Source organism: bacterium, assembly GCA_018830565.1.
Classification (GTDB): Bacteria; UBA9089; JAHJRX01; order JAHJRX01; family JAHJRX01; genus JAHJRX01.
This window is the reverse complement of record JAHJRX010000062.1, coordinates 1-57,671: the sequence shown is the minus strand read 5'-3', so window position 1 is coordinate 57,671 and position 57,671 is coordinate 1. Positions and strand designations below refer to the sequence as shown.

The following is a 57,671-nucleotide window of genomic DNA, read 5'->3' as shown; positions in this document are numbered from 1 at the left end:
CTTCCTTTTAGACAGGTATAAGAATACCTCTTCTTAAAGAATAATTCTTGCCATTGCCTAACCATTCCTAAGCATTGATTATTTAAGATAGCTACTTTAACTGGAACTTTATTAATTACAGCCGTAGCTAATTCCTGAGTATTCATTTGAAAACTTCCATCTCCGGCAATATCAATAACAATCTTATCTGGGTTACCTATGGCTGCTCCAATAGCAGCAGGAAATCCATAGCCCATAGTGCCTAACCCACCAGAAGAAAGAAAATGTCTAGGTTTGCAAAACTTATAAAAATGAGCTGCCCACATTTGATTTTGCCCTACTTCGGTAGTAATAATTGCTTCTCCTTTAGTAATTTCATAAATCTTTTCTATCACAAATTGAGGGTGAAGCCGCCCATCTTTTTTATAAGTTAGAGGATTTTCTTTTTTCCATTGATCTATCTTTTTTAACCACTCTTTGGTATCTACTTTCGTCACTAATTTATTTAGTTCTGTGAGGACATTTTTAACATCACCAACAATAGGAATATGAACTTTAATACTCTTGCTTATAGCCGAAGGATCTATATCAATATGAATAATTTCAGCTAAGGGCGCAAACTCATCAATCTTTCCTGTAATTCTATCATCAAAACGTGCCCCAATAGCTATAATTAAATCACTCTCAGAGACGGCATAATTAGCATAAAATGTACCATGCATACCTAACATTCCTAAAAATAAAGGATGCTCACCTGGAAATCCTCCTAAGCCTAATAAAGTATTCGTGACTGGAATATTAGTCTTTTTAGCTAATATCTTTAATTCTTCACTGGCATTCGATAAAATAACTCCTCCGCCGGCGTAAATTACTGGTTTCTTAGAAGCATTAATCTTAGCAGCTGCTTTCTTAATTTGCTTAACATGACCAAAATAATTAGGATTATACCCTCTAATAGATATAGTTTCAGGATAATGATATTCTATAGTTGAAGTTAAAACATCTTTAGGTAGATCTACTAATACCGGACCTGGTCTCCCTGTTTTAGCAATATAAAAAGCTTGCTTAATGGTCGTGGCTAAATCTTGGATATCTTTTACTAAAAAACTGTGCTTAGTAACGGGCCTGGTGATACCCACAATATCTGCTTCTTGAAAAGCATCATTACCAATCATATTACTTGGCACTTGTCCAGTCAAAGCTACAACAGGTATAGAATCCATATAAGCAGTAGCAATTCCTGTAACTAAGTTAGTAGCCCCAGGACCAGAAGTAGCCAGGCAAACACCTACCTTTCCTGTAGAACGAGCATAACCATCAGCTGCGTGAATAGCCCCTTGTTCATGTCTGGTTAAAATAAATCTAAGAGGAGCATCGTATAAGACATCAAATATAGGTAAGACTACACCCCCTGGAATTCCAAAGATTACTTCTACTCCTTCTTTAATTAAAGATTCTATTAATATTTGAGATCCACTTAATTTAGACACCATGGCCCTCTTTTTAATAAAAAATTTTTTAAACTTAAAATTTCTTAATTCTCTTAAACTTTAGCAGATTATATATCAACTTTTAAATCATTGTCAAATTTTTTTTAGCTTTAAGGTGTTTTTTTTCTTGAATAACTTTTTTGGATAATAGATAATATAATCCTTAAATATAAATATGGCACTTATTAATGGAAATTTGACATAGAGGACATAGAGTAAATTAATTGAGTTCCAACGAGTTTATCTTTTATTGCTCGGTATTATTTCTTATGTTTAGTTTTCGTTAATAACTACTATAAGCGTCAGGTATCAGCTTGGCTGAATACTTACTTCCTATAGAGCCTTACACGCTTTAACTATAACTTCCCCCAATAATTAAGGAATTACTAAAAAGAAGGTATTTTTATGGATGAAAAACTGTGGCATGAAGTCTTAAGTAGTATTAAAAAAAAGGTTAGTCAAAGATCTTTTAATTTATGGTTTTGTCAAACTAAGCTTAAATCTATTTCCGATAAGAAAGTAGAGATTGAAGTTCCTAATAATTTTATAAGAGATAAAATAGAGAAAGAGTATAAAGAAGAACTTCTTCAAACACTTGTTAATATTTCTAATAATAAAGATTTAAAACTAATAAGTATCACTGTTTCTAAGTATGAAAATGTCCCTTCTTTATCAGAAGATAGATTACCAGATAAAATTAACAAGGAAAATAAAAATTTATTAACCCATATTGATCTTAATCCTTATTATACTTTTGAAAATTTTATTACCGGGGAATCAAATCGATTTGCTTGTGCTGCAGCTTTAGCTGTTTCAGAATCCCCTGCTTCTGCTTATAATCCTCTATTTATTTATGGAGGAGTAGGACTAGGTAAGACTCATTTAATTCAAGCTATTGGGCATAGAATCTTAAAGTTACATCCAAATAAAAAAATTGTCTATACTTCATCCGAACGTTTTACTAATGAATTCATAGAATCCATAAGATACGATAAGTCTATTTTTTCTTTTAAAAATAAGTATCGCACTACAGATGTTTTATTAATAGATGATATTCAATTTTTAGCTGGAAAAGATAATACTAAAGAAGAGTTCTTTCATACTTTTAATACCTTATATGAATCTCATCGACAAATTATTATCACTAGCGATAAACCTCCCCGGGAATTACCTACTATTGAAGAACGTCTTAGATCGAGGTTTGAATCAGGTCTTACTACTGATATTCAAACTCCTTCCATAGAAGTTCGTATTGCTATCTTAAAAAAGAAAATAGAAGAAAAGAAGATAAACTTGTCTGATGAAATTATAAATTACATTGCTTTTAAAGTTAGTAAAAATATTAGGGAATTAATTGGAGCCTTAAATAAAGTAAGTGCTTCTTATATTTTAAATAACCAAGATCAAGATATAGATCTTAATTTTGCTAAAAAAATTCTAAAAGACTCATTTATGGAAGATAAACTTGAATCTATTACTATAGAACAAATACAAAACAAGATTGTAAAACACTTTAGTTTACATCTTGCTGATATGAAGACAAAAAAGAAAAATAACGCTATTGCCTTACCAAGACAAATTGCCATGTACTTATGTAGAGAGTTAACTGATTTATCTTTAGCTGAAATTGGGGCAAGTTTTGGAGGAAGAGATCATTCTACGGTAATTCATGCTTATGAGAAGATTAAAGAAAAAATAGAAAAAATCGAGTCCTTTGGTAAGATTATAGAAGAAATAAAAGACACTTTATGAGGCAAAGTAAATTTAATTGTTTATAAAATGTGAATAAATTAAAAAAAGATTGTTAAATTGTTAAAAGTGTTTAAAAAGTTAAAAACTATCAACTATCTATCCACGATTTTTTCTTCGAGTAATAAAAGGTTTAATAGACATATTAACATACTAACAAGCTATACTACTATTTAGACTTAAAAGATATATTAATAATAGTTATTTAAACATGCAAATAATTTGTGAAAAAGAAAAATTACTAAAGGCATTACTTAAATGTCAAGGAATAACTTCTACTAAACTTTCTTTATCCATTTTGTCTAATATTTACCTAAAAGCAAAAGATAATCATCTTCATCTTTTTACTACTAACTTAGAAATTGGTTTAGAGTGTAAAATTAAAGTTAATCTTCTTAAAGAAGGAGAAGTAGTTATCTCAAGTAAGAAATTATTTGATATAGTTAAAGAATCTCCAACTAATGAAATCTTAATCAGTAAAGATGAAAAAGAAGTGGTTATTTCTTGTGAAAAAACAACTTATAAGTTAAACTATGTCTCAGAAGAAGAATTTCCAAGATTTCCAGAAATTAATAAAGAGAAGTCTTTTAGCATCCCTTCTTTTATCTTAAAAGAGATGATTAAAAAGGTGATATTTGCTAGCTCTTTAGATACTTTCCGTTATGTTTTAAATAGTATCTATTTATCTATCAGTGGTAGTAATATAGAAATGGTAGCTACTGACGGGTATAGATTAGCTACTATTAATAAAAAGTTGGATAATAAAAAGTTTGATTTTAATAGTCTTGATTTAGCAGTCATTATTCCTAATAAAACTTTACAAGAACTTTCTAAGATTACAAATGATGACGAGGAGAAGATAGATTTTTTTATAGAAGAAAATCAAATATCTTTCAAGGGAGACGATTTTGTTTTAAATTCTAAGTTGATAGAAGGAAATTATCCAAATTATAAAGAGTTAATTCCTCACGAAAATAAGAATAAATTTCATATCAACAGAAGAGTATTTTTAAATACTTGCAAAAGAGTATCAATAATCTCCAATAATCAACTTTTTTTTACTTTATCTTCTGATAGCCTTGCTATTAGTTCTTATACTCCAGAGATAGGAAGCTGTAATGAGGAGGTAAAAGTAAAATATCAAGGTGATGATTTAAAGATTAGTTTTAATGCTAAATACTTGATCGATGTTTTAAAGAATATAGAAGAAGAGGAAATATGTTTTAGCTTTGAAGATGAAAAAAGGGCGGGACTGATATCTTATGATGAGAGTTATAAGTATGTTATTTTGCCTATGAGAATAAAGGTGGATTAAGTCTTGTTTTTAGATGAACTTAAAGTTAGGAATTTTTGTAACTTAAAGAGTCTTAGTTTAAAATTTAGTCTTAAGTTAAACATTTTTTTTGGAGATAATGCTCAAGGAAAGACTAACATATTAGATGCTATTTATTTTTTAAATAAAGCTAAGTCTTTTAGAGGAAAGAAGGATCTATATTTAATTCAGTGGAATGGAAATGAATTTTTTCTTAAAGGAAATATAATTGACGAGGATAATTCTCACCAATTAACAATCTTACTTCAAGATTCAAAAATTGAGGTTAAAAATGAAATTAAAGGTGAGATTAAAAGTGAGGTTAAAAAAGAGATAAGAATAGATAATAAGAAGATTAATAATCAAAGTAAGGTTTTTGAAATATTTAATTGCGTTGTTTTCTCACCTGAAGATTTATACATTCTTACTAAATCTCCCGTCTTAAGAAGACATTTTTTAAATTTATTGATTGCCCAAGTTAATGAAAAATATCTTTATTATTTAAGGAGATACCAGAGAACTTTATTATCCAGAAATAAGATTTTAAATGAGAAAAAGAGTATCTTAGAAAAAAATAAAGTCTTAGAAAGCTTAGATCATCTCTTAATTAGTGAGGGTGTAGAAATAATAAAGATTAGACATGAAGTGGTAAATGAATTAAGTAAATTAGCGGCCCAAGTTTATAAAGAGATTTTATCGGTAAAAGATTTATTTGAGATTAAATATAAACCTTCTATCTCTTCAGATAACTTAGAAAAAGATTTTTATGATAAGTTGCATAAATATAGAGAAAAAGAAAATATTAGAGGTTTTACTTTAGTAGGACCTCATAAAGATGATCTAATATTTACTTTTAGAGAAGTAAATATTGGAAGTTTTGGTTCACAAGGACAAAAAAGAATAACCGCAATTGCTATTCGTTTTGCTGAATTATTTTATATCTATAAAAAAACTAAAAAATTTCCAATATTGTTATTAGATGATGTATTTTCGGACTTAGATAAAGAAAAGAAAAGAAATTTTATAAATCTTTTAAATGATCAAATCCAAATATTTATTACCACAAGTAATTTAGAGTTTTTAAAAGAGACAAACTTTAAAAATTATATGCTCTTTCAAGTAAAAGATGGCTGTGTATTGGAGTAATGAGAAAGAAAGATGAATTTGAAGATATTAAAACTATCCTCGAACGAATCATTAAAAAGAATAATTTAACGGGCAAATTCTTAGAAGAAGAATTGAGGAAGAAATGGCCAGATCTTATAGGAAAAGAAATCTCTAATCATATTACTCCTTTATCTGTAAAAAATAAGATCTTATATGTCAAGGTAGAAAATTCTACTTGGAATAATGATTTTAATTTTTTAAAGAAGGATATCTTAGAAAAGATTAAATTAAATATTAGTAAAGATTTAGTGAAGAATATAATATCAAAAGTATAGTTATTAACGAAAACCAGACATAGGAAATAATACCAAGCAATAAAAGATAAACTTGCTTGGAGTTAAATTAATTTACTCTATGTCAAACTTTCATTAATAAGTGCTTTATAAAATGTAGTGGATATGAAGATCCATGCTGAGCTATTTTTAAACACTTATGAGATAAAGATGTTTTTAAGTATTGGTTTTAAAAACAAAATATTAACTCATGATATCATAGGTATCTTTAGTTATAAAATAACTTCGTATCTTATTAATTCTGAACTTTTAGAGAGAAAAAAGAGAGAAGACTTAATCGTTGAAATTAGTAAAAAAGAGAAAAAATCTCTTATTTTATTAAAAGATGGAAGAATGATTGTTTCTCCTATAGATATAAAGACCTTAAACAAGAGGAGTTTTAAGTAATGAAATTAGATTATGTGGCAGAAGATATTCAAATTTTAGAAGGGTTAGAAGCAGTTAAGAGAAGACCTAGTATGTATATTGGGGATACTTCTCAAAGAGGGTTACATCATTTAGTTTTTGAAGTAGTAGATAATAGCATTGATGAAGTTTTAGCTGGAGAATGTAAATGTATTAAGGTAATTATTCATGAAGATAATAGTGTGACTATTATTGATGATGGTCGAGGAATTCCGGTAGAAAATCACCCTCAATACAAGAGATCTGCTTTAGAAATAGTAATGACGACACTACACGCCGGGGGGAAATTTTCAAAAGATTCTTATAAGATTTCTGGTGGTTTACATGGAGTGGGGTTATCGGTAGTAAATGCTCTTTCTGAATATTTAGAGGTAGAAGTATCTCGAAATGGTAATATTTATTATCAAAAATATGATCATGGAGAACCTCTGGCTGAAATAGAAGTTATTGGAACCACCGATCAGACTGGAACTAAAGTAAAATTTAAGCCCAATGAGAAGATATTTTCGGTGGTCGATTTTTCATTTGATTTACTATCACAAAGATTACGAGAATTAGCTTTTCTAAATAAGGATGTAGAGATAAGTATTATCGATAAGAAGACCAATAAGGAACATTTGTTTAAGTATGAAGGAGGAATTATCTCTTTTGTTCAACACCTAAATAAAAATAAAGATGTTTTATATAAAGATCCGGTTTATTTTTTTGGTAAAAAAGAAGATATTCTGATTGAAATAGCCTTTCAACATAATGATGGGTATGTAGAGAATTTATTTTCATATGTAAATAATATTAATACTCCTGATGGAGGAACTCACTTAATAGGTTTTAAATCTGCTTTAACTAAGATAATCAATGACTATGCTAAAAAGAATAAGTTAGTCAAAGAAAATACTTCTTCTTTTGCCGGAGAGGATGTCAGAGAAGGGTTGGCGGGGGTGATCAGTGTTAAATTAGGAGAACCTCAATTTGAGGGACAAACCAAGACCCGTTTAGGAAATAGCGAGGTAAAAGGGGTAGTAGAGTCTGTAAGTTCAGAAAAGTTAGCTTATTTTTTTGAAGAGAATCCAGAAATAGTGAAAAGTATTATCGGAAAAGCAAAGGTAGCTTACTTAGCCAGAGAAGCTGCTCGTAAAGCCAAGGAGATTACTCGACGAAAAAGTGTTTTAGAAAGCACTTCTCTTCCTGGGAAACTAGCTGATTGCTCAGAAAAAGATGCTTCTTTATGCGAGCTTTACATTGTAGAGGGGGATTCAGCTGGAGGTTCAGCAAAACAAGGGAGAGATCGAAGATTTCAAGCTATTTTACCCTTAAAAGGAAAGATTCTTAATGTAGAAAAAACCAGAATTGATAAAATTTTAAATAATGAAGAGATCAGAAATATCATTACTGCCTTAGGAGCGGGAATTGGAAAAGATGAATTTAATGTTTCTAAACTTCGTTATCATAAGATTATTATTATGACCGATGCGGACGTAGATGGGTCTCATATTAGCACTCTTTTATTAACTTTCTTTTATCGATATATGCAACCTCTGATCAAAGGAGAATATCTTTACATGGCTCAACCACCTTTATATTTGATCAAGAAGAAGAATGAAGAATATTATACTTATTCCGATCAAGAAAGAGACGAAATTTTAGAAAGGATTGGAAAAGGGGGCGTAATTATTCAACGATATAAAGGGTTAGGGGAGATGAACCCTGAGCAACTGTGGAAGACGACGATGGACCCCCATAATCGCTCTATACTTAAAGTGATCTTGGAAGATGAAATAGAAGCTGATGAAATATTTACGGTATTAATGGGAGATAAAGTAGAACCCCGAAGAAATTTTATTCAAAGTTATGCCAAAGAGGTTAAAAATTTAGATGTTTAGGTGAGAAAGATAGAGATTAAGCCTAGTTATAAAGAGTTTTGTTCATTAATTAGCCAAGATTTTGATCTTATTCCTCTCTTTGCTACTTTTAAATTACCCAATCTAGACCCCTTAGACTTATTCAAAAAATATGCCCTTGATGAACCCTTTGCTTTCTTTTTGGACAGCGGGAAAGGACCTCAAGAGATAGCTCGTTTTTCCTATATAGGAAAGGATCCTGAACTAATCTTTAAAGGAAAAAAAGATGAAATAGAGGTTATTAATAAAGAGGAAGGAATAAGAAGGTATAGAGGAAATATCTTAAAAGAACTCCAAAAAATCTTAGAAAAGAAGAGGGTTGCCCCGATAAAAGGTCTTCCTAATTTTTTTTCAGGAGGGGTAGGTTATTTTAGTTATGAAATGGTTTATTTATTTGAGAATTTACCTAATTTAAGCAAGGATGATCTAAATCTTCCTGAAATATTTTTTTTATTTTTTAGAGAGTTAATAGCCTATGATCATTGTAAGAAATTAGTCTACATTATTATTACTTTAGACAAGAAGTCATTTTTGGTAAGTAGTTATGAAGAGACTAAAGATAAGATTAAAGAAATTTATCATCTCTTGAACCTTAAGAAGATAAAACCTTATCAAAATCAAAGAGTAGTTAAATCTTCACCAAAAATTAATTACCAATCAAATTTTACCAAGGAAGATTTTGAGAAAATAGTAAAAACAGCCAAAGAATATATTAGAGAAGGAGATATCTTTCAAGTAAATTTATCTCAAAGATTTGAACATCAAATCCACGAACATCCTTTTAAAATTTATGAAGTCTTAAGAAGCATTAATCCTTCTCCTTTTGCCGCTTACCTTTCTTTAGGTAACTTAAGGGTGGTAAGCTCTTCTCCGGAAAGACTATTAAATGTTTCAGGAAACAAGATCCAGACACGGCCTATCGCAGGAACAAGACCTCGAGGAAGAACAAAAAAAGAAGATCGTCTCTTAGGAGAAGAACTAAGTTTAGATGCCAAAGAACGAGCTGAACATATTATGTTAGTTGACTTAGAAAGAAATGATCTAGGAAGAATCTGTAAATATGATAGTATCTTTGTCAATGAGTTAATGAGTTTAGAAAGATATTCTCATGTTATTCACATTGTCTCAAATGTGGTCGGAGAGCTAAAAGAAGAAATTAGTTTATTTGATATCTTAAAAGCTACTTTTCCGGGTGGAACTATTACCGGAACCCCTAAAATAAGAGCAATGGAGATTATCGAGGAATTAGAACCAGTTAAGAGAGGGCCTTATACCGGTTCTATTGGGTGGATAGGTTTTAATGGGCACCTGGATCTTAATATTGCGATTAGGACGATTATCATTAAAGGGCAGACTGCTTATTTTCAAGTAGGAGCTGGAATTGTAGCTGATTCTTCTCCCGAAAGAGAATATTTTGAAACTTTACATAAAGCTAAGGCTTTAATGAAAGCCCTGTCTATAGTGAGAAAGAGTTACTAACTAAGTTTTGTCCCTAATGGAAGAAATAGTTTACCTTGATGGTCTTATTTATGAATTAAAAGAAGCAAAGATTAATTTGTGGGGTAAAGAGATCTTTAATAATGTTTTTGAAAGCCTGATAGTAGTTAATAAAAAGATCTTAAAACTTGAAGAACACCTCGAGAGGTTGTTAAATTCAGCCAAGATATTAAAGATGTCCCCTCTTTTAAGTTATTTACAGATAAAAGAAGCAATTTTATTCACCTTAGATAAAAGCAAGTTAAGGAAGGCGTATCTAAGAGTAAGTATTATCGAGGAAGAAAAAAAGAATGTCTTAATAATTTTAATTAAAAAATTACCTATTTATCTTAAAGATTGCTTGACCAAAGGAGTTGGTATTTCTTTTGGAAGTATCCAAAGAAATCCTCATGAATCTTTATCTCCCAAGATAAAGTGCTCTAACTTCTTAGCTAATATTTTAGCTAAGAGTGAAGGAGTAAGTAAGGATAATTTTGAAGTAATCTCTTTAAATAGTCAAGGTTTAATCACAGAAGGGACGATTAGCAATATTTTTTTAGTAAAAGATGAAGTTGTTTATACACCCAAGAAATCAGTAGGTATTTTAGAAGGAATAACTAGAAAAGAAGTATTATCTATCTGTGAATATTTAAATATTAAGGCAAAAGAAGAATACTTAACGAGATATGATGTTTATACGGCTAATGAAGTATTTTTAACTTTTACTTCAAGTGGCATTCTTCCTGTGTCCAAGATAGATAATAAAATAATAAAAGATGGGAGAGTGGGAAAAATAACCAAAGCCTTACTTAAAGAGTATAGAAAGAGACTTAATAGTTTTGCTAAATAAGATATTTATCACTAGATTTTATAAAAAAGGGAAAAGATAAACATGGAAATCAAAGAAGAGATTAAAGAACGAATTATTCCGGTCTATATTGAAGATAAGATGAAGAGTTTTTACATTGATTATGCTATGAGTGTCATCGTAGGAAGAGCTTTACCTGATGTGAGAGATGGTCTTAAGCCAGTGCATAGGAGGATTCTTTATGCGATGAATGAGTTGGGGAGTTTCCATAACCGACCTTTTAAAAAATCAGCTCGAATTGTAGGAGAGGTTTTAGGTAAATACCATCCTCATGGAGATACTTCTGTTTATGAAGCGATGGTCCGAATGGCCCAAGATTTTTCTAGTAGATATTGTTTAGTGGAAGGACAAGGAAATTTTGGTTCAGTTGATGGAGATCCACCAGCCGCTATGAGATATACCGAGGTAAGACTAGACTCTTTAGCTGAGTTGATGTTAGCTGATATTGATAAAGAGACAGTTAGCTTTACTCCCAATTTTGATGATACTTTAAAAGAGCCCTTAGTGCTTCCTTCAAAGATTCCTAATTTAATCATTAATGGTTCTTCTGGAATTGCCGTGGGAATGGCCACCAATATTCCTCCTCATAATTTAGCAGAGGTAATTGACGGGGTTATCTCTATTATTGAGCAGCCAGAGATAGAGATAGAGGAATTAATTAAAGGTATTCCTGGTCCTGATTTTCCTACGGGAGGAATTATCTGTGGGACTAAAGGTATTAAGGAAGCTTATCATACCGGAAGAGGTTGTTTAACGATAAGAGCAAAAGCTGATATTCAAGAATTAAAGCAGAGTCGAGAACAAATTATTATTACTGAAATTCCTTATCAAGTAAATAAAGCCGATTTAATTTCTAAGATGGCTGATTTAGTAAAAGATAAAAAGATTGAAGGTATTTCAGAGATAAGAGATGAGTCCGATCGAGATGGTTTAAGGGTAGTAATAGAAGTAAAAAGAGGAGAAAATGCAAACATCGTTTTAAATCAGCTTTATAAACATACTCAAATGCAGACTACTTTTGGGGTAATTATGTTAGCTTTAGTCGATAATCAACCAAGGGTGTTAAATCTTAAGGAAGTATTAAGTAATTATCTAGAGCATCGTAAGGAAGTAATTATTAGAAGAACAAGATATGAATTGTCTATTGCTGAAACTAGAGCTCATATTTTAGAAGGTCTAAAGATTGCTTTAAATAATATCGATGCCATAATAAACACCATTCGTAGTTCTAAATCTGCCTTAGAAGCCAAGCAAAGACTTATCAATGAGTTTAATTTAAGCGATAAACAAGCCCAAGCAATATTAGAGATGCAACTTCAAAGATTAGCTGGCTTAGAACAAGAAAAGATAAATAATGAATATTTAAACTTGATTAAACTTATTGCCAATCTTAAATCTATCTTAATGAATGAACAAAAAGTATTAGAAATTATCAAAGAGGAGCTTTTAGAAATAAAAGAGAAATTTAAAGATAAACGGAGAACAGAGATAAAGGAGGAGATAATTGACTTTAAGATAGAAGACTTAATTCCACAAGAGGATATGGTTATTGTCATATCCCATGCCGGATATATTAAGAGATTAGCTGTAGATACTTATCGGATGCAGAGGAGAGGTGGAGTAGGGGTAACGGGAATGGGGTTTAGAGAAGAAGATTTTATTGAACATCTTCTGATTGCTTCTACCCATAGTTATATTCTCTTGTTTACTAACTTAGGTAGAATATATTGGCTTAAAGTTTATGAGATTCCAGAAGGGGAGAGAACTCACAAAGGAAAAGCCATGATAAATTTAATCTCTTTAAACAGCAAAGAACGAATCACTACTTTTGCTAAGATCGAAGATTTTAATCAAGATAATTATTTTGTTATGATAACTAAAAAGGGAATAACAAAGAAAGTTAAAGTAAGTGTTTTTAGCAAACCTAGACCAGGGGGAATTATTGCTCTTTCTTTAGATCCAGGAGATGAGTTGATCGGTGTTAAAGTAGTTAGAAAAAGGGAAGAGATTATAATAGTTACCAAGAAAGGAAAGGCTATTCGTTTTAATGAAGAATCTCTTAGATCCTTATCCAGAATAGCAAGAGGAATAAAAGGAATGAAGATGGCATTAGACGATGAAGTAGTTAGCATGGAAATAGTAAGAGAGGAAGAAACATTGCTGACGGTATCTGAGAAAGGCTATGGGAAACGGACTTTCTTAAAAGAATATCGATCTCAAAATAGAGGTGGTTTTGGAATTATCAATATGAAGGTCAACACTTATCGGGGATGGATAGTTAGTTCTTGTGAGGTGGAAGATCAAGATGAGGTAGTGTTAATTAGCGAAGGGGGCATGGTTATTCGATTTAAAGCTAAGGATATTCCAGTGACAGGGAGAAACACCAGGGGCGTTCGAATAATTAAATTAAATGAAAATGATAAATTAGTTGCTTTAGCTAAAATACCGATAGAAGAAAAAACAGAAGAAAAAGATGAATTTAAATAAAGTTTATTTTAAATCTCTAATCAAGAAGGAGCTTTTATCTGACCTTGGAAAAGGTGATCTGACTACGGATTTAGTTGTTCCTAAAGAGATCAAGGTTAGAGCTGAGATTATAGCCAAAGAAGAACAAGTGATAGCTGGATTAGAGGTGATAAAGATGGGCTTTAAGTTGTTGGATCCTAAAATTAAAGTTGAGTTGCTGGTCTTGGAAGGTAAAAGAGTAAAAAAAGGAGAAAAGATTGCTGAGATAGCAGGAAAGGCCTCTCAGATCTTAAAAGGAGAAAGAACTATCTTAAACTTTTTACAGAGGATGTCGGGAATTGCTACTTTAACTTCTAATTTTGTAAGAATGATTGAAAAGACTAAATGTAAAATCTTGGATACCCGTAAGACTACACCAGGTTTAAGAAGATTAGAGAAATATGCGGTAAAAACAGGAGGAGGAAATAACCATCGATTTGGTCTTTACGATCAGGTGTTAATAAAAGATAATCACTTAAAAATTGTTCCAAAGATAAGGGAAGCGATAAAAAGGGTAAATTCTAAGACTTCTTTAAAAGTAGAAGTAGAGATCTCTAAAATGAGAGAGTTAAAAGAAGTATTAAAAGAGAAAGTAGATATGATTATGTTAGATAATATGAGTATCTCTAGATTAAAAAAGGCGGTAGATTTGATAAAAGAAAAGGATCAGAAGATAAAGATTGAAGTTTCAGGAAATGTAACTTTAAAGAAGATTAAAAAGATTGCCCAGTTAGGCGTAGATTTTATCTCGATAGGAGCCTTAACTCATTCTTTTAAGTCCACCGACTTAAGCTTGGAAATAAAAGAAGTAATTAAATAAGGATATTTCAAATGGAGCAAAGACTAACCTTGGAAGGTAGATCATGCTTTTAGCAGTAGATATAGGTAATACTAATATTGTTTTAGGAGTGTACCAAAAGAAAGATCTAATAATCCAAGAAAGAATAAAGACTAAATTAGCTTTAGATAAAGAGGAATTTAAAGAAAGAATAAGTTGTCTTTTTTCTCAAAACAAAGAGAAGATAAATATTAAACAAATAATTCTTTCTAGTGTGGTTCCATCTTTAAAAGAGATAGCCGTAAGTGGCTTTCAAGAAATATTTTCTAGACCTCCTTTATATTTAAAGATTGAAGATTTAAAAGAAATAATCAAGATAGAATATCCTTCTCCTTCCGAAATAGGTGTAGATAGAATTGTGAGTGCTATTGCGGCTAAAGAATTATATGGTTTTCCAGCGATTATCGTAGATTTAGGTACCGCTATTACTTTTGATGTCCTTTCTGAGAAAGGAGCTTATTTGGGAGGAGCTATTACTCCTGGTTTAGAGATATCTATGGTGACTTTATTTGAAAGAGCAGCTTTGCTGCCAAAGGCAAAGATAATAAAGACTGAGAAAATTATGGGTATGGATACAGTCAGTAGTATGCAGAGTGGAGTTTATTTTGGCTTTAGATATTTAATTGAAGGAATTATCAAGAAGATTCAAGATGAGTTAAATATGAAGGCCTTAATTGTCATCACCGGTGGATGGGCAGAGATTTACCGAGGGGAAATAAGGGCAGATTTTATTGATCCTTGCTTAATCCTTGAGGGACTGAGGATTATAGCTGAAAAAAATTAATCACAAGATGTGAATAAGTTAATGTGGATAATGTGGATAAAATTGTTAATAAGCTAACAATCTTGGACTTCCAATGTGAATAATTCTAAAAATGATTAAACTTGATTAATAAAGAATATCTAAAAGAGATAACTAGTCTGTTATCAAGCCAGGTGACTTAATTTAAGAAAAAGATTAGTAAATTTTAACATAATCTATGGATAGCAAATAAGGTTGGAAAAGATAAATATTGAGAAAATAAGACAGGTTTTGTTAAAATTTAAAGCAAATGAAAGGTATCGTGCTATATGTTAACTTTATTAGATATTTTAACTTTTTATTAAGGTTGACATAAGTTTATATTTTAAATATATTAACTATCTAAATTAACTATCTAAATTTTAAGATTTTAAGTATCTAAATTTTAAGATTTTAAATTTTAAGGAATAAGTTTTAAAGAGATTAAATTATTAAATTAAGGAGGATAGCGAAGAATGAATATTAGGCCATTAGGCGATCGAGTTGTCATAAAGCAAGTAGATCCAGAAGAGGAAAAAAAAGGGGGTATCATCATTCCTGATACAGCTAAAGAAAAACCCCAAGAAGGAAAAGTTATCGCGGTGGGTAAGGGTGAAATTCTTGAAGATGGAAGCCGAAGAGAATTAGAAGTTAAAGTGGGAGATAGGATTCTGTATGGTAAGTATTCTGGAACCGAAATTAAGATCAATAATGAAGATTATCTTATTTTAAGAGAAAATGATATTTTAGGAATTATGGAATAAATTAGAGGAGGAATTTTCATGGCTAAACAAATAGCTTTAAGTGAGGAAGCACGTAAGTCTTTACAGAGAGGAGTTAACACCTTAGCGGAAGCAGTAAGGATTACTTTAGGACCTAAAGGAAGAAATGTAATTTTGGATAAGAAATTTGGCTCTCCTATTATTACTAACGATGGAGTTACTATTGCCAAGGAGATTGAATTAGAAGATCCTTATGAAAATATGGGTGCTCAATTAGTAAAAGAGGTAGCTACCAAGACTCAAGATGTGGCCGGAGATGGAACGACGACAGGGACAGTTTTAGCTCAAGCTATTATTAGGGAAGGATTAAAGAATGTTACGGCTGGAGCTGATCCTATGGTTTTAAAAAAAGGTATTGAAAAGGCAGTAAGTAGAGTAGTAGAAGAAATTAAAGCAATGAGTAAAAGTATTAAAAACAAAGAGGAGATAGCTCAAGTAGCTACTATTTCTTCTAATAATGATCGAGAGATTGGAGAATTAATTGCTGAGGCTATGGAAAAAGTAGGGAAGGATGGAGTTATTACCATAGAAGAAGCTAAATCTATTGACACTACTTTAGAGGTAGTGGAAGGAATGCAGTTTGATCGAGGATACTCATCTCCTTATTTTGTGACCAATGCTGAAAAAATGGAAGCTATTCTTGAAGATCCTTATATCTTAATTTATGATAAAAAGATTAGTAGCATGAAGGATTTATTGCCTTTATTGGAAAAGATAGTTCAAGTAGGCAAACCTTTATTAATTATTGCGGAGGAAGTAGAAGGTGAAGCCCTGGCTACTTTAGTAGTGAACAAGATTAGAGGTACTTTGAATTGCATAGCGGTGAAAGCTCCAGGTTTTGGCGACCGAAGAAAGGCGATGTTAGAAGATCTAGCTATTTTAACTGGTGGTCAGGTAATTGCCGAAGAGTTAGGGTTAAAATTAGAAAATGTAAATATAGAGATGTTAGGAAGAGCTAAAAAGATAGTCATTGATAAGGAAAATACTATTATCGTAGAAGGAGCAGGTAGTCCTGATGATATTAAGGCTCGTATTGCTCAAATTCGGACCCAAATTAAAGATATAACTTCAGACTACGATCGAGAAAAACTTCAAGAAAGATTAGCTAAGATAGCAGGAGGAGTAGCCGTAGTTAAGGTAGGAGCAGCTACGGAAACAGAGATGAAAGAGAAGAAAGCACGAGTAGAAGATGCCCTTTCTGCCACTAGAGCGGCAGTAGAAGAAGGGGTTGTCCCTGGTGGTGGATTAACTTTATTAAGGGCGATTCCAAAAATAGCTGAATTAAAACTAGAAGGAGATGAAGCGACAGGAGCTAAAATTGTTATCCGAGCTTTAGAAGAACCAGCCAGGCAAATTGCTATTAATGCTGGCTTTGAAGGATCAGTAATCATAGAGAGACTAAAGAAGGAAAGTGAAAACATAGGATTTAATGCTCTAACGGGTGAGTTCTCTGATCTGGTAAAGGATGGCGTTATTGATCCTGCCAAAGTAACGCGATGTGCTCTTCAAAACGCTGCCAGTGTTGCGGCTTTACTCTTAACTACAGAAACTTTGATCAGTGATATCCCAGAAGAAAAATCAGCTTTACCCGCTATGCCTGGTGGTGGTATGCCTGGTGGTGGAATGGGAATGTATTAATATTCTATTGGAAGATTTTATTTGAAGAAGACTTAAGCCCTCATTTGGCTACGGCTAAATGAGGGCTTTCAGTAATTCTCATTATGAAATTTGGCAATGTCTCTTAATAAGAAGATTATATTTCAGACGTTCCTTCTGGCCTGACCTCCTATAAAGCTTTCATCTTTTTAAATCCGCTTAAAGAACCTTTTAACCTAAATTCCCGTTTACTATGAAATTTTGAGAAGATACACCTTTTTTCTCTTTTATTGCTCGGTATTATTTCCTATGCAAGGTTTTCGTTAATAACTACTATAAAGACGCTTAACTATAGAAAATAATAATGCAATCAAGCATCTTTAAATGCTTTTGGATAATTTAATAGGGATAAAAGAATATGGCTTACCAAGATCTCCGAGAGTTTATAAAATGCCTGGAAGACAAGAATCTTCTGCGAAGAGTAAAGGAAGAAGTAAGTTGCGAATTAGAGATTACTGAGATTGCTGATCGTCTGGTCAAAAAGAAGGGACCAGCCTTGTTATTTGAAAATGTTAAAGATTGCCACTTTCCTCTCTTAATTAATGCTTTTGCTTCTTATGAACGGATGAAGTTAGCTCTGGAGGTGGAGGATATAAATGAGATTGCCGGGCGGATTACTCAACTTCTCACTCTTGAACCCCCAGGTGATATCTGGGAAAAAATTTTGATGCTTCCTAAGCTTTATGAATTAAATCAATTTATTCCCCAGATAGTTAAAAAAGGTTCTTGCCAAGAGGTAATTATCAAGGATGATCCAGATGTCTTGAAATTTCCGATCCTTAAATGCTGGCCAGAGGATGGAGGAAAGTTTATCACTCTCCCCATGGTCTTCACTAAAGATCTTTTGACTCAAAAAAGAAATGTCGGCATGTATCGAATGCAGGTCTACGATAAAAATACCTGCGGCATGCATTGGCATCTCCATAAAGACGGGGCTTCTCACTATAGAAAATATGAAGAATTAAACCAAAGAATGGAAGTAGCGGTAGCGATAGGTAGTGACCCTGCAAGTGTTTATGCTTCTACTTGTCCTTTTCCAAAAGGGATGGACGAAATGCTCTTTGCTGGATTTTTGCGAAAGCAACCAGTAGAATTAGTGAAGTGTAAAACCATAGACTTAGAAGTGCCAGCTAATGCTGAAATAGTGTTAGAAGGATATGTTGATCCTCATAAGCGGCAGGTGGAAGGTCCTTTTGGTGACCATACTGGATTTTATTCCCCGCCAGACGAATATCCTGTCTTTAATATTACTTGTATTACTCACCGCAAAGATGCCATTTATCCAGCAACTATTGTTGGTAAGCCACCCATGGAAGATTGTTTTTTTGGTAAGGCTACCGAACGGATATTTTTACCTTTATTAAAGATCCAACTTCCTGAAGTGGTGGATATTAACTTACCCATCGAGGGTGTCTTTCACAACTGTGCTATCTTTTCCATCAAGAAAGAATATCCAGGGCAAGCCAAACGGCTAATGCATGCTATTTGGGGTATGGGACAGTTGATGTTTACCAAGGTGATTATTGTGGTAGATGATGACGTTGAGGTCTCTAATCTCTCTGAGGTTACATGGAAGGTCTTTAATAATATTGATCCGAAGCGAGATATTACCTTTGTAGAAGGGCCAGTAGACGCCTTAGATCATGCTAGCTGCCTTCCTCATTATGGCTCTAAAATGGGCATTGATGCCACCAGAAAGACGATGGCAGAAGGAATAACTCGACCTTGGCCAAATGAGATAAAGATGAGTAAAGAAATAAAGCAATTAGTGGATGAAAAATGGGACGCTTATGGGATTGAATAAAATAAGACTCTTTATTGAGTTAGTAAAATTTGAACATACTATTTTTGCCCTTCCTTTTGCTTATTTAGGAGCTCTTTTGGCTTTTCGGGGTATTTTTCCTTTGTCTTATTGGCTCTGGATTACCTTGGCCATGGTTGGAGCAAGAACAGCCGGGATGGCCTTAAATAGATTAATAGATCGCAAGATAGATGCTAAGAATCTACGGACTGCCAATAGGGCATTGCCCCAAGGATTAATTCCTCTTTGGCAAGTATGGTTATTAGTCTTTGGTGGTTTTTTTTTACTCTTCTTTTCTGCTTATCATTTAAACTTTCTCGCCCTGGTTTTGTCTCCTTTAGCCATAGTTTTGTTAGTCTCTTATTCCTACTTTAAAAGATTTACTTGGGCTACTCACTTTGGGATAGGTGTAATCTTAGCTTGCGCTCCCATGGGAGGATGGATAGCTATTCGAGGAGATATTACCTTTCTCCCTGTAATCTTAAGCCTGGGAGTGCTTTGCTGGGCTGCTGGTTTTGACATTATCTACGCTATGCAAGATTTAAAATTTGACCAAGAAGAAAATCTCTATTCTATTCCAAGATCATTTGGGCTAAAAAAAGCATTAACTATCTCAAAGACCTTACATCTTCTAACTATTACTTGCTTGTTCAATCTAGGAATCTTAGCTCACTTAACTATCTATTACTGGGTAGGGCTGGTGATGGCTACCATTCTTCTTGTCTATGAACATCGTCTTATTTCTCCTTTCGATCTCTCCAAAGTCAACCAAGCCTTCTTTGCTGCTAATGGCTTGTTTAGTCTCACTGTCTTTATCTTTACTACTCTATCTCTTGCTAAATGAAGGTTATAATGGTTATAATAAGGTTCCTGACGATTGTCCTTATCTTTACTACTCTATCTCTCTTTACTACTCTATCTCTTGCTAAATGAAGGAAAGATATGCGTTATATCGTTGGTATTAGTGGAGCAAGTGGTGTAATTTATGGAGAAAGATTAGTTAAATGTCTCTTAGAGATGAAACAGGAAGTCTTTTTAATGATTACTGATACGGCCAAAGAGATATTTAAACATGAACTTAATATCGAGGCAGGGACTTACTTTAAAGAGAACGAAATTCTTCACTACCTTGATTACCGCGATCTCTTTTCTCCCATTGCCAGTGGTTCATTTAAGACCGAAGGGATGATCGTTATTCCTTGTAGTATGGGAACTTTAGCAGCTATTGCTAATGGCAGCTCCGATAACCTAATAGAAAGAGCCGCTGATGTTACCCTGAAAGAAAGAAGGCAGCTGATCTTAGTGCCCCGAGAAACTCCCTTAAATGAAATCCATCTTCAAAATATGCTTACCTTAAGAAAAATGGGGGCCGATATAGTGGCGGCGATGCCACCTTTTTATCATAAACCTCAAACTATTGACGATCTGGTCGAGGCGGTAGTAAGGAAGGTGACATCTCTCTTGGGCCTAAAGACCACTGAAGAATGGAAGGGAAGAGGTCAATAATGAGTGATTTTTCTAAAATCGAAGAAAAGGTTTTAGCTGGGAAAAGGCTTAATAGAGAAGATGGTCTTAAGTTAATAGCTTCTTCTGACTTGCTTTCGTTGGGGTCATTAGCAGATATAGTCAGAAAAAGAAAGGTTGGGGACAAATCTTATTTTAATTCAAACTTAAATATTAATTATACTAACATTTGTATTTTTCGATGTCCATTATGTGCTTTCTCCAAAGACTTAGAGGAAGGGTATCTCTTTTCTTTAGAAGAGATAGAAGAAAAAGTCTATCAAGGTTTGCGGCTTGAGATAAAAGAGTTTCATATTGTTGGAGGATTACATCCTCATCTTTCATTTGAGTATTTCAAAGAGATGTTGAAGAGAATTAAGAAGATAGATGCGGAAATCTTTATTCAAGCCTTTACGGCCGTGGAAATAGACCATTTTTCTAAGAATTCAGGACTGAGCATAGAAGAAGTCCTAAAAAAATTAAAAGAAGCAGGACTTGATTCAATTCCAGGTGGGGGGGCAGAGGTATTTAGCCCCAGAGTTCGTCAAATTATTTCGCCCAAGAAGATTAGTGGTAATCGCTGGTTAGAAGTTATGAAAAAAGCCCATTTCCTTGGCATAAAGTCAAATGCTACTATGCTTTATGGCCATGTGGAGACTAAGGAAGAGCAAGTAGATCATCTTTTAGCTCTTCGGGATCTTCAAGATAAGACCAAAGGTTTTTTAGCCTTTGTTCCCTTAGCTTTTCATCCCAAGAACACCAGCCTTTCTTCTTGTCGAGGAACAGATGGTTTTGACGATCTCCGAATCTTTGCCGTCTCTCGAATTTTATTAGATAACTTTGATCATATTAAGGGATTATGGATGTATTTAGGTGAAAAATTAGCCGAAGTAGCTCTTTGTTTTGGGGTCGATGACATAGGTGGGACTGGCTTAGAAGAAAAGATTGTTCATGCAGCGGGAGCTTTAACTCCCACCGAGATCTCAAAAAAAAGATTAGTCAGAATTATTGAGAATGCGAAAAGAATACCCCAAGAAGTAGACAGCCTTTATCGAGAAAGAAAGCTATAAAAGCCAAGAATGAAGACCCGTCTCGGTTATTTAAACTACATAAACTGCTTACCTCCTTACTATGGAATTTTAGAAGAAAAAGTACCTATTGAGGCACGAATAACACCAGGGCTGCCCCATCAATTAAATAGCTGGCTGGCTTCTAAAAAACTTGATCTAAGCCCTATTTCTTCTATAGAATACGCCAGACATCAAGATGAATACCTTCTCTTGCCAGAGCTTTGTTTAAGCTCGCAGGGGGTGGTTAAGAGTGTCATCTTAGTGAGTAAACTCCCCTTAGATAAATTAAAGGGGAAATCTATCGCTTTGTCTAAGACCAGTGCTACTTCCCAAGTCTTAGTTAAGGTTCTTCTTAGTGCTTATCAACCTTTTTATAAAGTTATGCCGCCTAAACTTCAATCGATGCTTCTTCACTCCACTGCTGCTCTTTTAATTGGCGATGAAGCTCTCCAAGTCAAGGAAGAAGAGGGATTATTTTTATACGATCTGGCTGAATTATGGCAAAGATATATTGGCTATGCAGTTATCTTTGCTGTCTGGGCAGTTAAAAAAGATTATGCTCACAAATTTCCTGAAAAGACTAAAGAAATAGTCCAAGCTTTTAAAAAATCCTTAGACTATGGACTAAAACATTTGGATGAGATTGTCATTAAACTCTTTGATAGTTTTCAACATGTAGACCTCTATGGGTATTTTAAAAATCTTAAATATGAATTTGGTCCTCAAGAACAAGAAGCGTTACTCATTTATTATCAACAAGCTTCTAAATTAGGACTTTGCCCCTCGTGCCAAAGACTGGAGTTTTTCAAATGAAGAAGATGGCGGAGGTATTAGAAAAGGCATATACTGGAGAAAGATTAAATCTTGAAGAAGGAGTATCTTTATTTGATCTTGATTTACTCTCCTTAGGCAAATTAGCCGACCATTGTAGAAAAAAGTATCATCCCGAAGAGATCATTACTTTTGTGATCGATCGAAATATAACCTTTACCAATATTTGCGCCCTCAGCTGTAAGTTCTGTGCCTTTTCCGTAAATAAAGATTCAAAGAATGGCTACCTCTTATCTAAAGAAGAGATCTTAAGCAAGGTGGAAGAATTAGTAAAGATAGGAGGAACCCAAGTAATGCTCCAAGGCGGAGTTAATCCCGAGCTTTCTCTCGATTACTATGGTGACTTGTTGCGAAGCATCAAAGAGAAATTTAATATTTGGCTTCACTCTTTATCCCCAACTGAAGTTTACTACCTCTCTACCATTTCAGGATTTTCAGTTAAAGAGGTCTTACTCAAGTTAAAAGAAGCAGGTTTAGACTCACTCCCCGGAGCAGCAGAAATCTTAGTAGATAGGGTAAGAAAGATAATCAGTCCTCATAAAATTACTACTGCTCAATGGTTGCAGGTGATGGAAGAAGCTCACTTGGCGGGTATGCATACCACAGCCACGATGACCTTTGGAATGATGGAAACTAGGCCAGAGAGGATTGAACATTTGTTGCAAATTCGTACTCTTCAAGACCGTACTGGTGGATTTAAGGCTTTCATTCCCTGGACATTTTCTCCTGCCCAGACAAAGTTTTCTGAAATTTTACCTTCAGGAGGCATTGATTACCTTAAGACGGTAGCTGTTTCTCGAATATTTCTTGATAATATACCTAATATTCAAGCCGGTTGGGTAACCGAAGGACATAAACTGGCCCAAATTGCTTTAGCCTTTGGAGTAAATGATTTTGGGGGTATCTTGATGGAAGAAAAAGTAATAAAATCCACCGGTGTTGCTTACCAAACGTCTGTCCTTAAGGTGGTAGAATTAATAAAAGGGGCTGGTAAATTTCCTTTTCAAAGGAACACTAAGTATGAAATCTTAAACCAATTTTAGTAAGTTTCTAAGGATTATATGCAATCCATTAATTAAGTTGACATACCTCGTAGGGAAAATCCACCCCCTAACCCCCGCCAGCGGGGGACAGCCTCGTGAATGTCCGTTGTTTCGTTGCCTTTTCGGACAAGGCAAGCCTATCCCCCGCTGGCGGGGGATAGGGGGTGGAAATACAAAGTTATTTATCAGATTGCATATAAGTTAAAAAGTTGGATAAAAAAGAGCTTTCAAGATTGTTTTCCGCTATTGCTCCAAAATACAACCTTCTAAATCATCTCCTGAGCTTAAATATGGACAGAAGATGGAGAAAAACTCTTGTGGAATGGGCAAGAGTGAAGCCTGGTGAAAAGATCTTAGATGTTTGCACCGGTACAGGGGATATTGCCTTAGAATTTGCCAAAAAAGTTCTTTGTAAAGAGATTGTGGCGATAGATATTTCAGAAAAGATGCTTCTTATGGCTAAGCAAAAAGGAAAAAAGATAAAACTCCAAAAGGAGATTGTCTTCTTGTTAGGAGATGGCCTTTGCCTTCCTTTCCGCGATGAGACTTTTGATATTGCCACTATTAGTTTTGGATTAAGAAATTTAAGTAATTATCAAAAGGGTTTAGCCGAGATGGGGCGGATATTAAAGCATGGTGGACGACTCTTGATCCTCGAATTTTCCCCACCAGAAGAAACTTCTTTTTCTACCCTTTACCAGCTTTATCTCTCTAAATTTGTTCCTCTTTTAGGTAGAATTATCTCAGGTTCAGAAGAAGCTTATACTTACCTCTCTTCATCAATCCAGGGTTTTCTCAAGGAGGAAGAAATCTTAAAATTAATGAGTTCTAATCAACTAAAAAACCTTTTTTCCAAGAAGTTAACCGGTGGAATTGTTTCTCTCTATGGGGGAGAAAGATGATTGCCTTGCTTTAAGCAGGATAACCGTTATTAGTATTATTTGGTAAGTATTCAGCCGTCAGCTATCAGCAGAAAGTCCAGACCATAAAATCAAGGCAAATGAACTGACAGCTGACAGCCGAACGTTTACAAATTACAACCCTTTTAGGTGAAGGAAGGATAATATGTTTAAGGTTAGTGGGTTAGAAAAGGCTTACGGTTCACAGGAGATTTTTAGTAATGTTAGTTTCGTCATAAATCCCGGTGAACGGATTGGATTGGTTGGAAGGAATGGACATGGCAAAACAACCCTTTTTAAGATGATACTCGGAGAAGAACATCCTGATGCCGGGCTTATTAGTGTTCCAAAACACTACACTATCGGGCATCTTTCTCAGCACATACGATTTACTGAAGATACTGTTCTGAAAGAGGGATGCCTCAGCCTTCCTGTGTCTGAGGATGGGATTGATGAAAGCTATAAGGTGGAAACCATCCTCCTTGGTATTGGGTTTACTCGTGATGATTTTGACCGCAGCCCTTTGATGCTCTCTGGCGGCTATCAGATTCGTCTGAATCTTGCCAAGGTGTTGGTTTCTGAGCCTAATCTCCTCCTTCTTGACGAACCAACCAATTATTTGGATATTGTATCCATGCGATGGCTGACGCGGTTTCTTCGCAATTGGAAAGACGAGATGATGATCATCACCCATGACCGTGATTTTATGGACAGCGTAACAACACATACAATGGCTATACACCGCTGTAAGATGCAAAAGATCGCCGGATCTACCCAGAAATTGTATCAGCAGCTATTACAGCAAGAAGAGATACATGAGAAGACCCGTGTTAATGATGAAAAAAAACGCAATGAGATAGAAGAGTTTGTCAACCGTTTCAGAGCAAAGGCTACAAAGGCAAAGGCTGTCCAATCACGGATAAAGTCCCTTGAAAAGATGGAGAATCTGGAAAAATTGTCTAACATAAAAACCCTTGATTTTTCATTTAGGGCAGCACCCTTTCCGGGTAAATGGCTGATGAATGCTGCAAATATATCGTTTTCTTATCAGGAGGGAGCCCCTCTGGCAAAGGCTGCCCCGCTGCTTATTAACGACTTAACCGTAGCTGTTGGAAAAAATGACAGGATTGCCATTATCGGTAAAAACGGAAAAGGCAAGACCACCCTTTTGGATATTCTTGCAGGTGAGTTACAGCCACAAACAGGAACGATTCAATACAGTCAAAATCTATCTGTCGCTTATTTTGGACAGACCAATATCAACCGCCTTAATCCTAAAAAAACAATTGAGCAGGAGCTAATGGACACGAATTCTGATTGCAGCAAGGGCGTTGCCCGCAAGATATGCGGAACCATGATGTTTAGCGGCGACAATGCATTAAAAAAGATAGAGGTGCTTTCCGGCGGTGAAAAGAGCAGGGTTTTGATGGGAAAACTGCTGGTAACCCCTGCCAATCTCTTGCTGCTTGATGAACCTACCAATCATCTGGATATGGAGTCCATTGATTCATTGGTCGAGGCTATTGAGGCATTTGACGGCGGGATTATCATCGTTACCCACAGCGAGCTGATCCTCAATGCCGTGGCAACAAGGCTGATTGTATTTGACAACGGCAAGGTGGCCGTGTTTGAGGGAACATATCAGGAATTTCTGGATAGGGTAGGATGGGAGAGTGAGCGGGTAGATGAGGATGAAGATAGCCGTGCCAACAGCAGACAAAACAAAAATATCAATAAAAAGGAGCTGCGGAGACTCAGGGCACAATTAAATGAAAGCCGTTCAAAAACACTCGGACCATTACAAAAAATGATTGTTGATATGGAAAAAAATATCATGCTTCTGGAAAAGGATGTAGAAACAGAAAGCCTTGCCCTTGTCGAGGCTTCAGAAAAGGGCGACAGTAAGGCTATATCAAGGCTATCTGTTTCTATTAACAGATTGAATAATCGGATTGCAGCTATTTTTAAGAAGCTGGAATCGTTAATTAATGAGCATGATACAAAATCCAAAGAGTTTGAACAAAGGCTGATGGAATTGCAGCAGGAGTGTTAATACCTTTTTTTCTTGTATTTACACCTGAGCAGTTACTTTCACCGAGAATGCTGCTCAATAATAACAATCTCTACCCTTCGATTCTTAGCCTGACTATCAGGTGTATCATTAGAAGTAATTGGTTTGGTAGCTGCATTATATCTTCCGTTCTTTGATAACACTAACATAACGTTTGACCGTATTGTAGCCGCCGGGGCATCCGACCCCTTTAGTCTATCGAAAATCCAGGTCGCTTTCTTGAAAAGAGGTTACCACATTTTATCCACCGGGGTGGTACACTTTCATTCCCATTTATGGTACATTATTGCATGCCCGTTGACATAAAACAAGAATTACTATTTTTAATTAAATTATTTCTTATCTTCTACCGATATTAATAATAAGAAGAATATTTTAAAAGGGGCTATAAAGATGGAAACTATGTTAAGGGTAAACAGCATTTATAATTACGAAAAAGAGAATATTATAAATAATTTAACAAATAAATCAGATGCAGACCAAGTAAAAACCAAGGATATTAGTAATCTTAACTCCAAAGAAGAAGGGTCTAGCGAAATAGAGGATGATAAGGAGTATGATCGTGTTTCTATTTCTAAAAAAGCAAAATTAGCCCATAAAACCGAAGTTGTTATTTCCCAATTAGAAGATGCTTATTTAGAAGGAAAAGAAAATATTGCCAAGTATAGAAAGGTTATAGAAGAAGGACAATATTTAACGAGGAAAATCTCTGAAGTAATTGCGGATAAGATTAGAGATAAAATAATGGGTAAAGATATTAACGAGATGAAAGAATTTTCTTCTTCTAAAAGAGATTACATAGCTTATAAAATTGCTAGTTATTTAATTAATTAAGATAATAGAGTAAGAGTTATGCCAAAATATTATTGGCCGCTTGTTTTTATCCGATACTTTTTTATTTGAATTCTTTTACTGAATTCTTCAAATCTGCCGATATTTATATTCATAATTGTCCTTTGGGGACGGCTATCACTTTGTTTTTTTGTCAAAGAGAAAAGAGAGAAAAACAAAAATATGCCGTCCTCACTTATTCTTTAGGCATTTCTTCTCTCTAAATCTCCTCTATTTTTTTAAATATTTTTACTTTCTCTTTTCTCTCTTTTGCTTCTTCTCTAAAAATAATCCGTTTCTGCTATCTTTTTACAAAGTTGGGGAATTCGTATAATCTTTATCTCTATTTGTGGCTAACACAATCTTTATTTTTATTTTGACATATTTTTTCTTCCGAGTTATAATTTAATATTATATATAATACTTATTAATTACCTATTAATGAAAATTACATAGAGTAAATTAATTGAGGGCAAACAAGTTTATCTTTTATTGCTCGGAACTATTTCATTGTCCAGTTTTCGTTAATAACCATTATAAAGGAGGAATATGAATCATGGATAATAAGGTAATAGATATTCTGCTGGTGGATGATGGCGATGATGATGTTGTTATCACCCAGCGGGCGTTTAAGAAGAGCAAGCTGCTTAACAACCTTTATATCGCTCGAAACGGGCAGGAGGCTTTGGACTTTATCTATCATGAAGGAAAATACAAAATCGAACCTGTTCCTACCCCTGGTCTGATCCTTCTTGACATCAATATGCCCAATATGAATGGCTTTCAGGTATTGGAAAAACTTAAAAGCGACCCAAAACATTGCATGATCCCTATCATCATGCTGACCATATCAGACAGGGATGAAGATATTGTCAGAAGCTATAAGAATGGTGCTGTATCCTACATCACCAAGCCAATAGGTTTCGAGGCATTTGTTAAGATTATTGAACAATTTGAGATTTACTGGTCACTGATATCAAAGATACCTCATGTGAGGTAAAATCAGGTAAATTGAGAACAGCGCCCCAAATTATTGGGGTAAACTAAAGGATAACCGAATAATTTAACCGCTTCAGCGGTTTAAGAGGAGGAAGAAAAAAAATGTGGAAAAAGGGATTGTTCATTCAATTCATGGGGCTTGCTTTTATTTTGAGCTTAGCCGTACCATCAATTGCTCAGGAAAAGGATAAGGGATATGGGTTTAATGAATCTTTTCCAGAGCTGCATGTGTTTTTGACAAATCAATTCTATAACTACCAGGAAAAAGCATTTGGAGATTATGCAGATGAGGGTGATCCTAAGATTGCCGGGCATAGTGTGTTTATCCCCATGAGTGGGTATATTGATATCAGCTCATCTATAAGACCTGGGTTAAAGGCTGAGGTAGAGTTTGAGCTTTATAAGGCTGAGAAGCTCAAGTTTTGTAAGCTGCGAGGGGTATGGTCGCCAAGGCAGTGGTTCATCCTGTCAATAGGAAGAGACTTTGTGCCCATTGGCAGCCAGGATAAAAGCTATTACCCTACATCAGGCTACCGAATGTTTACTGTTGCCCCATTCCTGTATCGAAGCGTTATACGAGCCTGTGGCTGGTGGGATTCAGGTGTGCATGTCTCTGGGGAAATACCAGTAAAAAATACGCAAAAATTACTTTATAACCTTTCGATAATCAATGGTCCAGGATGGGATAGCACAAAGACTGACTTTGATACCTCAACAACAAACTACATGTATGAACAATTCCATAACCATAGTCGACAGGCAATGGATAATAATAACGATAAGCCATTGGTCATGAGATTAGCATATTCTCCATACAAGGGATTGGAGTTTGGCGGCTCTCATTTTGAGGCAAAATATGACAAGAATGAAAAATATAGCTGTGATTTTACCTTTTATCATCTTTTGTATGACTCAGATAAATGGAATCTTGCCTGTGAGCATGGAAGGGCAGGGATAGACACCCTCTATCGAGGAAAAATACACCAGTCATCTGCATACCTTGCTGTAAGCTATAAATTGTTACAAGACAGGAAATGCGTTCATTTCCTTGCCCCGGCAATCAGGTATGAGATCTTTGACCCCTGGGAAGAGGATGCATCCAATAAGGGTGACAGGCAATCTATTACCTATGGAATTAATCTTTCCCCTTATGAACACTTTGTGGTCAGAGCAGCGTATCAGCACACCACTGAAAAGGGTGCTGAGCTTAAAAATGATGGGATGAGCGTAGAATCTGTGTTTGAATTCTAAGCAAAAAGCGGACAAATACGAGGGTTTGTCCCTACAAATGCAATTGGATGGTGTGTCATATGTCAACAACTTACAGATTAACAATCCTTTTGTTGTGCCTTTGTGTCTTTGTGCCCCTGTGCCTTTCCCCAGCAGCAGCAGCCATCTACCCTTCTGAATTAAAGGTTGCCCCAATCAAGGTATATGAATCAATCCTGACAAACTTCAAGGAAAAAAAATATGCAAATGTCAAAACAGCTCTTACCTTTATAGATCCGATAATGGTTGCCGTCAATACAGAATTTGGTATTGACCTTAAGCCGGAAATTCAGGCAGGGTTAAAGGCAAGGGGTGAGGGGTTTAATATCAGTATCAGAAGATTAATATTCTATGATATCTGCCTCATGTTTGCTGTCATATCTAAAGGGGAAGAAAACAAGCAAAGGGTTTTATTTAAGATGTGTTATGCAAATTATTGTCTGCTTTCCACTGAGTTTTTGAGGGATTCTGCAACCTTTGATCTTGACCGAAGGGTCAGGAAGATGTTCATGAAAGCCTATCTTGACCTGGGCAAGGAATCACCGTATGGTGGGAAAACACCATCAGACATGAACTTGTTCAAGATACATGCAAATGAGATTATGGATGAGTTGATCCGGGTTTTTCCGGAATTCAAGTGAGGATGTAACTGCTCAGTTTCATCAAATACAATAGAACGCAGATGACGCAGATAAATATGATATACGCAGATAATTATAAACATTCTACAAAAAAATCTTATTTAATCATAACAATCAGCGTTATCAGCGTTCTATTTTTGAGTGCTGAGCAGTAACGCGAGGATAATAAATGAGCATACCCTGCAAACTGGGCATTAAATTAGGTTTGTTAATCAGCGCGCTTATGATTGGCATGGCTATTATCCTGAGCTGGTATTTTCTGACAAGCTCATCCCTGCTACTGCATGAGGAATTGGTAAAAAGAGGAGTAGAAATTACCAGTAATTTTACACATACTGCCAGGGATGGCATTCTCACCGAAAATCTTTTCCATGAGCTTGATGCATTGATTGAAGCAGCCACGCTTAACAAGGATATTGCCTTTGTAGCCATATTGGATAGGTATGGCAGGGTATTGGCTCATACCAATCCAAAAGAGGTGGGCAGGGTTTATAAGGATGAATTAACCAAAAAGGCACTCCTATCAAAGGATCCTGTCTGTCTGGGTGAAGCTGGAGAAAAAATCCTTTTTGGCGGGATTGTCACTATCAGCACAGACAAGAAGTCGTTGGTTGAGGAAACCGAAGTGTTAGACACGAAAAAATCAGGGGTAATTGGCACGGTTCTTCTGGGAATTTCACTTAAGAACCTTCATGTCAGGACAAATAATATCCTTAAGGTCAGCACAGGCATGATTCTTTTATTAGTGGTAATTGGGATTGTCTTATCCTTTTTCTTTTCCACAAGGATAACAGCTCCGATTCGGGCTTTGACCCATACTATGGAAGATATTTGCAGCAGCAAGCTTGATGTTGTCATTAATCCTGAACTGGGGAAATCAAGGGATGAGATTGGCAGCATGGCTAATAGCTTTAACCGCATGAAGGATAATATCCAGCAATTGATTAATGCCCTAAAAGAATCCAATCTGGAATTAGAGAGGCGGGTTGATGAAAGGACGATTGAGGTTAAACAAAAGGCTGCCCTGCTTGAGAAGACGGTGGAGGAATTAACAAGGGTAAATCATGAATTGGATTCATTCGTCTACACCGCTTCCCATGACCTTAAGGAACCATTAAGAGCCATAGAAACCTTTTCCAATTTCATCTTAGAGGATTACTGGGAAAAATTAGATGATGATGGCAAGGATTATCTGAAAAGAATCTCTGCCGGTGCCCATAGATTAAAAGATCTGATAGATGCCTTGCTTGCCTATTCAAGGATTACAAGGGGAAAGGTTTCATACGAGGTAATAGATTTGTCCCGTATTATAAGAGAGGCTCAGAAAAGGCTTGAGCATGTTATTAAAGAACGCAGTGTGGATATAATAGTAAGGAAGGATATCCCTGTTATTTATGGGGATAGTACCAAGCTTACCGAGGTTTTTTATAATCTTATCTCAAACGCTATTAAATATAATGATAAGGAAAAACCTGTTATAGAAATAGATTGTCCCATACCTCAACCAAAGGATGATGAGGTAATGGTTTTTGTCAAGGACAATGGTATCGGCATAGACAAGAATTCCTATGATGAGGTATTTAAGATATTCAGAAGGCTGCATGCACGGAATGAGTATGAAGGCGGAACAGGTGCAGGGCTGGCAATTGTTAAAAAAATCATGGATGAGCATGGGGCAAGGATATGGATCGAGGGTAAGGTTGGGGAAGGGACTGTGTTTTATTTGAGCTTTGCGAAGAAAGACAGATAACCACAAAGGACCCAAAGAAATCACAGAGGACACAAAGAATTTTTTTCTTGGTGAACTTTGTGTATCCCTTTGTGTACTTTGTGGTTAATCTGAAAAGACGAACAAATACAAGGAGACATATCATGAACCGCATTCTGCTTATTGAAGATAATCCAGACGACATCATCATTGCCAAAAGGGTTCTATCTAAGGCAAGGGAGGCATTTAGCGTTGAGACAGCAAGCACTGGGAAAGAGGCCATAGAGAAGCTTAGCAATGAAAGGTTTGATTGCCTTCTTATTGATCACATACTGCCTGATACAAATGCATTGGAATTATTAAAACATGTCCGAAAGATGCACAGGAGCATTCCAGCTATTGTTCTTACAGGATTAAAGGACGGACGGCTGTTAGATGGTGCCTTAAGGCTTGGTGCAGTGGATTTTCTAACCAAGGATAACATTCAGGGTGATGTGCTGCCCAATCGAATTCTTGATGCCATTAACTCTGGACAAAGGAGTCAATTTTTAGAAAATACCCATAAACATCTTTATGAAGGGTTGATTGACTCAATGGGTGAGGGATTGTTTGCCCTTGATCTGACAGAGACCATTGTCCTTGTTAATCGTGAATTGACTGAGATATTGATGGAACAAGAATCCAATCTGTTGGGCAAAACAGTATTGAGTCTTATGCCGGAGGATGCGGTAAAAACCTTTTATCAGGAATACCATCTCATCAAGGCAGGACAAAAACGCAAGTTTGAACTTGAGCTTTTGTCTAAGATAAAGGGCAGCATACCCGTACTTATCACACTGACACCATTACTTGATGAAAACAATGTATTTAACGGAGTCCTCGTGTTGGTGACAGATTTAACCGAATTAAAGAGGATACAGGGAAAGTTGATTGAGATAGAGAGATTGGCAATGATGGCAAAAACTGCCTCTGTAGTGGCACATGAGGTCAGAAACCCGTTATCTGTAATTAATAGCACCCTCTACCTTCTCAAGGGTGTTTTACCCAGGAATGAGACCATTGAAAAACATCTGCATCGCATGGAACAGCAGGTATTAAGAATAAATTCCTATTTTAATGATCTTTTAGATATGGCAAAGCCCTTGAACCTTAATCTGACTTCAGCAGATATAAATGTTATTATTGAGGAATCCTTAGATGGTGTTCCTCAATCCATTTTTTCAGGCATAGAATTGATACGGGAATTTGATGAAAAAATTCCTATGATTAAGGTTGATCATAGCCACATAAAGGCAGTCTTTATTAACCTGATTAAAAATGCCTGTGAGATCCTGCAGCAGAAGGGAAGGCTGAGGATTAAGAGTGAAAAGATTGAGGAATTTGTCTATATAAGCTTTGAGGATACTGGTCCGGGGATTCCAGCAGAGAATATCAGGAGAATCTTTGAGCCGTTCTTTACTACCCGCGGCAAGGGTACCGGGCTGGGCTTGTCTATATGTCAACACCTTGTTTTAGCACACCATGGATGTATTGAGGTAGAAACCGAGTTGGGAAAGGGAAGCAGCTTCATTGTTAAGCTGCCATATGAAGGCTGAAGGGAAGAATGCAGAATTCAGGAGTCAGGAGTCAGAATCCAGAAGTTAGAATGGAATTTGGCAGGCTGTTACGGGTGCACCGAGCAAGTTTGTTAGGTCTTGCCAGTGAAAATTATGAAAAAGATAGGTTACTTAATCTTTTTATTAATCTTCTTTTTTTTCTCCTTTTTTTCAAACTTAACCTTTTCTTCTCAGCTTATTACTGATAAAGATGATATTTTAGAATTGTTAGATCAAGAAGAGATTACTTATTCTCAATATTTAAACTTGTTAGTCCTGTATGACGAAAAATTAGACATTAATCAAGAGGACTTATTTGAGCTCTTGAATATTCCCAAGATTAGTTTCTTAGATATAATTAGTATCTTAAATTGTCGAAGTATAGCTAGGAGATTTAGTTCTATTGATGAGCTTAAACAGCTGCTTAATGACCAAGAGGTCTTTGAAAAAATAAAGCCTTTTATTAAGGTTACCGAGACGGAAGAAAAAAAATTAAAATTTAACAGCCAAGTATCCGCCAGTAGGGAAATTCACCGTTATCAAGAAATTCAAAACTTTGAAAATCTTCATTTCGCTTATGGTAAAAAGATCTCTTCTTATCTCTCCCTTCAAGAAAAAGATAGTTCTCATAAAGTTAGCCGAGCTTATTTAAAAATTCATGAACTTGACTATTGGCAAAATATAACCTTAGGCGACTATAAAGCTAAACTTGGTCAAGGATTAATAGTTTGGGAAAATTTCAAAGGAGGCATCTTTGAAATCTCAAATAAGAATAAACGTCTAAATCTTACTTTAATGAAGAGTAAAGACAAGGAAGATAATTTAGAAGCTGGCGACCTTAAATTACTTCTCTTACCTAAGATAAATATAGGTGGAACATACCTTCGCAGTCTTAATAAAAATCTTGAAATATATGGAACCAGAACAGAGATAAATTTAAATAATCTTCAACTCTTTACAGAAGTAGCTAAAAATCAAGAAAAATATAGTTATCTTTTAGGTTCTAGGTATGTTAATTCTAACTTTAGTTATTATCAATATTTTAAGCATTACGATCTTGGTTTTCCTAACTATTATACTAATAGATATAATGTTACTAATGACAGCCAGGAAGAGTATTTCTGGGGATTTAATTATTACTTAAATAAATTATGGCAGTTATCTGGCTATTATTATCAAGAAAGTGACCTCTTGAATATCTTAGATAGTCAGACTGTCTTTTTGAAACTATTGGTTAACTTAAATCCTAAGTCTAGGTTTAGTTTATCTAAGGGGTTAAAGAATAAAGAAGGCGAAGAAGGCCGAGAAAAGACAGAAAATTTTCGTTTAAGACTAGATCTTGGCTTGGATTCACCCTTAAAGACTAATATTTATTTTAAGCACACTCAAAAGACTACTCCCAGTAAGGACTTACAAATAAATCATTATCTAAGATTTTACCTTACTTATAAACTAACGAAAAACATCACCATAAAAAACACGGTCAAATTTCAAGATACTGATATTAAAGAAAAGGGAGGCCAGATTACTGGTCTTAATGTCATTTTTGAACAAAATATTTTGCCTAATCTTAAATATTCATTAAAATATAACTATACTCATTATAGTAAAGATTATCAAGCTCAACCTAAAGAAAAAATAAAGATTCAGCTGGAGATGAAATGGTAGAAATAAAATTACCTCTAAAAAGACTTCTCCTTTTTTTAATAATATTCTTGACTGGACTTTCTCTGGGATATTTTTGGGGCAAGACAAAAGAAGAAAAAACCTTTAAGAAAGGGAATCAAACTAAGGCTTTACCAAAGATTAGCCTTGACTTAAAAAGCCTTGACCTTGAAGAGGAATATCCTGAAGTAAGCCATCATCAGAAGCAAAAGAAGGAATTTAATATCACTAACAGAGAAAATTTACTTAGAAAAAAGGCTTCCTCTAAAGAATGGAAATCTACTTCAAAAAAAATTAATATTAACACGGCCAGTAGCAAAGAATTAACCAAGCTCCATAGGATTGGAGAAAAGATAGCCCAAAATATAATTGATTATCGAAAGAAGAATGGACCTTTTAAGGATACTAAAGATCTTCTAAAAGTAAAACGCATTGGCCCTAAAATTTTAGCTAATATTCAAGAAATGGTTACCGTAGAAGATAATTGATTATTAAAATTTTTTACCAATAAAGACAAAAATTTTGGACAAAAATTAATTAATTATTTATACCTTATTAAGGTTGATACTTAGGATTTTAAATGAGTAGCTCCAAGGGAGGGGTATAGTCAGGCAGGACATAAAGGTATTTTAATAATACCTCATCTTTTCTTTAAGCCAAACTATAAAAGAGCTCTAAAAAGTAGCTTGATTGTAGTTTGGCTTTTTTGTTTTTAGCCAGATAGGTAGATATATTTATTGGCAAAATAGTTGCTTTAATAACAAGTAAAAGAAGTTTAAGGGAGGAAAAATAATCACAATGATCACAAATAAAATAAAGTTTAATCTTATCTTTATTCATCTTATACTCTTTATCTTCATTTTTATCTTCACTTTTTCAGAAATAACTTGGGCAAAAAGCAGTGGAACTACCACGGCTAACTTCTTAAAGTCAGAAGTAGGATCTCGACCTGTAGCTATGGGGGGAGCTTTTGTCGCGATAGCTGACGATATTAACTCTCTTTACTATAATCCTTCTGGGTTGGTCAATATCAAAGGACAAGAAGTAACTTTTATGTATAACCAAGCTTTTATGGATAGTAATTATGGTTTTTTAGCTTACGGAGTAAATTTAAAGGAAAAAGGTAGCTTAGGGTTTTCTTTAACTTATGCTGGAATTAAAGATATTAAGGAAACAAATTCTTTATATCCTACGGGAACAGGTAATATATTTTCGGCCCAAGATTTAGCCATCTCTCTTTCTTATGCTAAAAAGATTACTTCTCATCTCTCTTTTGGCAATAATTTAAAACTTATTAGAGGAAATATTGAAAAAGAATCTGCTTTAGGATTTGCCCTTGATACTGGTTTTTTAGCTAAAGATATTTTAAACGATAATCTCTCTTTTGGACTTGCTGTCTTAAATTTAGGAAGTAAAATGACCTATCTTAACCAAAAAGACAAACTTCCCTTAACTATTAAGCTGGGAACTTCTTTTAAGCTCTTAAATGATAAGCTGCTATTAGCTATAGACATTAGTAAACCTATAGATAATGACTTAAATATTAAGAGTGGATTTGAATATTGCTTATTTAATAACTTCTCTCTTAGAGGAGGTTATTCTACCGCCTCTCAAGATATAGGAAGCCAATTTACTTTTGGATTTGGTCTTAAATGTAGTCTTATTAATCTTGATCTTTCTTATGTCCCTTATGGAGACTTAGGCAATATGATTAGAATAAGCATCTCTTATAGCCAAAATCCTCTTTTTAAATTTAGCCAAGTTAGAGAAGATGAAGATGATCAAGAAGGCCAAGATAAGAATAACTTTAAGTAAGCCGATTAATCAGCTTATAGCACTTATTAATGAAAATTTGACATAGAGCAAATTAATTGAGTGCCAACGAGTTTATCTTTTATTGCTCGGTATTATTTCCTATGTCTAGTTTTCGTTAATATATGCAATCCATTAATTAAGTTGACATACCTCGTAGGGAAAATCCACCCCCTACCCCCGCCAGCGGGGGATAAGCTTGTCCCTGTCCGAAAAGGCAACGAAACAACGGACATCCACACGAGGCTGTTCCCCGCCAGCGGGGGATAAGCTCGAGGCTGTCCCCCGCTGGCGGGGGTAGGGGGTGGAAATACAACTAATTTATCAGATTGCATATAACTACTATAATCTGAATTAATAAAAATTTAAAGGGGAGTTGGAATTATGAAGAAAATATGGGGATTGGCGTTGATTCTGGGAATGATTTTGGGGATTTATGGCCAAGTTGCCCCGGCGGCTGATGCTTGTAATCACAGAGTAGGTATCTTTTGTTACTCTGCCCTCTCTGGCCAGGTCTTTGAAGACATCGATGGAGAAGGAGATGCTCTTGAAACAGGAGATGAAGGTAAAAGTAATGTTATGGTAAAACTTTTAAATTCAGGAGGAACTGTTTTATCTACCACCACTACTAATGCTAATGGAGACTATAGTTTTTCTAATCTACTTAATGGTACCTACTATGTAGTCGTTAATTCTAAGGAGGTAGCTCCAAAAGCTGGTTATAACAGTTGCTTCAGTTTAAGTGATGTTTGGGCTGAACAAACCTACCAGGCAGATTCTGAAAACACCGGAGAAAAGTTCGGAGGGCAAGACTCAAAGGTGGCTGATGATTTTACAAACAACAAGTATGAACATAAGGCAAAAGTAGTCGTAAATGCAGGTAATGTCAGTGGTATTAATTTTGGTTTTAACTTTAATCTGATCGTTAATACCAATGATGCTGCTCAAGGCTCTCTTAGACAGTTCATCAAAAATGGTAATGCTGTTAAAGGAGCAAATGCCAGTATCTTTAAAGTATTTGGTTCCATAAATCTTACTATTGATGAATCTGATCAAGGTATTCTTCCCACCGTTACTGATGATAATCTTACTCTCGATGCCTCTGCTCAGTGGGGCAAAGGAGCATATCCAGGGGGGCCAGGAATTGTCGTTATGGGGCCTGAAGAAGTATATGATGAATTAATTTATGTTATAGGTGCTAACAATATTATTCTTCGGGGCATCTATTGGAAGGGACATGGAAACTATAAAAAACAAGATGATCTCGTGGCCTTTAAGAACAGCTTTGGAAATACTGTTGGTGGCGATAAACTACAAGATGCTAATTATATTACTGGAGCAGGTGATGGCGGCGAAGGGTTAGAATGTATAAACTTTGATCAGAGCACTATCATAGGAAACTATTTTGGCATTACTCCAGATGGAAAGTCTGATGGCAATAGTGTGGCAGGTATAGGATTATGGGAAGGATGTAGTAATAATTTAATAAAGAAAAATACTATTACTAATAGTGGTTGGGCTGGAGGTATCTATGTCTATCAAGAAGATAGCCTTAAAAATACAATTACTCAAAATTCTATCTACCATAATATCTACATAAATGAAAAAGAAAATATAACCTTCGATGGATTAGGCATCGACCTTTCTATTGGACAAACATGGGGAGTAACCTTAAATGATGGAAAGTATAATGATGATTATGGAAATAGAGGCATAGATTTCCCAGTAATTACTAAAGCAACCTTAAGCGGCAATACTCTTCACTTAGAAGGTTATGTAGGCAGCGAAGCTGGACAATGTCTCTTTGGAGGCTCTACCACATCGAAATATTTTTAGCTGAGGTTGACTCTACTGGTTATGGAGAAGGAAAGACTTATTTAAGTAGCTTTACTAATGGAGCAAATGGTAACTTTAATCTCGATATTACTCTAAGTAATCTTAAAGCAGGGGACAAGATTACGGCTACGACTACCGATAAAGATGGCAATACCTCTGAGTTCTCCAAAGTAGTGGAGATTACTTCTCTTAACATTCCCCCTACCATCACCATTACCCAACCTCCAGACAAAGATGGCACTGCCTCTACCGAATACCTCATTAAATGGGAAGACACTGATGTTGACGATAATGCTGATATCACCTTATTCTGGGATAAAGACAAGAATAAAGATAACAACACCTCAGAGACCGAGGGAAAAGAATGGGGAGTAATAGCTACAGGAATTAAAGAAGATCTTGATGGCGATGCTGATACCTATCTCTTAGATCTCTCTAAAATTCCTTCTTGGTGTCCTTGGACAAGATACTTTTATATCTTAGGCAAGATTAAAGATTCTGTCAATTCACCGGTCTACGATTATGGAGAAGGTAAGATTACTATTGTTACTAAAGCTTCTGCCGGAGGGATTACTATTAGCTCTAGTGGAGCAACAATTACCATAGCGGCAAAAAATCTTTCTATGGATGCCTATGTCATCATCAATGACAAGCCTAATAACCCAGCTATTGCCAAAGCAAATGCTTTAGTCTTAAGTGATAAAAATTTAAGTTTATCCACCGCTTTAAATAACACCACCTATGAGTTTAAAGCTTTAAGTATCTATGGAAATACTCTTAGCATCTCCTCTGCCCAAAAGTCTTCTCTTCAAGTTAAAGAGACTACTATTGCTATTCCTTATTCTCCAGAAGCAGTTTCAAAGCTAAAGATTAAAGAAAAAAGTCTTAGAATTTTCTATCTTAATGAAAAAAAAGAAAGATGGATCTTAGTTGACGCAAAACAAAAAATAGATCCTACTTCTAAAACTGTTTCAACTTCTATTAATAATTTTGGCATTTATCGTCTGATAGAAGTCCTTTCTTTAGAAAGCGGTGAAATTTCTCATTATCCTAATCCTTTAAAGCTTGCCAAGGGAACAGAAGAAAAAGTTACCTTTGTTAATCTACCTACTTCTAATAATACTAAAATCAAGATTTATAACCAAGTAGGAGAATTAATAAAAACTATGGATATTACCTTCCCAGAGATGGAATGGAATTTACGGAGCGATAAAGGAGATCTGGTAGCTAGTGGTGTTTACTTCTACTTAGTTTCCGACGAGACAGGAGTAAAAGCTAAAGGAAAGATGGCTATTATTAAGTAAGCTTAATCCTTGCCCCTTCTTTTTAAAGTATCTTCTACATTAAGAGGCTTAATTTTTTTATGCTCTCTATCGTAAACCGAAATTACTCTTAATTTTTTAGAGTTTAACTTTTTGAAAAATTTCTTTATTTTAAAAATCTCCTCCTTGGACAAAGGCAAAGTTTGGCATGGTCTTAAGGGGGTGTTTATCTGGATTTCATCAGGTGCAATTTCAAGAGCTAACTCTGCTAATCTTTCCAGGTGCTCATTACTTTCTTTAATAAACATCATTTGCAGGGCTAATTTCCCTTTATATTCCTTCTTAAAACTCTTAATTCCTTGATAAATCTCATCAAATTTAACTCCCGGGATCGGTTTGTTGATCAAGTTTAACTCTTCTTGAGAAGACGCATCTAACTTAGCAATTACAAAATTAGTTAGAGATAGTTCATTTTTCACCTCTTCTTGAGCTATTAAAGTAGCATTAGTTAAAATGGCAATAGGCTCTTTTCGTAAAGTTCTTATTGTCTTTATTACTTCACCTAAGTTCTTGGCCAAGGTAGACTCGCCTTGGCCTGAAAAAGTAAGATAATCTATTTGGCCTAAAGGCAATCTTTTTAATTCTTCAATAATCTTTACAGTAGGTACATATACCTTTCTTTCTAAGGAGTAATCTGTTTCTTCTCCCAGTTGACAATAAAGGCAATTAAAACTACACACTTTTCTTTCTTGGGAAAGTAAGTCTATGCCCAAGGAATTTCCTAACCTCCAAGAAGAAACAGGTCCATAAATATACTTAAACTTCATCACATTGGTTCTTTCTCTTTAACATTCCTAATTAATCTTTAAACTTCATCACGTTGGTTCTTTCTCTTTAACATGCCTAATTAATCTTTAAACCTCATCACGTTGGTTCTTTTTCTTTAACATGCCTAATTAATCTTTAAACTTCATCACGTTGGTTCTTTTTCTTTAACATGCCTAATTAATCTTTAAACCTCATCACGTTGGTTCTTTTTCTTTAACATTCCTAATTGATCTTTGATCGCTTCTTTGGTCTCTTTATCCATCCGATCAATAAATAAAACCCCATTAAGATGATCAATTTCATGAGAAAAGACTCTCGCTGGCCAATTAGTAGCTTCTATCTCTACCTCTTCCCCATTTATATTAAGACCTTTCACTCTTATCTTCCAGGCTCTCTTTATTTTTCCCATAATCTTAGGAAAACTCAGACATCCTTCTTCCGCCATAGTTTCTCCTTCTTGAAATAAGATTTCGGGATTAATAAGAACGATCAAATCGCGCTCATGGGCCTTTTCTCTATCTCCGTTTAAAGAAGCAACATCAACAATAATAATTCTCTGCAAAACACCTACTTGATTAGCCGCTAACCCAATTCCTTTTTTAGCCAACATCGTCTCTATCATGTTATTAATTAAGCTGATCGTTCTCTTCTTTATCTTATTAACTTCTTTAGCTCTTTCACGAAGAACGAGATCGGGATATTTCTTTATAGGTAAAATAGCCATATTTATAGAACCTATTAATGGAAATTTGACATAGGGCAAATTAATTTAAGGACAAGCAAGTTTATATTTTATTGCTCGGTATTATTTTCTATGTCCGGTTTTCGTTAATAACTACTATAATTAAAACCCTAATCCATATAAGATTAAACCACAACTTAGACCAATAACAAGATTAATCAACTTTATCCATAAAAAGTTTTTGACGGTATGAGAAAGAAGGGGCAGCATCCCATGACCATCTTGGATGATAGAGCTTGTCAAAAGCACAGAAAAAGGAATGATTCCCTTGGCAAACATCATCACAAAAATAAGATGAGGTCCAGATTCAGGCACAATAGCTACTAATGAAGCAACAAGTAGCACCCAAAGGATATGAGCCTTAATAAAAGATTCTAAATTGCAAGATTTTAGGCCTAGATCTACTAATAAAAGAGCAAAGAAACTCCATAAAAAGATTCGCCATAAATGTTTTTTAATTAAATGTGCCCAAATATGTTCTTCTAAGTAATGATCTGGAGCAGTAATAACGATAAACCCGGCTATCCAGATTAACGTAAAAAGAATTATTTTTTCTAATTCCCAGCTCTCTGGGCCAATAATTCCAGCCATTAAGCTATAAATAAGGATGATCCAAGTTATTATTAAAAGAAACCTAACCAAGGAAATCTTTCTTAAATGTTTAATTACGCCACTTAAATCAAGAACCCGACAATCTTTTCTTTTTAAATGCAACTTAGAAAGTTGGCACACTTGGCAAGGTTTAATCTTTAATAAAGGTACTACTACTTTATCAATTAGCCAGGCGCAAGCCACGCCCAAGGTAAATAAAAGACCAAATAAGATCAAGGCTTGCTTAGGAAACAGGGATATCATCACAAAAGCCTCATCTCCTGAAGCAGCAATCATACTCCCTGTTATCGCTCCAAAACTTAAAAGACCGTGGAGATAAAAGGAAACATTCATAAAAGCCCCACAGCACCCTGGTATCACCGCCAAGCCAGACGAAATAAGATACTGCCTCCCATAACCACCTTTTATCACCTGACTCATCTTCCCCTGGGTTAAAATTTCAAGATAATCTACCATCATCATCATTATAAAGACAAAAGTAGATATTACTAAAGCTTGTTTGAGATTATAAGTTAATAATTCCATAGTTTTTTTAAGATCAAAATTCCAAGCTTGGTTATTGGATAGAGATACCTGAAAAAAGATTTCAAAATTAACTTAACTTATAGTAATGAATCAAGTTTTTTCTTAATCACCTTTTTTGGCACTCCCCCAATTATTTCATCAACTACTTTTCCTTCTTTAAAAAACTTTAAATTAGGAATGCTCATTATTTTATACTCAGAAGTCTTGATTGGATTTTCATCTACATTTACCTTGGCTACCTTTACTTTTGACTCATATTCCTCTGCTAATTCTTCTAATATCGGAACAATCATTTTACAGGGAGCACACCAAGCCGCCCAAAAATCAACCAATACTGGCATATTAGCTCTAATAACCTCCTCTTCAAAATTAGTATCCGTAATATTAATCACCGTCATTTTTTCCTCCTATAAAATAAATTGGGTAAAGATCAATCTCTTGGTTTCCAGCTTCTTAATCTTCCTAAGGATTCATTATTTCAGTAGTTTGGGCTATTAAGCGTAGGTATATTTTCACTATAGATTTTCTTGGATCAACTCGTTAGTTTCTTCGGCATCTATCTCAGAATCATTGTCTAACAAGATAACAGCCTCAGCTTGTGGTAAAGCCTCGACATCCCTTAGCTTACGTGAAATGGTTCTGGACTTCTTACTGGCATCTTCAACCTTGTTAGTGGCAATCTGGAGGTTATTTTTAATTCCATCAAGGATGGTGGCAAATTTTCCAAAATCAGTCTTGATTGCACCAAGTAAAGACCAGACTTGGCTTGATTTTTTCTGAATAGCCAGGGTCCGAAAACCCATTTGCAGGCTATGAATAAGGGCAGCAAAGGTCGAAGGGCCAGCAACATTCACCCGGAAGTCTCTTTGAAGTACTTCAAAAAGGGCAGGGCGTTTTACCACTTCGGCATATAAGCCTTCGAAGGGTAAGAACATTATTGCAAAGTCAGTTGTTACCGGAGGATTAAGATACTTATCCCTAATATCCTTTGCAAACAACTTGATTGTTTTTTCTAATTCTTTGGTAGCTACCTCGACCAGCTCAAGATCAGCTTTTTCATAAGCGTTCAGAAGTGCTTCGTAAGTAGCACGAGGAAATTTTGCATCGACCGGAAGCCAAATGAAGTCTATTTCGTTGTCTTTTGATGGAAGCTTGATGGCAAACTCAACATTTTCTCTGCTTCCCTCCTTGGTAACAACATCCTTGGCATACTGCTCAGGAGCTAAAATAGCCTCCAGGATCATTTCTAATCTGTACTCCCCAAGTGAGCCCCGGGTTTTTATATTAGAAAGCACCTTCTTTAGATCGCCAACGCCGTTAGCCAGGGTCTGCATTTCCCCAAGTCCTCTTTGAACTTGCTCTAAACGATTACTAACCATTTGAAAAGAATGCCCAAGCTTATCTTCTAAAGTTTTGTGCAATTTTTCGTCAACTGTTTGACGCATTCGTTCAAGCTTGTCACTGTTATCATCTTGGATAGATTTGAGCTTGATCTCAATAGTGTCTCGCATTTTTTCAAGACGTTGCTCAGTTACTTGAAGAAGTTCGGTTTGCTTTATGGCCAGTCCATCAAACTTCTGCTTTTGCAAGTCATTGAATTCTGAAACACTTGCCTTAAACTGATCTTGAAAAGACTTGAGAGAAGCTGTCAACTCTTCTCGATTCTCCCTGGCAGCTAATTCAGATTTCTCTCGAAATGTGTCAAGCTTAGAACCAAGCGTGTTAGTTAATTGAGTTAATTTTTCTTCATTTGTTTGGGTCAACAAAGACAAGTTACTGGCAAAGGTTTCTAACTGATTCTTCTGCATATCAGCTACTTGACCCATTCTAGTTGAAACAGATTCGCCAAACAAGTGGAAAGATCTGGTTAGTTCCTCCCTGGCTTCCTTTGAGTTGCGATTTGTTTCGTCTCGATTTCTGGAGAGATCATCTCTCAGGGTTGATTCTATTCTTATAATTCCCTTGTCCAGATTGTCGAGAGAAAATAAAACCATTTGGAGATCAACCTGCGATAATTTTGACTGTAATCGGACTACTAATATTACAGTGCCAATAAGCAGAAATATTATGAGTATGAGTAATCCTTCTATCATTGTTGCTCTCTTCTTTTAGAAATTACCTTGCCCCTGTTGTTAGTTGAAGTTTCAACTTTCTTTCGAGTCTAACTAACTTTCTCCAACAATCTTATTTTCATGATTTAATTCTACAATCTTTGGTCTGATCTTGTCAACTTCTTCATTGCTTACTAAGACATAAGAAAGGACACAGACTTCATCTCCAGTATGGGCAAGTCTCGCCGCTGGTCCATAAAGAATAACCCTCCCAGAGTCTTCTTTTTCTTCTATGGTATATGTTTCAAATCTTTGACCATTTCTGAAATTAAGAACATGGACCTTTTCTCCTGGAAAAATATCGCTCTTTATTAAAATAGCTTTGTCTATCCCGATACTACCTTTATAGTTTAGTTCTGTTTTAGTTATTACTGCTCTATGAATCTTTGACTTTAAAAACTCTCTTAATATCATCTTTTCCTCTCTCTTTAAGTTTGGTTTTTAATTTTATTTAAAGATTGCTCCTGTGCTGGCAGAGCTTACAGCTTTAGCGTAACGATAAAGATATCCTTCCTTGATCTTGTATTCTGGTTCCTTCCATTCCTTAAGTCTTCTTTCTATCTCTTCTTGGCTTAACTCTACCTCTATCTGTTTATTGGGTATATCTATCTTAATCATATCTCCATCTTGAATAATAGCTATTGGTCCTCCTTCTTGGGCTTCTGGAGAAATATGCCCAATGGCTGCTCCTCGAGAACCTCCAGAAAATCTTCCGTCGGTAAGCAAAGCTACTTCTTTATCTAAACCAATACCGGCTATAGCCGAAGTAGGTCCCAGCATTTCTCTCATTCCTGGTCCACCCTTAGGTCCTTCATAACGAATAATTATTACTTCTCCCCTCTTAATCTTTCCTTCTAAAATAGCTGCCATCGCTTCTTCTTCGCAGTTAAATACTTTAGCTGGTCCTTTATGAATAAGCATATCTTTATCTACGGCTGATTTTTTTACCACTGCTCCGCAGGGAGCAAGATTGCCAAAAAGAATAGCTAAGCCGCCATCGTCAGAGTAAGGATCTTCAATGGGTCGAATTACCTGAGAATTTAAGTTCTTAGCTTCCTTAATATTTTCTTTGACTGTTTTGGTGGTAACTGTAACCAAATTAGTCTCAATTAGCCCTTTTTTATCTAACTCCATCATCACTGTGGAAATACCCCCAGCTTGATTTAAGTCTTCCATATGAAATGGGCCAGCCGGAGAAATTCGACAAAGATTTGGCGTTGAGGCACTTATTTGGTTAAACAAATTTAAGTCAAGTTTAATCTTGGCTTCATTAGCTATGGCTGGTAAATGAAGGACCGTGTTAGTGGAGCTTCCCAAAGCCATCTCTACCGCTATGGCATTTCTAAAAGCAGCTTCTGTGGCAATATGCCGAGGTAATAACTGCTCTTCAATTAACTCCATTATTTTCATGCCGGCTTCTTTAGACAATCTTTTTCTTTTAGCCATTACGGCTGGTATTGTTCCTGTGCCAGGAAGGCTAAGTCCTAACGCTTCACTAAGACAATTCATAGAATTTGCGGTAAACATTCCCGCACAAGAACCTGGGCCAGGACAAGCCTTATTTTCTATCTCTTTTAATTCACTCTCGGTAATCTTTCCAGAAGCATACTTACCTACGCTTTCAAAGACGGTAATTAAATCAATGGCTCTTCCGTTAAGCCTTCCAGACAACATAGGACCACCGCTGACAAAGATAGCCGGAATATTTAACCGTAACATAGCCATTAACATTCCTGGAATAATCTTATCACAATTCGCTACTAAAACCAGACCATCAAAAGGATAAGCCATCGCCATAATCTCAACTGAATCAGCAATAATTTCTCTGGAAGCAAGAGAATACTTCATTCCTTTATGACCCATGGCAATACCATCGCAAATTCCAATGGTGGAAAATTCCATAGGCGTTCCTCCGGCTAATCTTATTCCTGATTTAATTTCCTCTACCACCTCATTTAAATGAACATGCCCTGGAATAACTTTATTAGCTGAATTAGCTATGCCCACAATAGGCCTCTTTAGTTCTTCATCGGTGTACCCCATGGCTTTAAACAAGGAACGATGAGGAGCCCTTTGACAACCTTTCTTCATTAAGTCAGACCTCATTATAATTTCTTCCTTTCTTATTTCTTTACTTTTAGTAGCTCTCTTTTTGTTAATATGTTTTAATAAACCTTTCTATGGAACGATCATAAGTCTTTTCTATGTCACCGGGAAAGAAACAAGCTGGTAATTGACTCATTTGACGATGATATCTTATACATTCACAACAAAGACCCTTCCTACTACATGGTTCATAACTACAAGAACATTTTAACCGATTGCTTTCAATTTTACACTCTTGTCGAGTAGACATCTTTTCAACCTCCTTTGTTGTTATAGCGCTTATTAGTCAAAATTTGACCTTTCTTCCTAAAATAAATATTTTACCCCTAATTGAAACTCTGTCTGGTATGGAACTAAGCCAAATTCAGATTTGGAGTTGCCTGAAAACCAATTTAATCCCAATCTAATAACCAGACGCCCCCATTTCTGATAATCAAATGCAGGCATAATTACCAAACTTTTATCATCTGCATTTAAAAGTAAACTAATTTGGCCATCATAATCATCAAAAATCTCTGGATTACTTACTCTAAAGAATAGATAATTCTTACGCATATAACGGTATCTCATCAGAGAATTTGCTCTTCTAAGATTCTCTTTGAAGATATCCGCCGGAAGTTCAGCCGGTGGTTGCTTGAATTTAGTATAAGCAACCGTCGCTAAATCTATAAAATTAGTCCACTCTGCCTCACTATAACCATCTTGGTTAAAAAAATATTCAATAATGACATTTGTTTTGTTGGCAAAGGTATAATGTTCGCCTATTAAAGCTTTGGTAAATATCATTTTATCATCTTCGGGGTCGTCATATGTTCCATATTCATAAACCCCTGGCCCTACTTGTCTTTCTTCTCTTAACAACTTCCGCTTGCTACCTTTGCTCAAACCAACCTCAGCATGAAATTCAATCTTATTTCCTATTACTCCCGAAAGGTTAATACCTAATTTAGGCCATTTTTTAACATGAAGGTAAGATAAGCTCAGATCTACATCTCCGATCAGGGAATAAAGCTTGATCAGAGCTCTTGTTTCTTCTTTTTGTAAATGGTTAATTTTAGGAGCTAGAAGATAAGAGAAGGTTATTTTCTGGTTTATCTTCTCAAGCCTGACCAAATAATTCCCTTCGCGTTCAATTTTACGTTCTTCCTCCCTTTTGGTATAGTCCATTTCCTTAAGATCAGCCAAAAAATCCGAAGGATTATAGCTTAGTCCCACTCCTTCTTGAAGGTTTTCCTTGCCTAAAGTAAGAAATGATGTCTTAAATAATTTTAAGTCAATATATGCCTCATCTACAAAATTTTTGCAACTATTTTCATCCTTATCTTTAATTGACCATAATGGCCTATCTTTTATAGTTATCTTTAGCCATTCCTTATAGCTAATATTTAGCCCAAGATTAGCCGACAACAAATTTTCCCATTTTGGTAATAGCCCAAGTTCTAAATTAGGATTTAGAAGAAAATCTTTCTTTAAGCGATAGTAGCTTACCTGCTCAGTAATATCACCATTATATTCAACCCCATGATAGGCATAAGCATAAGAATATATTCCTATCAATAGAAAGAGAAAACCTAATCTTATTTTTGTCATCGCTGTCCATAAAGCTGATACCTGACGGCTGGCTTTATCTGATATGTTTTAGATAAGTCTTCTGGAAAAAAGCAGCCGGCGTATCAACTACTTTCATCTGGTTATATTCTATAATCGTGTGCTCTCCTTGGCGTACTTGATCATAGATTTCAAGGATTAAGGGCCGTTCCCGATCTAACACTTTAGTATAGCCCTTATAGAAGGCAATTTTTAATAATTTCCCTGAAACAGCATAAAACTCGGCTTTTTGCGGTTTAAGAGTTTCAGCTTCAGCCCAAAGAATAATCTTACTATAAGTTGCCTGAAGAGTTTTGGCATTTAATTCAAGTTTGACCCATGGTGTCCCTTTAAGCTTTTCTTCTTCTAATAATTTTGCCTCATAGTCAAGAGAATAAACTACTCGGGCCACATCGCCATTTGAAACCTGACCTAATAATCGTTGTTGAGGCGAAATCCTAATTGGCTCTCTTGTTCCAGGAATGTATATCCACATATTATTACCGATCATAAGAAAAAGTTTGCCCTTATTTTCAGGTGGAGCAGTAAATTTTACTAAGCTTTTATCGGCCTCCTTAATTCTAACCTCAAGCCTTTGTTCAATGTCTTTTTCTCCTTCTCTTTTGTAGGTAATTTTAAGATCAAAGCTAAAAGTTTTAGCCGGAGCCCTTATTTCGTCAATTTTTTCTAACATTTCCTTGGGACTAAGGGCATAGGTTTTAGAAGTTATTACCAGAAATATCAAAAAAAATATCAAAAAGATTATTCTTCGCATTTTTTTTTACCTTTTCATTATTTTAAGTGTGGGCTAAAGATTCGACAATATTTAATCGTGTCGCCTTAAATGCTGGGTAAAATGCTGAAATAGTAGCTACAATTACGGTAGAGATAAAAGAATACCAAAGCACCTCCGGGACAATAAGGATCAAGGCATTATAACCTATGGTCATAGCTGGTGGTGGTGGAATATAGATACCACCACCAAGGTTTATGATCGTGGCTATAAAAATCCCGGTTATCATACCTAATATGGCGCCAATTACGCCGGTAAGAAACCCTTCCCAGAGAAAAAGCGTTAAAATCTGTATTTTTTTTGTTCCAATGGCTCGTAAAGTTCCTATCTCTCTTATTCGCTCAAATACTGACATAGTCATGGTGTTAGCTATACTGAACAACACAATTAGGGCAATAATAACTTTCACTACTTTAAAAATTCCATTATATAATCTCACCACGCTATGATAAAATTCAGCTAATTGATCCCATGTTTTAAACTCTAAGTTAAGATTTTTCTCTTTAAATAAAATGGTCAGTCTTCGCGCTATTTCTGGGGTATGTTCTGTTTTGTCTGATAAGATGACTATCTTTTCTACGCTAGTAGTAGAAAAGAGTTGTTGAACTATCTTGAGTGGAAGTTTTACATAGACAGAATCATACTCCTTGGAACCACTTTGGCATACCCCAATTAGTTTAACATCAGCCGCATTGATCATCCCTTCAGGAGTAGTAGTAAGAATGGTCAGATAATCTCCTATTTTTGCGCCAAGTGACTTTTGAAGCTCTCTGCCAATAACCAGTTCGGCTTGATCTTCTTTAAATAAGCCCTCTCCTTCTATGATCGTTTCAAAACTTGCCAGTTTGGCCTCTTTTTCAGGAATAACCCCATCCCCTTTACAAACAAGAGTCTTTTCACCTGTCGAGATAAGCCCAGAGAATGAAAGTCTAGCGGTAACTAATTCGAGACAAGGAATTTTATAAAAAATCTCTTCTAATTCTTGGTAATTCTTAATTAGATATTCTGACGAGTTAGCGATACCTTTTTTACAATAGCCCTTTTTATAGACCTGAAGATGGCCTAATTGAGACCTAATGGTAGATTCCCTTAATCCCCAGAAAGAGTACTCTACAAATCCACCAAAGACAATTAATCCTATCATTCCAGAGATGATAGCTAAAAAGGTAATGGTAGTTCGCCTTTTGTTTCGGAAGATATTTCTTAAGGCTAAGCTAAAGAATTTCAATTATCCCTCCGTTAATTCCGAGACCTTGCCATCCCTGAGGTGATATACTTTATTGGCATACTTTACTACTTGTGGATCATGGGTAGAGAAGATGAAGGTTGTAGAAAACTCCTCATTTATCTTTTGCATAAGTTTTAAAATACTCATTCCGGTCTGGGAATCTAAGTTGGCCGTTGGCTCATCTGCTAAGACAAGTTTAGGCATATTTACTAAGGCTCGGGCAATAGCTACCCGTTGTCTTTGTCCACCAGATAATTCATCAGGCTTATGGTTTTTATAGTCAAGTAATTCTACTTCATCCAACATTTTTAGAACCATAGCCTTTCTTTCAAGACCTGGCTTTCCTAAAATCCAGAGGGGATATTCTACATTTTCGTAAGCAGTAAGGACAGGAATAAGATTAAAGGTTTGGAAGATAAAACCAAGGTGCTTATTTCGTAATTCAGAAAGCTTGGCATCAGAAAAAAAAGCGGCATTTTCATTGATAATTTGAACTGTTCCAGAGGTGGGCTGATCCAAGCAGCCAATAATATTAAGTAAAGTTGTTTTTCCACTGCCTGAAGGACCACAGATCGCGACAAGCTCTCTGTCTTTAATCTCTAAATTTACCCCTCTAAGGGCATTCACCTTTGTTTTGCCAAGCTTATATTCCTTAACTACATCTTTCACTGAAACAATTAACATAAAAGAATCCCCTTACTGGCCAGGCCTTTGCTTTGACCCTTACTTATTTCTTAACTACATGCAATCTGATAAATTAGTTGTATTTCCACCCCCTAACCCCCGCCAGCGGGGGATAAGCTTGTCCCTGTCCGAAAAGGCAACGAAACAACGGACATCCACGAGGCTGTCCCCCGCTGGCGGGGGTTAGGGGGTGGATTTTCCCTACGAGGTATGTCAACTTAATTAATGGATTGCATATACATCTTTCACTGAAACAATTAACATAGAAGAACCCTCTTTTTAAAACTTATACTTCTAATCGCTTCATAGAAGAACCCTCTTTTTAAGGCTTATAAACCTCTAATCGCTTCTTTGATAACATTCCATCTTTGGAGTTAGGAGCAATCTTTACTGCCTTTTCCCAATAATCACTTGCTAATTCCCATCTTTCCTCTACTTTGTAATATTCGCCAAGAAGACAGTAAATAGTAGCTAACAACTCAGGAGAAAATTTCTTTTCTCTACCCATCTTTAAAAGATAAAACATATCTTTTTTGACATATTTAGCTCGTCTGAAAAACGAAGGAAGAGCCAGACTATTATTAGCTCTACATAGTCTTACTACAAAATTATCTGGTGCTTTGGAAACTGCTTTATCCATCAACTGGCACCCCTCGTAAACATAGTAAAGTTTATTAAAAGGGACAAAAGCATCCCGGCCTAATAATGTCTTTGTGCTGCCCAGATATGCCAAAATTTCATAATCGTCTGATTTGCTCTCATAAGCCTTAGCTAAAATAGAGAATGCCTTTTTAGAAACACCCTTTTTACCTATGACACTTAAATTATGATAAGCAATACCTAAAATCTTTAAAGTCGTTATTCCGGAGGGTTCTTTTTTTAAGATCTCTTCCTGCTCCGCTATTACTTTTTCTAACTCATCAAACTCCATCAGGGAATAGATATTCTTTTCAGGTTTCTGTCCAAGCACCTGCCCAAAGACCATCTTTGAAACAAACAAAGATAATCCTATCAATAAAATAGCTCTCCATGTCAAGCTTACTATTTTTGGGATAGGGATCATATTTTCTCCTTTTAAAAAAACTAGAAATTTTTACTTCTTTTATAAAGCTTCTTTCACTTTCTTAACTTAAGAGTCTTTTATAAACTTGAGGGAATCTTTGATCGTTGGTATGGGGTAGAAAAAGAGCCGCTATATATTCTTCCATAAATTTAGGATTATCCGAAAGTTCAATATTAGTAATCGAACTGGCTATTTCTTTTGCTTGTTTTAGCATCTTTTTTGAACAAGCAGAAATAGTTGCTCCCAATAAAGAACCATTTCCAATAAAGATAAATTTAGCATAATCTACTTCCGGGAGAAGACCAATAGTTATGGCCTTTTCTATCTCTAAGTGAAATCCAAGATTTCCTGAAATTATTATTTTGGAGATATCAGCTATCTCAACTCCCACGCTATTTAATAAAGTAAAAATCCCAGCAAACATCGCCCCTTTGGCTCGAATAAGATCGTCAATATCTGATTCTGTAATTACTATATCTTCATCAATCCCGGCCTCATCTTTAAAAGCAAGGACATACTCCTTGATAGCCTTATTTTTTCTAATTCGAGGAGTCTCCTTTATTTCAAGATTAAACTTTCCTTTCTGGTTTATTATCCCTGCTTCCAAAAGCTCAGCGACGAGACTAATCAGACCTGCTCCACATATTCCTTTTGGTGGTCTATGGCCAATAGTAATAATCATGGGCTCAAAATTTTTATCTATCTCCACTTGTTCTATAGCTCCAAGAGTAGCTCTCATCCCATGCTTGATTGTTCCTCCTTCAAAAGCAGGGCCAGCTGAACAAGCGGTAGCTACTAACCAATCTTTATTTCCTAAAACCACCTCTCCGTTGGTGCCAATATCCACATATAAAGTTAATTCGGTTGATTGAGTAATGCCGGTAGCTAAAACTCCCGCCGTAATGTCACCTCCGACATAGCTTGATACACCAGGAAGAAGGTAGAGAGGAGTATGGGGGAATAACTTTAGCCCTACTTCTGAAGCCTTTACTTGATAAAGAAAATTTACTGCTGGGACATAAGGTGCTTCTCGAATATACTTAGGATTAACTCCTAAGAATAAATGTTCCATTGTGGTATTGCCAGCGATAACTAAATAAGTGATCTTTTCTTCAGTAATCTTGGCTTCTTTAACAATACTATTAATTAACTCATTGATGGTTTTAACTACTGCTTCTTGAAGAATCTTAAGCCCCTCTCCTTTTTGAGAATAAACTATTCGACTAATAATGTCCTCACCATAAGCAATTTGGGCATTAAAATCAGAAGTAGTCGCCACCTCTTCTCCTAAGAAAAGGTTAATAAGTCTGGCGTAAATTGAAGTAGTGCCTATATCTATAGCCAAACAATAATGTTCTTTAGTTTGATCACCTTCTTCTATATTGACTATCTCTGATATATCTTTATCTTTCAGCAGACTTAAGGTAACTTTAAAATTAGCTTTTCTTAAAAGCATGGGCAATGCCTTTAAGCAAGAAAGAGAGATTGAGCAATCATGAAGATCATATGTCATCTTGAGAGCTCTTTTAATTCTTGAAAAGTCATCAATATTATCTTCTAAGGTTGGAAGGGGTAACTCAAGATGGTATTTCTTTACCATAGGATCAATCTTACCATCAGGAGTAAGAGTCTTTAATTGTTCTTGAATGACTAATCTCTTTGAGACAGCCCCTTCTAAGACTCTCTTATCTGAAATTTGAGACTCTACCGGAATCCTTACCACCAGATGGCTCTTTATTTTAGAGGCACAAGCTAATCTATAATCCTTCTTTATCTCATCAGGAGTAAGTCTTTCTGAAATTCCTTCTTCAACTTCTCCAGACTCAATGATAACCTTGCATTTCCCACAACTTCCATTTCCGCCACAAGAAGCAGTGATATAAAGCCCAGCCGCAGCTGCTATTCTTAATAAGTTCTCTCCTTCTGGAGCGCTTACTTCTCTTTGGTTAGGATAAAAGATAACCTTATATTCTTTCATCAAAACCTCCTGATCTTTCTTGAATAAATCCTTGTTAGCTAACGTCTAATTATGATGCCAAATCTAAAGAATTTGAACAAAGGCTTCTGGAGTTGCCGAACTCGAAGGGTTGATACCAACGAAATTCCTTAAAGCTATTAACTTGATTTCTTTAAAACTAGATCTCCCATTTTACACTTAATATCTTTAGCCACTACCGGACATTTTACTTTAAATAAGAAGAAAATGGATCTGGAATCTTCTGATAAAGTTTCAAAGTTTCCCTGACCCTTACTAACAACTAAATCTGCATCTTGATAGATAGCTAAAAATTCCTTGGAACAAAACTTCAGGATTGTTCCTGGGGCATCACACCCACTTGAAACAAGCTGAGAGCATTTATCCAGCCCGCAAGCATAAGCATCTTCCATTAAGGCATCATTGATAATAGGCTTACCTTTTACCGCAAAAATTACTTCCTTATTTAACTCCTCAATTAAGATTTTATCAAAAAGAATTTCTCCAGCATTGTCAGCTATGTATAATATTGTCTTGGCTTTGCTTAAAGCTTCTTTAAACTCTAAGTAATTAAAGATAGTTTTGTAATCATTAAAAAGACAAGAATGGTAGTTTAATATTTTTTCTATCTCCTTATTGATCTCCAAAGAATCTTTTAGCCCATAATCAATAGCATTCCCAGCAATAGCTAATTCTATTGAAGTAAGTAACTTATCGTTTGAATCTTCTACTTTTTTCTTTAAGATAGAATAAAGGTTATTAGCTTGTTGATTGCTTTTCTCTTTGACTTCCTTAAAAGGATCAATTACTCCTGTTTTCTCTCTTATTAAGGCATAGATACTTCTGGTTATTTCCGGAGGAGACACCTTTAACGAAATATCAGCCATCATCTTATTAACTTCTTTTAAGATCTCTTCTTGTTTAGCTTGACCAGCATTAGCCCTTCTGGCTACATCAAGGGTTTGTCTTAAAAAGCAAGGAATACAATCCAAACAGGTCTTCATTTTCTTAATTCCTCTTGGTCTTATCTTCCCATCTCTGGGTTTAAATAAAGACCTATTTTACACTTCTTCTTATCTCTTAACAAGTATTTTTACAAGGTAGGTAACAAGGTAAATCTTTATCGCCACTCCCTAAAAACAAAACTTCTTCTTGACTAAAAAAAATAAGCAAGGTATATAAAGGTAATATAATAAGATAAATCTTTATCATCACTCCTTAAAAACAAAACTTCTTCTTGACTAAAAAAATAAGCTTAGTTTTAGTTTATAATTAAGGTAATAGATTTGACCAAACCTAAAGTAACTTAAAAACCTTAACTGCGTCTTTTGCTTTAAATCTTTTATGAAAGATCTAGTCAAAAAAATAGCTAAGAAATTGTTAAATAATCATTTAACTATAGCCGTAGCCGAATCTTGCACCGGAGGCTTACTTTGTTATCAACTTACCAAGATTTCTGGAAGCTCAAATTATTTTAAATGTGGTTATATTGTTTACAGTAACGAATCTAAAACAAACATTCTTTCCATTCCTGAGAAAATGATTAAAGAATATGGTGCGGTAAGTAAAGAGATTGCTTTATCTATGGCTAAAGAAACTTGGGAGAAAAGTAGCGCCGATCTAGGGATAAGCCTTACGGGAATTGCTGGTCCTATGGGAGGTAGCTTTCAAAAACCGGTGGGTTTAGTCTATATAGCCTTAGTTGGTCTTAAAAAAAAACTTTGTCAAGAGTATAATTTTCAAGGTTCTCGAAGAGAGATTCGCAGCCAAGCTACTCAGAAAGCCTTGGAGATGATTTTGGAAACCTTAGATTAAAATTTTTATTAACTCCTTAAATTTTAACTCCTCTATTATTAACTCCTCAAATTTTTAAGGAGTTATCTTTCTTTAATAGCTCTAATAGCTTCCTTAAGATCAGACCTTATCTCTTCTGAGACATTTGAAGATAATTCTTGTAGTCTTTGAATAGTGTTTCCACTTCCAAATTTGCTAAAAATATGGATAAGATTTTCCCTGACTTTAGGTGTTGCTTTTACAAACTCTTCTACTAAGTTATTCAAAGCTCTTTCTGAAGAAAATTGCCTTAAAGCCCAACTGGCTCCTTTAACTACCTCTTCATTAGGATCGTCTAAAGCTTTTACCAAAGATATAATAGCTTCTTCTGACTTCAAAGCACTTAAAGCCCAAACTACTCCTATCCGAATCCCCGTATCTTGATAATCAAGATGTGCTATTAATGCTCTTAAGACTACTTTAGACTTAAATTCACCTAAGGCTTGAGCCACGCTCCATCTAATCTCTTTATTTTTTAAAACTTTAATTAAAGGAACTATTGAAACTTCTGATTTTATCTTTCCTAAAGCCTGAGCTACATTTTGGAGTAAATTTATATCTAGATACTTGTTTTTTAAAACCTCGACTAAAGCTGGAACTGCTCTTTTGTCGCCAAGTTCTCCTAAAACCCAAGCTGCGTTTTTACGAGCAGCAGGCCTTCCTTTAGTAAAAACATCCATTAAAGGAAAAAATACTTTTTCTGACTTTACTTTGCCTAAGATTAAGGCTGCTTTTATCCCTACTTCTTTGTCTTCTAACATATTAACTAAGGTAAAGATAGTTCTAAAACTATCGACCTTCTCAAAGGAATCTAATATCTTTTTATTACTATCTGACTTACTATCCGACTTTAATAATTCCTTAATTAAATCTTTTTCCAAGTTCAATACCTAAAAATGGTGCCGGAGACGGGATTTGAACCCGTACAGGATTACTCCCACATGCCCCTCAAACATGCGTGTCTACCAATTCCACCACCCCGGCGTTTCACTTAAGGCAACTCTACCAAATTTTGTTAGAAAATGTCAATGTATTTTATGATCATTGCCGCAAAGGGTTAGACAAAATTACTTATTTTCTTTTTTTTCTTTTTTTTCAAGCCTTTTCTCTTTCAATGTTTTTTCAGATTTCCTTTTTACCTCTTTTTTTGTCTTTTGACCTTTAGCCATGGTTTTCCTCCTTTTAAGTTCACTATTACATAAGACAATTATAAGCGATTTGGCTCTAAATCACAAAGATATTTTACTAAAATTTCAAAAATATTATCTTTTCTATAATTATATCTAAATTCCATTTCTTTGAGATAGAGAGGGAAATAATCTTTAGAGACACCATGAAATTTAATCAATCTTTCTTTAGTATAAGCCCAAAATACCAAATACTATCAAGTTAATCACAAAAGAACCTTAGTTTGCTTATTCCTGCAAACCAGAAGGCTTTTTCTACTTGTGATGTCTCTCAAAGAATTGCCAGATCAATTCTGAGGCAGAAATATCAGTATTGACCTTTCCTACCTGTTGTTCCGGCAATGATGATTTCCCACCCGGCC

The 57,671-nt window shown here is 35.2% G+C and carries 50 protein-coding genes and 1 tRNA gene (1 of these 51 running past the window's edge); 33 read left to right on the top strand and 18 right to left on the bottom strand.

Going from position 1 to position 57,671, the window contains the following annotated elements:
* On the bottom strand, positions 1-1,472 hold the 5' portion of the coding sequence (gene ilvB / locus KJ849_06085; GenBank protein MBU2600124.1) for a biosynthetic-type acetolactate synthase large subunit. The gene continues 205 nt to the left of window position 1, outside the view; 1,472 of the gene's 1,677 nt are visible here — the first part of the coding sequence; the start codon lies at positions 1,470-1,472; its stop codon lies beyond the left edge, outside the window.
* A 402-nt stretch (positions 1,473-1,874) separates the two neighbouring features.
* On the opposite strand from ilvB, the gene dnaA reads away from it, so the two are divergent.
* From dnaA to KJ849_05925, 32 genes are all read left to right on the top strand, one after another.
* Complete coding sequence (gene dnaA / locus KJ849_06080) at positions 1,875-3,221, top strand: chromosomal replication initiator protein DnaA (protein ID MBU2600123.1); 1,347 nt, start codon at positions 1,875-1,877, stop codon at positions 3,219-3,221.
* A gap of 208 nt (positions 3,222-3,429) precedes the next feature.
* Positions 3,430-4,533, top strand: a complete 1,104-nt coding sequence (dnaN, locus tag KJ849_06075; GenBank protein MBU2600122.1) for a DNA polymerase III subunit beta — start codon at positions 3,430-3,432, stop codon at positions 4,531-4,533.
* Between the two features lie 3 nt (positions 4,534-4,536).
* The gene (gene recF / locus KJ849_06070) at positions 4,537-5,676 is read left to right on the top strand and encodes a DNA replication/repair protein RecF (protein ID MBU2600121.1); all 1,140 of its coding nucleotides are present in this window, start codon (positions 4,537-4,539) and stop codon (positions 5,674-5,676) included.
* Positions 5,676-5,972: a DUF721 domain-containing protein gene (locus KJ849_06065; protein MBU2600120.1), complete on the top strand. Its 297-nt coding sequence runs from the start codon at positions 5,676-5,678 to the stop codon at positions 5,970-5,972. The genes recF and KJ849_06065 overlap by 1 nt, the downstream gene beginning before the upstream one ends.
* Positions 5,973-6,095: 123 nt before the next feature.
* Complete coding sequence (locus tag KJ849_06060) at positions 6,096-6,377, top strand: DUF370 domain-containing protein (GenBank protein ID MBU2600119.1); 282 nt, start codon at positions 6,096-6,098, stop codon at positions 6,375-6,377.
* Complete coding sequence (gene gyrB / locus KJ849_06055; protein ID MBU2600118.1) at positions 6,377-8,275, top strand: DNA topoisomerase (ATP-hydrolyzing) subunit B; 1,899 nt, start codon at positions 6,377-6,379, stop codon at positions 8,273-8,275. The genes KJ849_06060 and gyrB overlap by 1 nt, the downstream gene beginning before the upstream one ends.
* On the top strand, positions 8,276-9,772 hold the full coding sequence (locus tag KJ849_06050) for an anthranilate synthase component I family protein (protein MBU2600117.1): 1,497 nt from the start codon (positions 8,276-8,278) through the stop codon (positions 9,770-9,772).
* A 16-nt stretch (positions 9,773-9,788) separates the two neighbouring features.
* The gene (locus KJ849_06045) at positions 9,789-10,619 is read left to right on the top strand and encodes an aminotransferase class IV (GenBank protein MBU2600116.1); all 831 of its coding nucleotides are present in this window, start codon (positions 9,789-9,791) and stop codon (positions 10,617-10,619) included.
* Between the two features lie 42 nt (positions 10,620-10,661).
* Positions 10,662-13,124 carry a DNA gyrase subunit A gene (gyrA, locus tag KJ849_06040; protein ID MBU2600115.1) on the top strand — a complete coding sequence of 821 codons (2,463 nt, stop codon included), beginning with the start codon at positions 10,662-10,664 and terminating at the stop codon, positions 13,122-13,124.
* The gene (gene nadC / locus KJ849_06035) at positions 13,111-13,962 is read left to right on the top strand and encodes a carboxylating nicotinate-nucleotide diphosphorylase (protein ID MBU2600114.1); all 852 of its coding nucleotides are present in this window, start codon (positions 13,111-13,113) and stop codon (positions 13,960-13,962) included. Before gyrA ends, nadC begins: the two co-directional genes overlap by 14 nt.
* Positions 13,963-14,005: 43 nt before the next feature.
* On the top strand, positions 14,006-14,764 hold the full coding sequence (locus tag KJ849_06030) for a type III pantothenate kinase (GenBank protein ID MBU2600113.1): 759 nt from the start codon (positions 14,006-14,008) through the stop codon (positions 14,762-14,764).
* Between the two features lie 473 nt (positions 14,765-15,237).
* Positions 15,238-15,525: a co-chaperone GroES gene (groES, locus tag KJ849_06025; protein ID MBU2600112.1), complete on the top strand. Its 288-nt coding sequence runs from the start codon at positions 15,238-15,240 to the stop codon at positions 15,523-15,525.
* A gap of 18 nt (positions 15,526-15,543) precedes the next feature.
* On the top strand, positions 15,544-17,181 hold the full coding sequence (groL, locus tag KJ849_06020) for a chaperonin GroEL (GenBank protein MBU2600111.1): 1,638 nt from the start codon (positions 15,544-15,546) through the stop codon (positions 17,179-17,181).
* A gap of 376 nt (positions 17,182-17,557) precedes the next feature.
* Positions 17,558-19,003 (top strand): menaquinone biosynthesis decarboxylase, encoded by a 1,446-nt coding sequence (locus KJ849_06015; protein ID MBU2600110.1) that lies wholly within the window; start codon positions 17,558-17,560, stop codon positions 19,001-19,003.
* Entirely contained in the window at positions 18,990-19,844 is an 855-nt protein-coding gene (gene ubiA, locus KJ849_06010) for a putative 4-hydroxybenzoate polyprenyltransferase (GenBank protein MBU2600109.1), read from the top strand. The genes KJ849_06015 and ubiA overlap by 14 nt, the downstream gene beginning before the upstream one ends.
* 98 nt (positions 19,845-19,942) lie before the next feature.
* The gene (locus KJ849_06005) at positions 19,943-20,506 is read left to right on the top strand and encodes a UbiX family flavin prenyltransferase (GenBank protein ID MBU2600108.1); all 564 of its coding nucleotides are present in this window, start codon (positions 19,943-19,945) and stop codon (positions 20,504-20,506) included.
* The gene (gene mqnE / locus KJ849_06000; protein ID MBU2600107.1) at positions 20,485-21,573 is read left to right on the top strand and encodes an aminofutalosine synthase MqnE; all 1,089 of its coding nucleotides are present in this window, start codon (positions 20,485-20,487) and stop codon (positions 21,571-21,573) included. The genes KJ849_06005 and mqnE overlap by 22 nt, the downstream gene beginning before the upstream one ends.
* Before the next feature lie 9 nt (positions 21,574-21,582).
* On the top strand, positions 21,583-22,386 hold the full coding sequence (locus KJ849_05995; GenBank protein ID MBU2600106.1) for a menaquinone biosynthesis protein: 804 nt from the start codon (positions 21,583-21,585) through the stop codon (positions 22,384-22,386).
* The gene (mqnC, locus tag KJ849_05990) at positions 22,383-23,447 is read left to right on the top strand and encodes a dehypoxanthine futalosine cyclase (protein MBU2600105.1); all 1,065 of its coding nucleotides are present in this window, start codon (positions 22,383-22,385) and stop codon (positions 23,445-23,447) included. The genes KJ849_05995 and mqnC overlap by 4 nt, the downstream gene beginning before the upstream one ends.
* Positions 23,448-23,656: 209 nt before the next feature.
* On the top strand, positions 23,657-24,349 hold the full coding sequence (ubiE, locus tag KJ849_05985; GenBank protein MBU2600104.1) for a bifunctional demethylmenaquinone methyltransferase/2-methoxy-6-polyprenyl-1,4-benzoquinol methylase UbiE: 693 nt from the start codon (positions 23,657-23,659) through the stop codon (positions 24,347-24,349).
* 163 nt (positions 24,350-24,512) lie between these two features.
* Entirely contained in the window at positions 24,513-26,399 is a 1,887-nt protein-coding gene (locus tag KJ849_05980) for an ATP-binding cassette domain-containing protein (GenBank protein MBU2600103.1), read from the top strand.
* 411 nt (positions 26,400-26,810) lie between these two features.
* On the top strand, positions 26,811-27,251 hold the full coding sequence (locus KJ849_05975) for a hypothetical protein (GenBank protein ID MBU2600102.1): 441 nt from the start codon (positions 26,811-26,813) through the stop codon (positions 27,249-27,251).
* 553 nt (positions 27,252-27,804) lie between these two features.
* Positions 27,805-28,248 (top strand): response regulator, encoded by a 444-nt coding sequence (locus KJ849_05970; GenBank protein MBU2600101.1) that lies wholly within the window; start codon positions 27,805-27,807, stop codon positions 28,246-28,248.
* A 101-nt stretch (positions 28,249-28,349) separates the two neighbouring features.
* Positions 28,350-29,498, top strand: coding sequence for a hypothetical protein (locus KJ849_05965; GenBank protein ID MBU2600100.1), 1,149 nt, complete (start codon positions 28,350-28,352; stop codon positions 29,496-29,498).
* A 59-nt stretch (positions 29,499-29,557) separates the two neighbouring features.
* Positions 29,558-30,157, top strand: coding sequence for a hypothetical protein (locus KJ849_05960; GenBank protein ID MBU2600099.1), 600 nt, complete (start codon positions 29,558-29,560; stop codon positions 30,155-30,157).
* 223 nt (positions 30,158-30,380) lie between these two features.
* Complete coding sequence (locus tag KJ849_05955; GenBank protein ID MBU2600098.1) at positions 30,381-31,907, top strand: HAMP domain-containing protein; 1,527 nt, start codon at positions 30,381-30,383, stop codon at positions 31,905-31,907.
* A gap of 122 nt (positions 31,908-32,029) precedes the next feature.
* Positions 32,030-33,460 (top strand): response regulator, encoded by a 1,431-nt coding sequence (locus KJ849_05950; protein MBU2600097.1) that lies wholly within the window; start codon positions 32,030-32,032, stop codon positions 33,458-33,460.
* A 114-nt stretch (positions 33,461-33,574) separates the two neighbouring features.
* Complete coding sequence (locus KJ849_05945) at positions 33,575-35,128, top strand: hypothetical protein (GenBank protein ID MBU2600096.1); 1,554 nt, start codon at positions 33,575-33,577, stop codon at positions 35,126-35,128.
* On the top strand, positions 35,122-35,613 hold the full coding sequence (locus KJ849_05940; protein ID MBU2600095.1) for a helix-hairpin-helix domain-containing protein: 492 nt from the start codon (positions 35,122-35,124) through the stop codon (positions 35,611-35,613). The genes KJ849_05945 and KJ849_05940 overlap by 7 nt, the downstream gene beginning before the upstream one ends.
* A 310-nt stretch (positions 35,614-35,923) precedes the next feature.
* Entirely contained in the window at positions 35,924-36,940 is a 1,017-nt protein-coding gene (locus KJ849_05935) for a PorV/PorQ family protein (protein MBU2600094.1), read from the top strand.
* Between the two features lie 381 nt (positions 36,941-37,321).
* The gene (locus KJ849_05930) at positions 37,322-38,773 is read left to right on the top strand and encodes a hypothetical protein (protein MBU2600093.1); all 1,452 of its coding nucleotides are present in this window, start codon (positions 37,322-37,324) and stop codon (positions 38,771-38,773) included.
* Positions 38,734-40,077, top strand: a complete 1,344-nt coding sequence (locus tag KJ849_05925) for a T9SS type A sorting domain-containing protein (protein ID MBU2600092.1) — start codon at positions 38,734-38,736, stop codon at positions 40,075-40,077. The genes KJ849_05930 and KJ849_05925 overlap by 40 nt, the downstream gene beginning before the upstream one ends.
* Before the next feature lie 2 nt (positions 40,078-40,079).
* Here KJ849_05925 and KJ849_05920 read toward each other — a convergent pair whose 3' ends face one another.
* The 15 genes from KJ849_05920 to KJ849_05850 all read right to left on the bottom strand — a co-directional run bounded on the left by KJ849_05920 (position 40,080) and on the right by KJ849_05850 (position 55,293).
* Positions 40,080-40,862 carry a radical SAM protein gene (locus KJ849_05920; protein ID MBU2600091.1) on the bottom strand — a complete coding sequence of 261 codons (783 nt, stop codon included), beginning with the start codon at positions 40,860-40,862 and terminating at the stop codon, positions 40,080-40,082.
* A 185-nt stretch (positions 40,863-41,047) separates the two neighbouring features.
* Positions 41,048-41,587 carry a peptide deformylase gene (def, locus tag KJ849_05915; GenBank protein MBU2600090.1) on the bottom strand — a complete coding sequence of 180 codons (540 nt, stop codon included), beginning with the start codon at positions 41,585-41,587 and terminating at the stop codon, positions 41,048-41,050.
* A 120-nt stretch (positions 41,588-41,707) separates the two neighbouring features.
* Positions 41,708-42,742 (bottom strand): arsenic efflux protein, encoded by a 1,035-nt coding sequence (locus tag KJ849_05910; GenBank protein ID MBU2600089.1) that lies wholly within the window; start codon positions 42,740-42,742, stop codon positions 41,708-41,710.
* Between the two features lie 77 nt (positions 42,743-42,819).
* Entirely contained in the window at positions 42,820-43,140 is a 321-nt protein-coding gene (trxA, locus tag KJ849_05905) for a thioredoxin (protein ID MBU2600088.1), read from the bottom strand.
* A gap of 117 nt (positions 43,141-43,257) precedes the next feature.
* On the bottom strand, positions 43,258-44,835 hold the full coding sequence (gene rmuC, locus KJ849_05900; GenBank protein MBU2600087.1) for a DNA recombination protein RmuC: 1,578 nt from the start codon (positions 44,833-44,835) through the stop codon (positions 43,258-43,260).
* A gap of 72 nt (positions 44,836-44,907) precedes the next feature.
* Positions 44,908-45,264, bottom strand: a complete 357-nt coding sequence (locus KJ849_05895) for an aspartate 1-decarboxylase (protein MBU2600086.1) — start codon at positions 45,262-45,264, stop codon at positions 44,908-44,910.
* A 36-nt stretch (positions 45,265-45,300) separates the two neighbouring features.
* On the bottom strand, positions 45,301-46,959 hold the full coding sequence (ilvD, locus tag KJ849_05890) for a dihydroxy-acid dehydratase (protein MBU2600085.1): 1,659 nt from the start codon (positions 46,957-46,959) through the stop codon (positions 45,301-45,303).
* A gap of 49 nt (positions 46,960-47,008) precedes the next feature.
* Positions 47,009-47,209, bottom strand: a complete 201-nt coding sequence (locus KJ849_05885; protein ID MBU2600084.1) for a hypothetical protein — start codon at positions 47,207-47,209, stop codon at positions 47,009-47,011.
* A 56-nt stretch (positions 47,210-47,265) separates the two neighbouring features.
* Positions 47,266-48,549, bottom strand: a complete 1,284-nt coding sequence (locus tag KJ849_05880) for a hypothetical protein (protein MBU2600083.1) — start codon at positions 48,547-48,549, stop codon at positions 47,266-47,268.
* Positions 48,550-48,583: 34 nt separating this feature from the next.
* Entirely contained in the window at positions 48,584-49,321 is a 738-nt protein-coding gene (locus KJ849_05875; protein ID MBU2600082.1) for an outer membrane lipoprotein-sorting protein, read from the bottom strand.
* Positions 49,322-49,343: 22 nt separating this feature from the next.
* The gene (locus KJ849_05870) at positions 49,344-50,567 is read right to left on the bottom strand and encodes an FtsX-like permease family protein (GenBank protein MBU2600081.1); all 1,224 of its coding nucleotides are present in this window, start codon (positions 50,565-50,567) and stop codon (positions 49,344-49,346) included.
* The gene (locus KJ849_05865; protein ID MBU2600080.1) at positions 50,568-51,251 is read right to left on the bottom strand and encodes an ABC transporter ATP-binding protein; all 684 of its coding nucleotides are present in this window, start codon (positions 51,249-51,251) and stop codon (positions 50,568-50,570) included.
* Positions 51,252-51,573: 322 nt separating this feature from the next.
* Complete coding sequence (locus KJ849_05860) at positions 51,574-52,314, bottom strand: hypothetical protein (protein MBU2600079.1); 741 nt, start codon at positions 52,312-52,314, stop codon at positions 51,574-51,576.
* Between the two features lie 61 nt (positions 52,315-52,375).
* Complete coding sequence (locus KJ849_05855) at positions 52,376-54,292, bottom strand: DUF4445 domain-containing protein (protein MBU2600078.1); 1,917 nt, start codon at positions 54,290-54,292, stop codon at positions 52,376-52,378.
* A 137-nt stretch (positions 54,293-54,429) separates the two neighbouring features.
* Positions 54,430-55,293 (bottom strand): DUF89 family protein, encoded by an 864-nt coding sequence (locus KJ849_05850; protein MBU2600077.1) that lies wholly within the window; start codon positions 55,291-55,293, stop codon positions 54,430-54,432.
* A gap of 340 nt (positions 55,294-55,633) precedes the next feature.
* Between KJ849_05850 and KJ849_05845 the strand changes: the two genes are divergently transcribed.
* Positions 55,634-56,104, top strand: a complete 471-nt coding sequence (locus KJ849_05845) for a CinA family protein (protein MBU2600076.1) — start codon at positions 55,634-55,636, stop codon at positions 56,102-56,104.
* Between the two features lie 62 nt (positions 56,105-56,166).
* On the opposite strand, the gene KJ849_05840 is transcribed toward KJ849_05845, so the two are convergent.
* Positions 56,167-57,003 carry a HEAT repeat domain-containing protein gene (locus tag KJ849_05840; GenBank protein ID MBU2600075.1) on the bottom strand — a complete coding sequence of 279 codons (837 nt, stop codon included), beginning with the start codon at positions 57,001-57,003 and terminating at the stop codon, positions 56,167-56,169.
* A 16-nt stretch (positions 57,004-57,019) separates the two neighbouring features.
* Positions 57,020-57,106: transfer RNA gene (locus KJ849_05835), tRNA-Leu, on the bottom strand.
* Positions 57,107-57,671: the final 565 nt, after the last annotated feature.

Coding starts and splice junctions, on each gene's coding strand:
- dnaA (MBU2600123.1), top strand. CDS start 1,875: ATGGATGAAAAACTGTGGCATGAAGTCTTAAGTAGTATTAAAAAAAAG.
- dnaN (MBU2600122.1), top strand. CDS start 3,430: ATGCAAATAATTTGTGAAAAAGAAAAATTACTAAAGGCATTACTTAAA.
- KJ849_06065 (MBU2600120.1), top strand. CDS start 5,676: ATGAGAAAGAAAGATGAATTTGAAGATATTAAAACTATCCTCGAACGA.
- KJ849_06060 (MBU2600119.1), top strand. CDS start 6,096: ATGAAGATCCATGCTGAGCTATTTTTAAACACTTATGAGATAAAGATG.
- gyrB (MBU2600118.1), top strand. CDS start 6,377: ATGAAATTAGATTATGTGGCAGAAGATATTCAAATTTTAGAAGGGTTA.
- KJ849_06045 (MBU2600116.1), top strand. CDS start 9,789: ATGGAAGAAATAGTTTACCTTGATGGTCTTATTTATGAATTAAAAGAA.
- gyrA (MBU2600115.1), top strand. CDS start 10,662: ATGGAAATCAAAGAAGAGATTAAAGAACGAATTATTCCGGTCTATATT.
- nadC (MBU2600114.1), top strand. CDS start 13,111: ATGAATTTAAATAAAGTTTATTTTAAATCTCTAATCAAGAAGGAGCTT.
- KJ849_06030 (MBU2600113.1), top strand. CDS start 14,006: ATGCTTTTAGCAGTAGATATAGGTAATACTAATATTGTTTTAGGAGTG.
- groES (MBU2600112.1), top strand. CDS start 15,238: ATGAATATTAGGCCATTAGGCGATCGAGTTGTCATAAAGCAAGTAGAT.
- groL (MBU2600111.1), top strand. CDS start 15,544: ATGGCTAAACAAATAGCTTTAAGTGAGGAAGCACGTAAGTCTTTACAG.
- KJ849_06015 (MBU2600110.1), top strand. CDS start 17,558: ATGGCTTACCAAGATCTCCGAGAGTTTATAAAATGCCTGGAAGACAAG.
- ubiA (MBU2600109.1), top strand. CDS start 18,990: ATGGGATTGAATAAAATAAGACTCTTTATTGAGTTAGTAAAATTTGAA.
- KJ849_06005 (MBU2600108.1), top strand. CDS start 19,943: ATGCGTTATATCGTTGGTATTAGTGGAGCAAGTGGTGTAATTTATGGA.
- mqnE (MBU2600107.1), top strand. CDS start 20,485: ATGGAAGGGAAGAGGTCAATAATGAGTGATTTTTCTAAAATCGAAGAA.
- KJ849_05995 (MBU2600106.1), top strand. CDS start 21,583: ATGAAGACCCGTCTCGGTTATTTAAACTACATAAACTGCTTACCTCCT.
- mqnC (MBU2600105.1), top strand. CDS start 22,383: ATGAAGAAGATGGCGGAGGTATTAGAAAAGGCATATACTGGAGAAAGA.
- KJ849_05980 (MBU2600103.1), top strand. CDS start 24,513: ATGTTTAAGGTTAGTGGGTTAGAAAAGGCTTACGGTTCACAGGAGATT.
- KJ849_05975 (MBU2600102.1), top strand. CDS start 26,811: ATGGAAACTATGTTAAGGGTAAACAGCATTTATAATTACGAAAAAGAG.
- KJ849_05970 (MBU2600101.1), top strand. CDS start 27,805: ATGGATAATAAGGTAATAGATATTCTGCTGGTGGATGATGGCGATGAT.
- KJ849_05965 (MBU2600100.1), top strand. CDS start 28,350: ATGTGGAAAAAGGGATTGTTCATTCAATTCATGGGGCTTGCTTTTATT.
- KJ849_05960 (MBU2600099.1), top strand. CDS start 29,558: ATGTCAACAACTTACAGATTAACAATCCTTTTGTTGTGCCTTTGTGTC.
- KJ849_05955 (MBU2600098.1), top strand. CDS start 30,381: ATGATTGGCATGGCTATTATCCTGAGCTGGTATTTTCTGACAAGCTCA.
- KJ849_05950 (MBU2600097.1), top strand. CDS start 32,030: ATGAACCGCATTCTGCTTATTGAAGATAATCCAGACGACATCATCATT.
- KJ849_05945 (MBU2600096.1), top strand. CDS start 33,575: ATGAAAAAGATAGGTTACTTAATCTTTTTATTAATCTTCTTTTTTTTC.
- KJ849_05940 (MBU2600095.1), top strand. CDS start 35,122: ATGGTAGAAATAAAATTACCTCTAAAAAGACTTCTCCTTTTTTTAATA.
- KJ849_05935 (MBU2600094.1), top strand. CDS start 35,924: ATGATCACAAATAAAATAAAGTTTAATCTTATCTTTATTCATCTTATA.
- KJ849_05930 (MBU2600093.1), top strand. CDS start 37,322: ATGAAGAAAATATGGGGATTGGCGTTGATTCTGGGAATGATTTTGGGG.
- KJ849_05925 (MBU2600092.1), top strand. CDS start 38,734: ATGTCTCTTTGGAGGCTCTACCACATCGAAATATTTTTAGCTGAGGTT.
- KJ849_05920 (MBU2600091.1), bottom strand. CDS start 40,862: ATGAAGTTTAAGTATATTTATGGACCTGTTTCTTCTTGGAGGTTAGGA.
- def (MBU2600090.1), bottom strand. CDS start 41,587: ATGGCTATTTTACCTATAAAGAAATATCCCGATCTCGTTCTTCGTGAA.
- KJ849_05910 (MBU2600089.1), bottom strand. CDS start 42,742: ATGGAATTATTAACTTATAATCTCAAACAAGCTTTAGTAATATCTACT.
- trxA (MBU2600088.1), bottom strand. CDS start 43,140: ATGACGGTGATTAATATTACGGATACTAATTTTGAAGAGGAGGTTATT.
- rmuC (MBU2600087.1), bottom strand. CDS start 44,835: ATGATAGAAGGATTACTCATACTCATAATATTTCTGCTTATTGGCACT.
- ilvD (MBU2600085.1), bottom strand. CDS start 46,959: ATGAGGTCTGACTTAATGAAGAAAGGTTGTCAAAGGGCTCCTCATCGT.
- KJ849_05885 (MBU2600084.1), bottom strand. CDS start 47,209: ATGTCTACTCGACAAGAGTGTAAAATTGAAAGCAATCGGTTAAAATGT.
- KJ849_05880 (MBU2600083.1), bottom strand. CDS start 48,549: ATGACAAAAATAAGATTAGGTTTTCTCTTTCTATTGATAGGAATATAT.
- KJ849_05875 (MBU2600082.1), bottom strand. CDS start 49,321: ATGCGAAGAATAATCTTTTTGATATTTTTTTTGATATTTCTGGTAATA.
- KJ849_05865 (MBU2600080.1), bottom strand. CDS start 51,251: ATGTTAATTGTTTCAGTGAAAGATGTAGTTAAGGAATATAAGCTTGGC.
- KJ849_05860 (MBU2600079.1), bottom strand. CDS start 52,314: ATGATCCCTATCCCAAAAATAGTAAGCTTGACATGGAGAGCTATTTTA.
- KJ849_05855 (MBU2600078.1), bottom strand. CDS start 54,292: ATGAAAGAATATAAGGTTATCTTTTATCCTAACCAAAGAGAAGTAAGC.
- KJ849_05850 (MBU2600077.1), bottom strand. CDS start 55,293: ATGAAGACCTGTTTGGATTGTATTCCTTGCTTTTTAAGACAAACCCTT.
- KJ849_05845 (MBU2600076.1), top strand. CDS start 55,634: ATGAAAGATCTAGTCAAAAAAATAGCTAAGAAATTGTTAAATAATCAT.